The sequence below is a fragment of the Paenibacillus sp. FSL R7-0163 genome, assembly GCF_037969975.1.
Classification (GTDB): Bacteria; Bacillota; Bacilli; order Paenibacillales; family Paenibacillaceae; genus Paenibacillus_AQ; species Paenibacillus_AQ odorifer.
The window spans coordinates 634,387-692,057 of sequence record NZ_CP150224.1; the positions used below are offsets into that span (position 1 = coordinate 634,387).

At 42.9% G+C, this 57,671-nt stretch carries 43 protein-coding genes, 1 tRNA gene and 1 other annotated feature (2 of these 45 only partly in view); of the genes, 37 read left to right on the forward strand and 7 right to left on the reverse strand.

What is annotated here, in order from left to right; genetic code table 11:
* Together bglX and NST45_RS02700 are read left to right on the forward strand one after the other, a co-directional pair.
* Positions 1–945, forward strand: the final stretch of a protein-coding gene (gene bglX, locus NST45_RS02695) for a beta-glucosidase BglX (RefSeq protein WP_076142393.1). 1,224 nt of this gene lie to the left of the window's left edge; 945 of the gene's 2,169 nt are visible here — the last part of the coding sequence; the start codon falls outside the window, past its left edge; it ends in the stop codon at positions 943–945.
* 46 nt (positions 946–991) lie between these two features.
* Positions 992–4,336, forward strand: a complete 3,345-nt coding sequence (locus NST45_RS02700) for a cellobiose phosphorylase (RefSeq protein ID WP_339824822.1) — start codon at positions 992–994, stop codon at positions 4,334–4,336.
* A 61-nt stretch (positions 4,337–4,397) separates the two neighbouring features.
* On the opposite strand, the gene argS is transcribed toward NST45_RS02700, so the two are convergent.
* On the reverse strand, positions 4,398–6,263 hold the full coding sequence (gene argS / locus NST45_RS02705) for an arginine--tRNA ligase (protein ID WP_036686998.1): 1,866 nt from the start codon (positions 6,261–6,263) through the stop codon (positions 4,398–4,400).
* A 40-nt stretch (positions 6,264–6,303) separates the two neighbouring features.
* Positions 6,304–6,522, reverse strand: a binding site (T-box leader).
* A gap of 248 nt (positions 6,523–6,770) precedes the next feature.
* Here argS and NST45_RS02710 point away from each other — a divergent pair.
* The 3 genes from NST45_RS02710 (at position 6,771) to NST45_RS02720 (ending at position 11,331) form a co-directional block, all read left to right on the forward strand.
* Positions 6,771–7,130 carry a hypothetical protein gene (locus NST45_RS02710; RefSeq protein ID WP_036687001.1) on the forward strand — a complete coding sequence of 120 codons (360 nt, stop codon included), beginning with the start codon at positions 6,771–6,773 and terminating at the stop codon, positions 7,128–7,130.
* A gap of 45 nt (positions 7,131–7,175) precedes the next feature.
* Complete coding sequence (locus NST45_RS02715; protein ID WP_339308824.1) at positions 7,176–9,674, forward strand: collagen-like protein; 2,499 nt, start codon at positions 7,176–7,178, stop codon at positions 9,672–9,674.
* Positions 9,675–10,101: 427 nt separating this feature from the next.
* Entirely contained in the window at positions 10,102–11,331 is a 1,230-nt protein-coding gene (locus tag NST45_RS02720; RefSeq protein WP_141118624.1) for an exosporium glycoprotein BclB-related protein, read from the forward strand.
* A 73-nt stretch (positions 11,332–11,404) separates the two neighbouring features.
* Here the strand turns inward: NST45_RS02720 and NST45_RS02725 are convergent, their stop codons facing one another.
* The 5 genes from NST45_RS02725 to NST45_RS02745 all read right to left on the reverse strand — a co-directional run bounded on the left by NST45_RS02725 (position 11,405) and on the right by NST45_RS02745 (position 18,249).
* A complete protein-coding gene (locus NST45_RS02725; RefSeq protein WP_076142517.1) occupies positions 11,405–14,749 on the reverse strand; it encodes a DEAD/DEAH box helicase in 3,345 nt (1,114 codons plus the stop codon).
* An 81-nt stretch (positions 14,750–14,830) separates the two neighbouring features.
* Positions 14,831–15,520, reverse strand: coding sequence for a TetR/AcrR family transcriptional regulator (locus tag NST45_RS02730; protein WP_038573072.1), 690 nt, complete (start codon positions 15,518–15,520; stop codon positions 14,831–14,833).
* A 57-nt stretch (positions 15,521–15,577) separates the two neighbouring features.
* Positions 15,578–16,627, reverse strand: a complete 1,050-nt coding sequence (locus tag NST45_RS02735; protein WP_076142519.1) for an ABC transporter permease — start codon at positions 16,625–16,627, stop codon at positions 15,578–15,580.
* Positions 16,624–17,355 (reverse strand): ABC transporter ATP-binding protein, encoded by a 732-nt coding sequence (locus tag NST45_RS02740; RefSeq protein ID WP_076106008.1) that lies wholly within the window; start codon positions 17,353–17,355, stop codon positions 16,624–16,626. Before NST45_RS02740 ends, NST45_RS02735 begins: the two co-directional genes overlap by 4 nt.
* 522 nt (positions 17,356–17,877) lie before the next feature.
* Entirely contained in the window at positions 17,878–18,249 is a 372-nt protein-coding gene (locus tag NST45_RS02745) for a hypothetical protein (protein ID WP_076142520.1), read from the reverse strand.
* Positions 18,250–18,879: 630 nt separating this feature from the next.
* Between NST45_RS02745 and NST45_RS02750 the strand changes: the two genes are divergently transcribed.
* From NST45_RS02750 to pstA, 4 genes are all read left to right on the forward strand, one after another.
* Positions 18,880–20,316 (forward strand): stalk domain-containing protein, encoded by a 1,437-nt coding sequence (locus NST45_RS02750; protein ID WP_339824829.1) that lies wholly within the window; start codon positions 18,880–18,882, stop codon positions 20,314–20,316.
* 54 nt (positions 20,317–20,370) lie between these two features.
* Positions 20,371–21,231: a phosphate ABC transporter substrate-binding protein gene (locus tag NST45_RS02755; RefSeq protein WP_038573065.1), complete on the forward strand. Its 861-nt coding sequence runs from the start codon at positions 20,371–20,373 to the stop codon at positions 21,229–21,231.
* Between the two features lie 82 nt (positions 21,232–21,313).
* Entirely contained in the window at positions 21,314–22,261 is a 948-nt protein-coding gene (pstC, locus tag NST45_RS02760; RefSeq protein WP_036685038.1) for a phosphate ABC transporter permease subunit PstC, read from the forward strand.
* Positions 22,258–23,139: a phosphate ABC transporter permease PstA gene (gene pstA / locus NST45_RS02765; RefSeq protein ID WP_036685040.1), complete on the forward strand. Its 882-nt coding sequence runs from the start codon at positions 22,258–22,260 to the stop codon at positions 23,137–23,139. Before pstC ends, pstA begins: the two co-directional genes overlap by 4 nt.
* Positions 23,140–24,099: 960 nt before the next feature.
* Here the strand turns inward: pstA and NST45_RS02770 are convergent.
* Positions 24,100–24,173: transfer RNA gene (locus NST45_RS02770), tRNA-Arg, on the reverse strand.
* Between the two features lie 279 nt (positions 24,174–24,452).
* On the opposite strand from NST45_RS02770, the gene NST45_RS02775 reads away from it, so the two are divergent.
* The 28 genes from NST45_RS02775 to ccsA form a co-directional block, all read left to right on the forward strand.
* Positions 24,453–25,298, forward strand: coding sequence for a hypothetical protein (locus NST45_RS02775; RefSeq protein WP_256715929.1), 846 nt, complete (start codon positions 24,453–24,455; stop codon positions 25,296–25,298).
* A gap of 98 nt (positions 25,299–25,396) precedes the next feature.
* Positions 25,397–26,731 (forward strand): trigger factor, encoded by a 1,335-nt coding sequence (gene tig, locus NST45_RS02780; RefSeq protein ID WP_036685045.1) that lies wholly within the window; start codon positions 25,397–25,399, stop codon positions 26,729–26,731.
* Between the two features lie 386 nt (positions 26,732–27,117).
* The gene (clpP, locus tag NST45_RS02785; protein ID WP_036685049.1) at positions 27,118–27,708 is read left to right on the forward strand and encodes an ATP-dependent Clp endopeptidase proteolytic subunit ClpP; all 591 of its coding nucleotides are present in this window, start codon (positions 27,118–27,120) and stop codon (positions 27,706–27,708) included.
* Positions 27,709–27,720: 12 nt separating this feature from the next.
* The gene (clpX, locus tag NST45_RS02790) at positions 27,721–28,977 is read left to right on the forward strand and encodes an ATP-dependent protease ATP-binding subunit ClpX (RefSeq protein WP_036685052.1); all 1,257 of its coding nucleotides are present in this window, start codon (positions 27,721–27,723) and stop codon (positions 28,975–28,977) included.
* 112 nt (positions 28,978–29,089) lie between these two features.
* Positions 29,090–30,217, forward strand: a complete 1,128-nt coding sequence (ispG, locus tag NST45_RS02795; RefSeq protein ID WP_036685055.1) for a flavodoxin-dependent (E)-4-hydroxy-3-methylbut-2-enyl-diphosphate synthase — start codon at positions 29,090–29,092, stop codon at positions 30,215–30,217.
* A 133-nt stretch (positions 30,218–30,350) separates the two neighbouring features.
* Complete coding sequence (locus tag NST45_RS02800) at positions 30,351–31,022, forward strand: BlaI/MecI/CopY family transcriptional regulator (protein WP_076212918.1); 672 nt, start codon at positions 30,351–30,353, stop codon at positions 31,020–31,022.
* Entirely contained in the window at positions 31,000–31,191 is a 192-nt protein-coding gene (locus NST45_RS02805) for a hypothetical protein (protein WP_339824833.1), read from the forward strand. The genes NST45_RS02800 and NST45_RS02805 overlap by 23 nt, the downstream gene beginning before the upstream one ends.
* 1,333 nt (positions 31,192–32,524) lie before the next feature.
* On the forward strand, positions 32,525–34,234 hold the full coding sequence (gene lonB, locus NST45_RS02810; RefSeq protein ID WP_038573063.1) for an ATP-dependent protease LonB: 1,710 nt from the start codon (positions 32,525–32,527) through the stop codon (positions 34,232–34,234).
* Between the two features lie 233 nt (positions 34,235–34,467).
* The gene (lon, locus tag NST45_RS02815; protein ID WP_076099438.1) at positions 34,468–36,831 is read left to right on the forward strand and encodes an endopeptidase La; all 2,364 of its coding nucleotides are present in this window, start codon (positions 34,468–34,470) and stop codon (positions 36,829–36,831) included.
* A gap of 12 nt (positions 36,832–36,843) precedes the next feature.
* Positions 36,844–37,512 carry a ribosome biogenesis GTP-binding protein YihA/YsxC gene (gene yihA / locus NST45_RS02820; RefSeq protein ID WP_036685063.1) on the forward strand — a complete coding sequence of 223 codons (669 nt, stop codon included), beginning with the start codon at positions 36,844–36,846 and terminating at the stop codon, positions 37,510–37,512.
* Between the two features lie 104 nt (positions 37,513–37,616).
* A complete protein-coding gene (locus NST45_RS02825; RefSeq protein WP_076148194.1) occupies positions 37,617–38,399 on the forward strand; it encodes a CpsB/CapC family capsule biosynthesis tyrosine phosphatase in 783 nt (260 codons plus the stop codon).
* Positions 38,400–38,534: 135 nt separating this feature from the next.
* Positions 38,535–40,532 (forward strand): S-layer homology domain-containing protein, encoded by a 1,998-nt coding sequence (locus tag NST45_RS02830; RefSeq protein WP_076179314.1) that lies wholly within the window; start codon positions 38,535–38,537, stop codon positions 40,530–40,532.
* 119 nt (positions 40,533–40,651) lie between these two features.
* On the forward strand, positions 40,652–41,431 hold the full coding sequence (locus NST45_RS02835) for a Wzz/FepE/Etk N-terminal domain-containing protein (protein ID WP_036685072.1): 780 nt from the start codon (positions 40,652–40,654) through the stop codon (positions 41,429–41,431).
* On the forward strand, positions 41,412–42,098 hold the full coding sequence (locus NST45_RS02840; RefSeq protein WP_036685074.1) for a CpsD/CapB family tyrosine-protein kinase: 687 nt from the start codon (positions 41,412–41,414) through the stop codon (positions 42,096–42,098). The genes NST45_RS02835 and NST45_RS02840 overlap by 20 nt, the downstream gene beginning before the upstream one ends.
* Before the next feature lie 41 nt (positions 42,099–42,139).
* Entirely contained in the window at positions 42,140–43,972 is a 1,833-nt protein-coding gene (locus NST45_RS02845) for a nucleoside-diphosphate sugar epimerase/dehydratase (RefSeq protein WP_076148190.1), read from the forward strand.
* A 24-nt stretch (positions 43,973–43,996) separates the two neighbouring features.
* A complete protein-coding gene (locus NST45_RS02850) occupies positions 43,997–44,692 on the forward strand; it encodes a hypothetical protein (RefSeq protein ID WP_076148188.1) in 696 nt (231 codons plus the stop codon).
* Between the two features lie 2 nt (positions 44,693–44,694).
* Positions 44,695–45,738, forward strand: coding sequence for a stalk domain-containing protein (locus NST45_RS02855; RefSeq protein WP_076148186.1), 1,044 nt, complete (start codon positions 44,695–44,697; stop codon positions 45,736–45,738).
* 89 nt (positions 45,739–45,827) lie between these two features.
* Positions 45,828–46,454, forward strand: a complete 627-nt coding sequence (locus NST45_RS02860) for a sugar transferase (RefSeq protein WP_076137811.1) — start codon at positions 45,828–45,830, stop codon at positions 46,452–46,454.
* Position 46,455: 1 nt separating this feature from the next.
* Complete coding sequence (locus NST45_RS02865) at positions 46,456–47,340, forward strand: NAD-dependent epimerase/dehydratase family protein (protein WP_339824841.1); 885 nt, start codon at positions 46,456–46,458, stop codon at positions 47,338–47,340.
* A 1-nt stretch (position 47,341) separates the two neighbouring features.
* Entirely contained in the window at positions 47,342–48,166 is an 825-nt protein-coding gene (locus NST45_RS02870) for a glycosyltransferase (RefSeq protein ID WP_339826105.1), read from the forward strand.
* Between the two features lie 70 nt (positions 48,167–48,236).
* Positions 48,237–49,328, forward strand: a complete 1,092-nt coding sequence (locus NST45_RS02875; RefSeq protein WP_339824844.1) for a polysaccharide pyruvyl transferase family protein — start codon at positions 48,237–48,239, stop codon at positions 49,326–49,328.
* A gap of 12 nt (positions 49,329–49,340) precedes the next feature.
* Complete coding sequence (locus tag NST45_RS02880) at positions 49,341–50,465, forward strand: glycosyltransferase family 1 protein (protein ID WP_339824847.1); 1,125 nt, start codon at positions 49,341–49,343, stop codon at positions 50,463–50,465.
* 101 nt (positions 50,466–50,566) lie between these two features.
* Positions 50,567–51,703 (forward strand): EpsG family protein, encoded by a 1,137-nt coding sequence (locus tag NST45_RS02885; RefSeq protein ID WP_339824850.1) that lies wholly within the window; start codon positions 50,567–50,569, stop codon positions 51,701–51,703.
* Positions 51,704–51,760: 57 nt separating this feature from the next.
* Positions 51,761–52,888, forward strand: a complete 1,128-nt coding sequence (locus tag NST45_RS02890) for a hypothetical protein (RefSeq protein WP_339824852.1) — start codon at positions 51,761–51,763, stop codon at positions 52,886–52,888.
* Between the two features lie 60 nt (positions 52,889–52,948).
* On the forward strand, positions 52,949–54,217 hold the full coding sequence (locus tag NST45_RS02895; RefSeq protein ID WP_339824855.1) for a flippase: 1,269 nt from the start codon (positions 52,949–52,951) through the stop codon (positions 54,215–54,217).
* A 29-nt stretch (positions 54,218–54,246) separates the two neighbouring features.
* Entirely contained in the window at positions 54,247–54,609 is a 363-nt protein-coding gene (locus tag NST45_RS02900; protein ID WP_339826108.1) for a YdcF family protein, read from the forward strand.
* Between the two features lie 841 nt (positions 54,610–55,450).
* Entirely contained in the window at positions 55,451–56,848 is a 1,398-nt protein-coding gene (gene hemA, locus NST45_RS02905) for a glutamyl-tRNA reductase (protein WP_076105536.1), read from the forward strand.
* Positions 56,849–56,853: 5 nt separating this feature from the next.
* Positions 56,854–57,671, forward strand: the 5' portion of a protein-coding gene (gene ccsA / locus NST45_RS02910) for a cytochrome c biogenesis protein CcsA (protein WP_036685126.1). The gene runs 10 nt beyond the window's last position; the window shows 818 of its 828 coding nt (coding positions 1–818); it begins with the start codon at positions 56,854–56,856; its stop codon lies off the right edge, out of view.

The window sequence follows — 57,671 nt, forward strand, 5'->3', positions numbered from 1 at the left end:
GGTTCAACGGAAGAGGCAAGCCGTCTTGCACCGGCACTTCAAGCTCGCGCAGGTGCGGGTAAGATTACTGTTGCAGAAGGTTCTGGAGTCGATAGCTTTACAGAGGAACAGTGGCTGGAGGCGGAAGCGGCTGCTAAGCAAGCTGATGTGATTGTACTGGCGCTTGGTGAACATTCAGAGATGAGTGGAGAAGCGGGCAGCCGTTCAGATATCCGTTTGCCGGAAGCGCAGCTTGAGCTTTTACAACGTCTGAAACAGCTGAATAAGCCTATCGTGGTGGTGTTGTTTAATGGACGTCCACTAGACTTGGCCGGTGTGTACGAGCATGCAGATGCTATTCTGGAAGCCTGGTTCCCAGGCAGTGAAGGCGGAGCGGCAATTGCCAGCCTACTTTATGGAGATGAGAATCCTTCAGGAAGATTAACGATGTCTTTCCCGGTATCCGTTGGGCAGATTCCAGTCTATTACAATCATTTCAACACTGGACGCCCACTTCATGCTCCGGGTGCCGACAAACGTTATGTCTCGCAATATCTGGATATTCCTAATGAGCCGCTTTTGCCATTTGGTTTTGGACTAAGCTATACGACATTTAGCTATAGTGAACCAATTCTGTCCGGTGAAATCATGACTGAAAATCAGCCTATTGAAATAACCGTTACGGTGACCAATACTGGAGAAGTAGATGGGGAAGAGGTAGTGCAGCTGTATATCCGAGACATTTCCGGAGAGGTCGTCAGACCAATGAAGGAACTGAAGGATTTTGCCAAAATCAACCTCTCACCAGGGGAAAGTCGTGAAGTGACCTTTACCCTTACCGAACAGCAGCTTCGTTATTATCATAGCGATCTAAGCTTTAGCAGTGATCCGGGACGATTTAAATTATTCGTCGGTTCGAACAGCAATGAGGTTAAAGAACGGGATTTTTGCTTAACATTAGCATAAGTAGAATATATACGGCAGTAACGCCGTAATGGAGGAAGTGTAAAATATGACTACTAATTTGAATACTAACATCCGTTTAAACGCCGGGGATCTATCCTTCACTTTTACAAACAGCGGGGACTTGTTCCAAGTCCTTTACGAACGGACAATGATCAATCAATTGCTGCCAAGCATTGTGGACGGCTCATTATCCAATCTATATTTGCGAGTGCACAATGATGGAAACATTCAAGCCATTCCTTTGCTTGGCATTCATTCTTCAAGCACTGTACGTAAGGCTGGAAACCGTTTGGTTTGGGAAGGTACTGCTGAAAATATAGAATATCAAGTTATTTTCACCCCTACTGCAGGAGGAACTTGGTTCTGGGATGTGAAGCTTACTGGACAAAATGCAGAGGTAGATCTCGTGTACGGACAGGATGTAGGGATTGCTGATATCGCCGCTGTCCGCAGTAATGAAGCTTACCTGTCACAGTATATCGATCATGCGGTATTTGAGGATCAATCTAACGGGTACGTTGTTTGCTCTAGACAGAATCAGCCGCAGGGCGGGAAATTCCCATATCTGCAACAGGGTTCACTTACCAAGGCAACGAGCTTCTCAACAGATGGTTTTCAATTCTTTGGACTGTCCTATAAAGAAACCAACCAACCAGAGAGCTTGGGTCGTGAGCAATTAAGTAATGAAATCTATCAATATGAATTCGCATATACTGCGCTGCAATCGGAACGGGTGAAGCTGAGCGGGGAAACACGGTTTGTGTTCTACGGATTGTTTAAGCAAGATCATCCAGAAGCGATCACTGCGTTAGAATTTGCTAATGATATTGCTGCGGCTTGGGATGCTGTTAAAAATTTACCTTTAGAAGCTGAAGCAGCACTTGAACGTTCTTTCTTCTCGAAGGAGCTGGGAGCACCGCTGGCTGCAGATTCGCTGACAGAGAAAGAGATCGAGGTCTTGTTTCCGGTTCGTTATCAGGAGGAGAGAGAAGGAGACACACTACTTTCCTTTTTCACGGAGAATTATGAGCACGTAGTATTAAAAGAGAAAGAAATGCGCGTAGAACGGCCACACGGCCATATCCTGATGAGTGGGGATAACGCTCGGCTTAATGATAAGGTCATCACAACAACTTCATATATGTACGGGATCTTTAACTCCCAGGTGGTAATTGGAAATACCAATTTTAACAAGCTAATGTCCAATCCAAGAAATGCGCTTAACATTCCAAAAGCTTCAGGACAACGCATTTATGTAGAGTGGAACGGTGAATATCGTTTGCTGACTATGCCTTCTCTATTTGAGGTTGGTTTCAACTATGCTCGTTGGTATTACAGAACAGATGGTGAATGCTTCATTATTACGAACTACACCACCGAAGATTCGCCAGAGATATTCCTGAATGTGCGTTCGGAAAGCGGACGAGCTTATCGTTATTTAGTCACTAATCAAATCACCATGAACGTTAACGAATACGAGCTTCCATATCAATCTAAGCAAGAAGGTGGAGCAGTAATCTTCTCGGCTGACAGAAGCGCACTAAGTGCTGGTGAATATCCTGACTTACAGTATAAATTACAGGTACAGGGTGCGGAGTTAACTCTGCAGGATGAAGGTAGACTTGTCTCTCCTGTTCAACCAACTGAAGCACCGTTAGCAGTACTGGAGCTGTCTGCCAGCAGTGAATGGACCTTGAATATTCAAGGCCTTCTGGATGGTAAGTCACTTGCTCCAAGAAATCGTTCAGCTGAGGAAGAGATTTCTGCTTATCGCGCGTTTTATACTGGTGTGATGAATGGATTCCGCCTGACGCTTGGGGACGGAACAGAAGGTGAACTGTTTAAGGTTAACGCTCTGACTTGGTGGTACACACATAACATGCTGGTTCACTATTCGGTTCCACATGGTTTAGAGCAATATGGTGGCGCTGCTTGGGGAACACGGGATGTATGTCAGGGACCTGTGGAATATTTCATGGCTACGCAAAAATACGAACAGGTTCGTGAAATTTTGCTGACGCTGTATAGTCATCAATATGAAGATGATGGCAACTGGCCACAATGGTTCATGTTTGATAAATACACGAAGATACAACAAGAAGAGAGCCATGGAGATATTATTGTGTGGCCGCTTAAGGTGCTTGGAGACTACTTGGCAGTAACTCAGGATTACAGCATCTTGGGAGCAACAGTGCCGTATACCCGTAAGCACAGCTTTGACTTTACAGAAGAAAAAGCGACGTTGCTGGATCATGCGCGGAAGGAAATTGCTTATATTAAGGATCATTTCCTGCATGACACACATCTGTCTTCTTACGGTGATGGAGACTGGGATGATACACTCCAGCCTGCAAATCCACAGCTGAAGCAGTATATGGTTAGCAGCTGGACAGTGGCGCTTACCTATCAGACACTTAATCAGTTCTCAGAGGTACTTCGTTCAGTTGATCAAGCTGAGGCAGAGGAACTGAAGGCGATGGTGGAAGGAATCCGTAAGGATTTCCATACTCATATGCTTCAATCCGAAGTGATTCCTGGCTTCCTGTATATGGAGGACCCTGAGCAGATTAAGCTTATGGTGCACCCAAGTGACACAGAAACAGGTATCCAGTACCGTCTGCTGCCAATGACGCGCAGTATGATCAGTGAGCTGCTTACTCCGGAACAGGCCGAAGCACACTATGATGTCATTCAGGATAAACTATTCTGCCCTGACGGTGTACGTCTGATGAATCGTCCAGCTCAATATGTTGGCGGGGTCAGCACTCATTTCAAACGTGCGGAGCAAGCGGCTAACTTTGGCCGGGAAATTGGACTTCAATATGTGCATGCACATATCCGTTATGTAGAGGCTATGGCCAAGCTCGGTAAAACCGATCAGGTCTGGAAGGGTCTGGCAGCGATTAATCCGATCGGAATCCGCGATGTGGTGCCAAACGCTGAACTACGTCAAGCTAACTCCTATTTCAGTAGCTCGGATGGTAAATTTAACACCCGTTATGAGGCACAGGAGAATTTCGATAAACTGCGCAATGGTGACGTAGCTGTTAAAGGTGGCTGGAGAATCTATTCCAGCGGTCCTGGGATCTATATGAACCAGTTAATCTCGAATGCACTGGGGATCCGTACGGAAGGTGGAGACTTAATTGTTGACCCGATTCTGCCGGAATCGCTGGATGGAATGCACTTTAGCTTTGAATATGCAGGCACTAAGGTAGATTTTATCTATCATCTTACAGGTCGTGAGATCAGTCGAATTACTATCAACGGTACGGAAGTGCAAACAGAAGGTACACCTAACCGCTATCGTAACGGTGGTGTTCGCATCAAACGTGCGGACTTTGATCGTCTCAGCACGGAAGCTGGAAATGTGATAGAGATTTATAAGTAACATTATATATAGAAGGGCAATCTCCGCGTTAAGCGCGGAGATTGCCCTTTTTTTGTGTTTTTTACATTCGGCTCGGTGTCGGTAACCCAAGCACTTCGAGCACATCTCCCAAGATGTCCTTGAATCTTGAAGTGAGCCAGAGGCGGAATTCGATCGTGGCTGAATCGCCTTTTAGAATTGGACATACAGAATAGAAGTTGTTGAACAGGGTAGCTAGGGTATGGGCGTAAGTGCAGAGCGTATTTGGCGTTAACTCTATACTTGCTGAATGTAATATCTCCGGCCAGAGGCTTAGCTGTCTTAGCAGCGCAAGCTCTGCTTTTTCCAATTCGGAAGGGAACAGAAGCTGTGCGGCAGCTGTAAGGATTGGGATCGTAGCTTTACTCAAAACGCTTGTCGCACGCGCAAAAGTATACATCAGATAAACTCCGGTATTGCCGGATATTTCGGTAGCCTGTTTGAAATCAAACACGATTTCCGTTCCTAAATTAAACCGCAGCAGATAGTAGCGAATCGCAGCAGTGGCAATCATTCGGCTGGAGAGGCCGTCTTTATCGGAACGTGAGTGTTCGATGTTCTGTTCCATGAGTTCCACCAGATCGCTTACCTTAATCCCGATTCCCTGTCGTCCGGACATAGCATAAGAAGATTTGCCTTCTGAAATATCTATACCCAGCTCGGCAGCCGAGGCGGGACTAAGAGATACAACACCATAACTCACATGATGGAGTTTGTCTGCTTGCTCGTTATAACCTAGTGCCCCTAAGGCTTGCTTAACCATCTGTTGTGGATATTCCTGTCTGTAATCGATCACATTGATGACTCTGTCCGCCTGCCCATAAGACTCTTGGGTTCCAGTTAATCCTGTTGTCCATAAACCGGACGAGAATTCGCTATAGGAGAAATCTTTGGTTAAAAGACCAAATTTCCAGAGATGATAGGCAATATCTTTGGCTGTATACGTTGAAATCCCATTCGAACGCACCAGCACCTTATCGAGATGATGCTCCTCTGAATCCGCTCCAATGTTAGCCTCTGTTCCTTGCTTCAGCACCCAGCAGCCTGCGAGTTTACCTTCAGTCTCTTGTACAAAAACGGCTGTCTGCTTCAGTAGCTCAGCTGCGGCTGCCCAAAATCCCTCTTTTAAAATACTGCTCTCCCATACCAGCAAATCATAATAAATCCCAAAATGTTTCATTTCCTCTACATGCTCTCTAACGATACGTTCAGCTACAAGGTTGCCCAGCCAGGCTTCATTGCCGCCACCTTGTTCAAGGGAGTGCAGTATATCTGTGCGCTTGTGTGTCATCTCAGGGTTCAGCGCATATTCTTTGTTCACTTTGGCATAAAGATCCCAGCAAAAATCACCGAAACGTTGATGTTCCCCTTCTAAAGGTATATTTAATAATCCAACAACTGTATCCGCCAGCTGATTGCCGAGATCATCAATGTAGTTATGGACCTCTACGTTATACCCAGTTCTTTTCATAATTCTGACTAGAGTATCGCCAATACAGGCGTTTCTTAGATGACCTACATGAGCGGCTTTGTTGGGGTTGATAGAAGTGTGCTCGATGATGACTTTTTCCCCAGTGCTGGCAGGCAGTTCAAAGGAATGTTCAGCCCAGCTTTGCCAATTCATATACAAATTGATAAATCCGGGAGCAGCGACTTCAACTTTTTGCAATAGACCGGCGAAACGCCCTTTGAATTGAAGTTCTGCTTTCACTAATTCTGCTATGACCATTGGGGATTTACGTAGAGTTTTGGCTAGCTGCATAGCGATATTACATGAATAATCACCATGTTCTAGATTTGCTGGCTGTTCGATCAGAATGGCAATGTCCTCTGGATAGTCAGCTCCTAAAGTATTGAATACACGGTGTACACTGTGCTCGATTCCGTCTTTGATGATTTGATTTAACATGGTATACCCTCCTTTGAAAATACAAAAAAGCCCTCGTCTCAAAAGAGACGAGGGCTTTAGCGCTCGCGGTACCACTCTCGTTGCTGAACAAGTTGTTCAGCCACCTTACGGGATAACGGCCTTCAGCCGGGACTTCCTACTAAGATTCAGAAGTCCATCTCACGGGTGCGCTTCATTAAAGAAATCTGTACCGGCTTACACTCTCCCGGCTCGCTGAGGACTAGATCTCGTTAACTACTCTCCCGCTCATCGATGCTTAATTAATTTTTACCAGTATACCCAATATTTCATAAAAAGCAATAGTGTTAGCTTCTTAACTATCTTGGTTGCTCTTTGTTATTAGATTATCAGTTTAGTAGATTATAAATTTGGAAAAAGAAGGCTGTCTTGTTATAGGACCAGCTGTTCCTTTGCACAACAGTCCACACGCTAACTCAAGCCAAGGAATATTACTATACGGAGCCACTAATCTTTCAAATTGTAGTGGAAGGGAGGAGTGAATAAAACATGGCTATTTTTTCTACTGGACCTATAGATAACAGCCCGATCCTAGGGGTCAGACCGTCGCAACTGGTAACCGTAAAAGTAGTTAATCGGGATTCTCTTAATCCTTATAATCTAGTTATTCAAGGTTTCCTTCTTAACGGATCAAGAACGATGTATGTGAATGAAACAGTAAATCTAGCACCTAATCAAGTTTTAACTAAGAACTATTTTGCCGACTTGGACGCATTTGAATTTGTATTTACAACAGTAGAAGCAGTTGAAGCAGAGGTTGGGATTTCAGTCTGGGGAAAACAGAACTCGGGGGCATTGGTAGATCCTCATCGCATAGTTGCGTGGGAGAAGCAGGCAGTATTAATTTAATAATTATTTTTGTGACACAGTTAACGTTAAAGGAGTGATGAGAAATTGAGTTATTTATCTACCGGACCGATAGACAATAGTATGGTAGGGGGTGTAAGACCTACTCAGCATGTTACTGTCAAAATTGATAACCGAAGTGACATTGATTCATCAATGGCTCTTGTTCAAGGATACTATATGGATGGGACAAGAACTTTATATGTAAGCGAGCTGATAAATGTAGCACCTAATGAAGTTATAACACGTGATTATTATGGCGATTTTGATGCGTTCGAATTTATTTTTACAACTACAAGTCTGGTAGATGATCCGATTCAAATCTCAGTATGGGGAAAAAATAGCGTTGGCCAGATTGTGACTGCCCATCGACTTGTACATGCAGAATTGCTTGGTGTAACGCAAGGGATAACTGGTGCGACCGGTGCGACTGGTGCAACAGGAGCGACCGGAGCCGATGGAGCAACGGGTGCTACCGGAGCAGGAGAGACTGGGGCGACAGGTGCAACAGGGGCAGATGGAGTGACTGGTGCAACCGGGGTGACTGGAGCGGATGGAGCCACTGGAGTGACTGGGGCAGGAGAGACTGGGGCAACAGGTGCCGATGGAGCTACAGGTGCAACTGGTGCAACCGGAGCGGATGGAGTAACTGGAGCGACCGGAGCAGGAGAGACAGGTGCAACAGGTGCAGATGGAGTGACTGGGGCGACTGGTGCAACGGGAGCAGACGGAGCAACGGGTGCTACAGGAGCAGGAGAGACAGGGGCAACAGGAGCCGATGGAGCTACAGGAGCAGACGGAGTAACTGGGGCGACTGGTGCAACGGGAGCAGACGGAGCAACCGGGGCGACCGGAGCAGGAGAGACTGGGGCAACAGGAGCAGATGGAGCTACAGGTGCAACAGGAGCAACGGGAGCAGACGGAGCAACGGGAGCAGACGGAGCAACGGGTGCAACAGGAGCGACCGGAGCAGGAGAGACTGGAGCTACAGGAGCAGACGGAGTAACTGGGGCGACTGGTGCAACGGGAGCAGACGGAGCAACCGGGGCGACCGGAGCAGGAGAGACTGGGGCAACAGGAGCAGATGGAGCTACAGGTGCAACGGGTGCAACGGGAGCAGACGGAGCAACCGGGGCGACCGGAGCAGGAGAGACTGGGGCAACAGGAGCAGATGGAGCTACAGGTGCAACAGGAGCAACGGGAGCAGACGGAGCAACGGGAGCGACTGGAGCAGGAGAGACTGGGGCAACAGGAGCAGATGGAGCTACAGGTGCAACAGGAGCAACGGGAGCCGATGGAGCAACGGGAGCGACCGGAGCAGGAGAGACAGGTGCAACAGGTGCAGATGGAGTGACTGGTGCAACGGGAGCCGACGGAGCAACCGGGGCGACCGGAGCAGGAGAGACTGGGGCAACAGGAGCAGATGGAGTGACTGGTGCGACTGGTGCAACGGGAGCAACTGGAGCAGGGGAGACTGGAGCGACTGGTGCAGACGGAGTAACTGGAGCAACTGGAGCGACTGGTGCAACAGGAGCGGATGGTGCAGAAGGAGTAACTGGAGCAACTGGGGCGACTGGTGCAGACGGAGTAACTGGTACAACGGGTGCAACCGGAGCGGATGGAGTAACGGGAGCAACAGGAGCAACGGGTGCAACCGGAGCAACAGGAGTAGCTGGTGTAACCGGAGCAACGGGTGAAGCTGGAGCGACTGGAGCAACGGGAGTAGCTGGGGCAACCGGAGCAACGGGTGAAGCTGGAGCGACTGGAGCAACGGGAGTAGCTGGAGCAACCGGAGCAACGGGTGAAACAGGAGCAACAGGAGCAACAGGAGCCACCGGAGCAACGGGTGAAGCTGGAGTGACCGGAGCAACGGGAGTAGCTGGAGCAACTGGAGCAACGGGAGTAGCTGGGGCGACAGGAGCGACAGGAGTAGCTGGTATAACCGGAGCAACGGGAGTAGCTGGGGCAACAGGAGCGACAGGAGTATCTGGTGTAACCGGAGCAACTGGGCTTACTGGTGCAACAGGTGTAACCGGAGTAACTGGAGCTACAGGTCCGAACATTCAACAAGAAGGTTTTTCTGCTTTTAAGCCCTCATTGGCAATTTCCACATCTACCCAATTAACTGGCTGGACTGTGACAACACCTTTTTATGATAGCCCGTCCTTCGACGAAGTTGGGGGAAATTATACTATTCCGACAACTGGTAGATATTCGATTGAAGCGACTATCAATTACTCCACAACTGCCTCACTCACTGTCAGTCTTGGTACTGGAATTAATCCGGCTTTCGTAGTTCAGAGAACTTCTCCTACTGCAACAAATCTGGTAAGTGGCTTGTTCCCAGTACTTGATGTGAATGTTGCACTTATATTAGATTTGAGAGCAATTTTGGGAAGTGGTACTGTGACGCTGGCTGGAGAATTTGCATTAACCGCAGGTGATGTGATTGGCTTGTTCTATGTGGCAAATGGTTTGACGGTTCCTTTGAATTTGGGTGGCGCGAACTCAGCAGGTATCGTCTGGTCTGTTCATGAATTAACTTAAGTTTATCTTCGAGTTCAGTATTTACAACAGGGGTAATTCGGTAGCCGTAAGTATGGCTTTCGGGTTATCCCCTGTTTTGTTGGCGATATGTTATAAGTTGACTAGAGCGATGCTTATTAGGTTCTTCTTCTATTAATCCATTACGGATTTTCAGATTGCTATAATGTATCAAATATGTGTAACAGTAGTTTTTAAATGGATGTCCACACCTTAATTCGAAATAAGAATAATACTATAAAGAGCCAAAAATTATGAACTAATTTTATAGGATCATAGATTATCAACCTAGAGTAGGTGGGAGGAATGATTATAGATAGAATCATATTTTATACAGAACTATTGAGGAGGATTTTGTTCGGTTGGTTTGATTTTCGCAATTCAAATAATAAGCGTATTTTAAAATTCATAAAAAATGAGGTGTTGAAAATTGAGTCAACTATCTACTGGTCCTATAGAAAATAATCTGGTAGGCGGTGTAAGACCTACTCAGCTTGTTACTCTTAAAATTGTCAATCAGAGTGATGATACTCCGTCAACGGTTCAAGTCGAAGGCTATTATATGAATGGGACAAGAACTTTATATGTAAGTGAACAGGTTAATTTAGCTCCTAATCAAGTGGTTAATAGGGATTATTATGCAAACTTTGATTCATTTGAATTTCTATTCACAACACCTATTACGATTGATGATCCCATTCAAATTTCAGTTTGGGGGAAGAGCAGCACAGGTCAATTAGTGACTGCTCATCGCCTTGTCTACTCTGAATTATATGGAGAATATATAGGAATTACAGGTGCTACTGGAGCTACTGGAGCTACAGGAAGCGTTGGTGCAACGGGAGCGACAGGAGGTACTGGCGTAACCGGAGCCACAGGTGCTGGAGCCACGGGAGCGACAGGAGCTGCTGGAGCAACGGGAGCCACAGGAGCGACAGGAACTGCTGGAGCCACAGGAGCAACAGGAACTGCTGGCGTAACTGGAGCAACAGGAACTGCGGGAGCCACAGGAGCAACAGGAACTGCTGGAGCCACAGGAGCAACAGGAACTGCTGGCGTAACTGGAGCAACAGGAACTGCTGGAGCCACAGGAGCAACAGGAACTGCTGGAGCCACAGGAGCAACAGGAACTGCTGGCGCAGGCGCAATCATTCCATATTCTTCTGGACTTCCAGTTGCTATGACCACTGTATTAGGGGGTCTTTTGAATACTTCAAGTGCAGTTGGTTTTGGTAGCAGTGCGACCAATATCAGTATTACAGGCGGTACTATAGATCTTACTGGAGCGGCTGGAACCTTGCTGAACTTTGCGTTCTCGGTTCCTAGAACAGGAACGCTTACGTCTATGGCAGCCTATTTCAGTGCGACATCTTCCGTTAGTTTGGTGGGTTCTACGGTAACAATCACGGCTCAATTATACAGATCTACTACACCTAACAATACCTTCACAGCAGTACCTGGGGCTTTAGTTACGTTAAGTCCTCCGCTTACAGGATTAATTGCTCTTGGAACTATTAGCAGTGGTAATACCACAGGCTTAAGCATTCCTGTAACTGTGGGAGAACGCTTGTTGTTGGTCTTCACTTCGACGGTCACGGCTGGCATTGACGTTGCAACTACTGTTGCTGGCTACGCTAGTGCAGGAGTTACAATTGCATAATCTGAAGAAAAGGGATATCCCGATAGTCATAGAGGCTGTGGGATATCCCTGATTTTTTCTCAAACATTGTTATTTAGATCATCAGAATCTCCCGGATGTCTTGCTCTGTGAGGGTAGACAAGCTTTCTTGACCTGGCTGGATGACCTCATCGATCAAGTTCTTTTTCTTCTGCTGCAGCTCATACATCTTGTCCTCTACGGTGCCTTGGGTGACGAGACGAATTACTTGTACTACATTTTTCTGTCCGATCCGGTGAGCCCGATCTGCTGCTTGCTGCTCGACGGCAGGGTTCCACCATAAATCGTAAAGGATTACAGTATCTGCCCCAGTTAAGTTGAGCCCGGTCCCGCCGGCCTTTAAGGAGATTAAGAAAATATCCCGCTCTCCTTCATTAAATTTATTACATAAATCTACTCGTTGAGAAACAGGCGTTTGACCATCTAAATAAAAGTATGGAATGCCCTGATATCCTAGTTCACGCCCAATCAGGCCCAGCATCTCTGTGAATTGTGAGAATACTAACATACGTTTACCCGAACTGCGACATTCTTCTATGATTTCGAGCAGCTGCTCGAATTTAGCAGAGCTTCCTTCATATCCATCGACAAAAAGAGCAGGGTGGCAGCACAACTGGCGCAGACGAGTTAGTCCCGCCAGAACTTTGATCCGATTATTATTGCCGAAACTATCTTGGGTCAAATGCTTAAGCGCCTCTTTTTTCAAACGGGCAAGATAAGCTACATATAACTTTTTTTGCTCCGGCAGCAGTTCACATGCTTGTACGGACTCAATTTTGTCCGGAAGTTCCTTTAACACATCACTCTTTAAGCGCCGCAGCAAAAAGGGACGCGCCCGCTTCGCAACCGTTTCTCTTGGTAAATCGTGAAAAGCTTTTTTGCCTGGAAATAACCCAGGGAACACGGTGCCGAAAATGGACCATAAATCTTCCAACGCATTCTCCACAGGAGTACCCGTAAGTGCAAAACGGTGCCGGGCTTGAAGCGCCATTACAGCTTGGGCTGTCTGTGTAGTATGGTTTTTTATAGTTTGTGCTTCATCGAGAATCAGGGTATGAAAAGACTTTTTGGCATACAACTGAACATCTCTGCGGAGCAACGGATAAGAGGTGATGATTACATCAGCTTTTGCTGTATTTTTTAAAATCCGCCCGCGCTCAATTAGACTACCGTCTGCAATGACAGCTTTGATCTCTGGCGTGAATTTTTTAAGCTCATTAAGCCAGTTATAAGTGAGAGACGCAGGAGCGACAATTAGGGCAGGCAGCCCATTCTGGCGGATCTCTGGAAGTTCTGACAGTAGAAAAGCGATACTTTGCAGCGTTTTGCCTAACCCCATATCATCCGCCAAAATACCACCAAAACGGTAATGGGCCAACGTCTTCAGCCACTGAAACCCATACTGTTGATAATCCCTTAGCACAGGAACCAGACTGTCAGGTATAGGGAAATCAAGATTCTCCGGATTCCGCATGTTCGCAAGTAACCTTTTAAAGGATCTGCCCAGCTTAATGGAGTCACTCTTAGCATCCGTGGAGGTCAAATGTAACCCACGAACAACGGGCAGAGAAAACTCCACCCCTTTGATCTCACCTTCACGGATGCCTACATCATTCATAAAGGTAATGATTTCTTGAAGCTCCTCGCTCTCCAGCGGTAGCAGGGCTCCATCAGGCAAGCGGTAGTATCTGCGTTTTTCCTGCAGGGATTTCAGAACCATAACAATCTCAGCTTCTGGAATCCCGCCCATATCGAATTTAAAATCAAGCCAGTCCGTCTTTTCATTCCAACTAATGCTCACCTTTGGGGGTGTAGTGCTCGTGAACAGTCTTGCTTTGACTGCGGAGGTCGCATAAACCGAAAGTAGCGGTTCCAGCAGCGGAATGGTATGGTACAAAAAATCGTATTCGCCCTCTTCGTCTGTCATAATAAATCCGCCTTCGGTTTTAGCGAAAGATTCGTGCTCCATCAGCTCCAGAATACGAGCTTCTCCCTCCCCGTCTCGCAAAAGAATCAAACTCGTCCCGCGAACATGGGCTTTTTCATCTAAAGGATTGATCACAATGTCACCATATTGGAATTCTAGTCCGGCGAGCAGCCGATCTCTCACACGATCCAGATAAAGCCTCGCGATAAGCCTATGTTGGACAATCCGATCCGCAATGGAGTCGGCGATATGGACGTTGCCCAGCTTTTTCAGACCAGGAATAACCTTGTCCATAAAAGACTCCATTTGCTCGGGGGCAATATCGATACCATTTCGGCGGGAGGAATCCAGCATTTTTTTCATTTCAGCAAGGCGTATACATTCTTGAGGGGATAGCTTCAGCAACTTACCTTCAGATAGTACAATCCCGTAATCTTCTAAGACCGAAATCTGCTCAAGTCCTTGAATATCCAGATGATATCCATCCTCTTCCGCCTGTTCAAACTCAAAGCTGAGTGGAGGCGCCTCATTAGACACGTAAATGCCTTCGTATAGCACCTCTTCTTGTTGCAAAAATACCGACGAGACCTCTGAAAGCGCAGGTTGAAGCGACTCCCAGAAAAAAGGAGGGACGGCCAGCAACCGATCTCCCCCAATACTCCCCCCATAAGGTGAGTAAGGAGTGACGTTATCGCGGTACATTTTTTCATTTAATACAATATCAATCAGCTTCTGTAGAACAACATTATCTTCCTTCCGGAAGCTGTAAATGGCAGGATCATAGATAAAATGTTTCGTGAACTCAAAGGATTCTCCGCGGTGTACACTTTCTAGAAATCCCCTTATTTTCTGAACAATATATAGACGTTTTGGACCGACTTTCATTTCTATACCCAGCATGGTGTGGCTGTAACTATAAGTGAACGGCTTGCATGTAAACTCTATATTTAGAGGAAGTCTGTTATCTACAAAAGCCCCCGTACCGCTAGGACGCGGTGTATGGTTGCTGAACATCCCCAGCAGGCTGCTTACGAGCTGTTGATCTCTGGACTTTCCCCCGTTGTCTTGCGCAGTATCAGTAAAAATACGTGGGGTTAGAATCTCAGTATCTTCTATAGAAGACAGGTGCGAAGCTCCGGTAAGCTCTGAACGATCTCGGCCAGTTTTAAGGGCGTCAACGTTGATCAGCACAGCCGCGATATGTTTACAGAATGGCCCCCCATGGGAGTAGGCTGGACAATTACACTCTGCCTGGACATCCCCATCAATATCAATGACCACCATAACTTCATAGTCGATCGCCCCCTGAACAATGGCTTCATATCGAGAGCGGGGCAAATCTGGAATGGAGACATTGTATTCTTCAACTTCAATTATATCGACACTTTCAGTTTGGTAATAAGCTAATCCTTTTTCAAAAATAGACTTGCCGCACAGCAGTTTGATAACCCGTTCTGATACACTAAAGCCCATAACATAATTCCTTTCTCATAACTTGATCTCGAAAAGTCCGAATTTAATATAGTACTTATGATAACAGAACGGGCGTGCGCATCAAATAGGGGGTGTTGCTTTACTTATTCCATGCATGATAAAAGCGATCGTCAGGTTGATTTCTTCCTCGTCATTCCAGTCCTTATCTGGCTGCAGCAGCAAGCGATTCATCAAATAACCTACGACAGACGAGAGTGTGAAGCGTATAAGTGTGGGTGTAGGCACCTCGATGATTTCACCCTTTTCTTTAAAATGTTCAACAATATCAATCACGCGCTCCAGTATTTTGCTAAGAATATTCTCTACAAACTGAGCTCTAACTGTTGGCTGAAAAGGAATCTCCTGAATAAGAATCTTAAGAATTTTAAAATTCTTGCGGGCGAAATCCAGCCGATTGATCATAAATGCCCTCAGGAACTCTTCGAAGCTGTCGTAGGGCATATCGAGCACGCCGTTGAAATTCCGCAGCACAAAAGGCGCAAGCATGCGACTCATGGTAGGACCTACTATGGCAAGCAGCAGATCATTTTTAGTCTTGTAATAGCGAAAAATCGTTCCCTCCGCCACGCCCGCTTTCTGAGAAATTTCACTCGTTGAAGTCGCAGAGTATCCTTTTTCGGAAAATACCTCAATCGCCGCTTGTAGAATAGAAATCTGCTTCGGTGTCAGTTTCTCGTCTTTGCCAAGGGTCAGCAGCTCTTCTATCCACTGCTCTTCTATATTTTGTTCCGTAGAAACTTGCTCTTTCATTACAATAACCCTCCATGCTTGATTCATTTTGTTTCAATGATAATAGCTTTTGTGAAATTACATTTTGCGATGTTTGCGCAGTGCCAATACATTCAGCAGCATAAATAGCAGCGAAAATCCTATTAGTACATAGACATCCAGTGCAATTGCGCTCCATCCTTTGCCACGGACCATAATGTCCATCAGAGCTTCTGATCCGTAATAGATCGGTGTAGCGAGGCCAACGCGCTGGAGCCACAGTGGAAGGGTATCGAGCGGGAATAATCCACTGAGGAAGATTTGTGGCACTATAATGAGCGGAATGAACTGAATCATCTGCAACTCATTGGCTGCAAAAGCCGACAGCAGTGTGCCCAACGTCAGCGCTGTCATCGATAGGAGTAATGTGATCAGCAATACGTAACCAAAGCTGCCTGTCATCATAATGCCAAGAATCTGTATGGAATACCATGAGATCAATAGCGCCTGAAAAACGGTAAATATGCCGAAACCACATACATACCCGAGCACAATCTCCCATCTTTTTAATGGAGTCGAAAGTAGGCGTTCAAGAGTGCCTGTGGTTCGTTCCCTTAAGAAGGATACACCTGCAATCAAGAATACGAAAAAGAAAACAAATACGCCAATCATAATGGGACCGAAACGGTCGATCGTCTTCATATTCTCAGAACCGTAAAGATAGCTGATCTGCGGCTGTAATTGTTCCTTTGTGCTTGGAAGAAGCTTCTGGGAGATTTGTTGCAGCGTCATGATTACTGCCTTGTTGGCTGTAGGGTTGCTACCTTCTAGCAGCACTTGAGGCGTAACTTGCGAATCTCCGGCGGTTCCGTTCAAAGTGATCAAAGCGTCAATTTTTCCTTCTACTAAAGCGCCTTTTCCCAGCTCTGCGATGGCATATTCTTTGATGGTGGCATTTTGTTCTTTTAACGCAGCTGACATATTTAGAGGTACACCGGACACACCGATTTTTAGTTCATAGGCGTCACCATTGAAGACCAAGCTCATTAAGCTTAGAACGAGGAGTGGTGCAATGAACATTAATGCCATCGTTCTTTTGTCATGAATAAATTGCCGCAAAATCCTTAAGGTGATCGCTCGGATTCTCATGAACGCACACCTCCATAATATAAAAAGGCTTCTTCAATAGAAGCTGAACCGGTGGCTTGCAGTAGTCCGGCAGGCGTGTCGGCGGCAAGTAGCTTGCCATCACGGATCATTCCGAGCCGGTCACATTTTTCAGCCTCATCCATGACATGCGTGGTCAGCACAATAGTGGTGCCTTTCTGGTTCAGCGCTTTTAGTTCCTTCCAGATGGATAGCCGCAGCACCGGATCTATGCCAACTGTAGGCTCATCAAGAATAAGCAACGGCGGTTCATGCAGCAGCGCGATCGCCAATGATAAGCGGCGTTTCATCCCGCCGGAGTATTGGTCTACTCTTTTTCGCAAATGATCTTGTAAATTAACGATCTCCATTACGGCTGTGATGCGTTTGGAGCGTTGCTCCCCCTTTAGTCCATATAGCGCTGCAAAAAACTCCAGATTCTCCTTCGCGCTAAGCTCCGTGTATAAGGCATCAGACTGGGCCATATATCCAATCTGTTGCAGCATAGTCAGCTTAGGCATCGTAACGCCAAGTATCTTCACCTCGCCGGAGGTTACCTCATGGATACCTGTAAGCAGCTTCACTAATGTTGTTTTTCCTGAGCCGGATGGCCCTAGTATGCCAAAGGTTTCCGCACGTTCCACTTGAAGCGAAATATCCTCGAGCACCTGTTTCTCTCCAAACGCTTTCCCGACATGGCTCACTGAAATAACTGGAACCTCTGAACCCATGTTTATCTCCTCGATTCTGAATGTTCTGGGATACTTGCTTGAGTTGAAGATGTTGCTGATAAGGTGGTGGTGATGGTGATGGTGATGGTGATGGTGATGGTGATGAAGGTGTAGAAGGTGTAGAAGGTGTTGAGATATTCCTGAATTATACTGCTCTGTACACTCTGATTAGATAATGAGTGAGTACTCACTCATTATCTTGCGTCAAAAGTTAGGAATTGTAAACCATATATTTTATACAAATGTATCCCACAGTATTAGCTTAATCCCAATTGAGGTTTGTTAATTCAACTTGTCCTTTTACTATGTATATAGAGATGATTTGAATGAAAGGCAAAAGTGCCACTAAAAAGCGTCAGTCCGCCTAAACTAGGTAATAGAAAGGCATAAATGCCCTTAAATGGCGTCGATCCACTTAAATCAGCTAAAAGAAAGGCATAAATGCCTCAAAATAACACGGGTTTACCTAAACCAGACAAAAGAAGGGCATAAATGCCACTAAATAAGGATGGTCTAAATAAATCAAGCAAAAGAACGGTATAAATCCCGTACAGTGAGCTCAATTTCGCTAAGGTATAAATCCCGTACAATGAGCTCAATCCCGATGAAGTTAGCAAAAGAAAGGTATAAATCCCGTACAATGAGCTCAACCCCGCTAAAGTTAGCAAAAGAACGGTATAAATCCCGTACAATGAGCTCAATCCCGCTAAAGTTAGTAAAAGAACGGTATAAATCCCGTACAATGAGCTCAATCTCGCTAAAATGAGTAAAAGAACGGTATAAATCCCGCACAATGAGCTCAATCCGACTGAAGTCAGTTAAAGAACGGTATAAATCCCGTACAATGAGCCCAATCCCGCTAAAGTTAGCAAAAGAACGGTATAAATCCCGCACAATGAGCCCAATCCTACTGAAGTTAGCAAAAGAACGGTATAAATCCCGCACAATGTACCCAATCTAGCAAAAGATAGCAAAAGAGCGGTATAAATCCCGTACGATGAGCTCAATCCCGCTAAAATCAGCAAAAGAACGGTATAAATCCCGTACAATCAGCCGAATCTCCTACGATGATCCTTACGCAGAATGCGCCACAACAGACCAGTTAGTTTTTAAATTGTAAGCAGCAGCCACATAACAAGCTTCCCCCACGCACCCAAGCGACCTCCGCAATATACTCCACGTGGCCCAGCGACCTCCTCAATAAGCTTCCCCCACACTCCAAGCGAACTCCGCAATATACTCCACCCGCCCACCTCAGCAACAAGTTCCCTCCACGCGCCTGCAATATCAAATTTGTCCCTACGTCACCCCAAGATCCCAAACAATTCTCCAACTAAATAAGGCAGCCACACCGAGCACCTTTTTACGAAAAGAGGCTGTTTTTGCTGCTTAGTTCATTTGGTTACCTGGTTTTTTAAAAAAAGAATACTAGTTAATATTTCCATTACATTCCTCTGCAACAGAATTGACAATTGTAGACGAAAATGACATTAGCAGTTACCTATACGAAAAGGGTGAATCTAATTGAAAAACAGTAAATGGATTAGCGCAACGTTGGCTTCAGCACTTCTTGCAACAGTAGGCGTTGGAAGTGTATCTGCAGCTAGCACCGGCAGTAATGTAAAATCTGTAGCTACCAATCAAGTCGCTGCTGCAACAGCAGTTAAAGAAGGTACAACTACTTGGAATGTAAACGGAACGCCGATTGTGTTTAACACCATTAACAGCAGTGGTTACAAGCTTTACTCGCTGACTCAGGTAGCTGGAGAAATTGGGGCTAAGGTAGTACTGGGAACAAGCGGGTTTGAACTTAACGACAGCAAAGGACTACATAATGTGCAACTCAAAACAGGCTCAAAGAGCTATCAAGTAGATGGTAATTCCGAATCGTTCACAGTGGCTCCAGTGTTTTATAACGGTAAAACCTATGTAGAGCTTACTAAGTTAGTTACTGCATTAGGTGGAGAGCTGGACGCTGATGTTAGCACGATTTTGAGCTTTGCACGTCCTGAAGGTTTGTTTGATACTTTGCACTGGACGGCAGCTGGCAACCTGATTGCGAACAAAAGTGATGCTGAAACTACTCAGCTTATCAAATTCAGTACAGAACCAGGTAACTATGAAGTGTTTTCGTCAAATGACAGTGCAGTGGACTTTGCAGTATCGCCGGATCAGCAGTGGGGAGCTTTTAATGATGAGAAAGGTTTGCTGAATCTGATTAACTTGTCTAGCGGAGCTGTTAAAACACTAGGCACCGACAATAGTGTGAAGACAGATCTGGTTTGGTCCAAAGATGGGAAAAGCATTTATTTCATCCAAGGAGACAAGCAAGAAAAAATCGCTAAAATCTCAGTAGAGACTGGTGATGTTAAATCCGTGCTGGCTGACAAGGTTGAGAATAAATCCGAACTGCGTATTTCTGCTGACGAAAAAAGCGCCGTTTATATCGTTAATTTGACGGGTGTTGCTAAAAATGATGCAGACAGCACAGAAGATTCTCTTACGGTTGACTTTAGCTCGGCAGGAGAGCAGCTTTACAAGCTTGATTTGGCTACAAAAGATGCTAAACCAGCTGCACTAACAACTACAGCAGATAACAAGCTTTACCCAGAGATTTTGGCTGATGGAAATGTGGCATACCTGAGCGCAGATGCAGACGGCAATGCGAAGAATACCCTGAAGCTTGTAAAAGCGGACGCAACCAGCACTAATATTGCACTTGATATCGAAGTGAATTGGTCCACTGGCGTAAGCAATGGTTTGGTAGTGGCAGGTACTACGGCAGACGGAAGCACAGTGATCTATTCTATCGATGGTAGTGGTGCAAAGACCGAACTGTTCCGTACGGCTGAAGATGTATCTGAAGTATCTGTATCTAAAGACGGAAGCAAGCTTGCGATTGTGAGCGGCGACAGCGTATGGGTTATCCAAGGCGGTAAAGGGCTGCAACTGACTAAATAATTATTATTTCAAACATATTTTAACGGCCTAGAGCCGAGAGGAGAAAATAGTACAATGAAAATCTTCAAGAAATTAACAGTAACGGCTTTAACAGCCGTAATCGCGGTAACCGCATCTTTTGCAGGGATTGCAGCAGCAGCAGATTCACTTAGTGGCAAAATCACCGTTAACGGTTCGACCGCACTTCTTCCATTGACGTTGCAAGCGGCAAAAGAATTCCAAAAGCTGCATCCTAAAGTGAAAATCGCAGCATCTGGTAAAGGCTCTGTAACTGGACCACAAGCTGTAAAAAAAGGCATCGCTGATATCGGCGCTTGCGACTGGGATGCTAGCATCGACGTACCAGGTTTCAAAGCTTTTGACGGACAGGTAGCAAACAAAGTGGCTGTCATTCCTTTTGCCACGATCGTGAACAAAAATGTGGGTGTAGATAACCTTACAACAGAACAGCTTAAAGGTATTTTCGCTGGTAAAATCACCAACTGGAAAGAAGTAGGCGGCGCAGATGCAGATATCGTTGTCATCACTCGCTCATTCGGTTCTGGTACCCGCGTTAACTATCAGGCTAAAGCTTTGGATGGCGGAGATATCGTTAAAAAAGCTAAGAACTACAAAGAAACAGGTTCATCCGGCGACATGAAAACAGCAGTAGGAACTACTCCTAACTCCATCGGTTATATCGACCTTGTTTATGTAAGTGGCGACGTAAAAGCAGTGAAACACAACGGTATCGCAGCTACTACAGACAACGTAATTAACGGTTCTTATAAGATTTGGGCTTATGGTTACTACATGACTAAAGGCCAGCCTACTGGCGCAACTAAAGAATTTATCGAATACGTACAAAGCAAAAAGTTCCAACAAGGTTCTCTGAAAAAGCTTAAATTCATTCCGATCGCAGCAATGAAGGGTTAATAACATCTGAAGATCATATTGAATGGTAACAGCGGCCAGCCCCGATTTTGATACGGGGTTGGCCGCTTACAGGAGGGAAAGTATGGGGGCACCAGTCCACAACCTGGCAACTAAGGTTAAGGAGGGCGTTACAGAAGTTAGCGCCAACTCCAAACGTCACAGTAGACATATGTTTAGCAACCGATTATTCCGCTTTTATTTCTTATTCAGCATTCTTGCACTTTGTTTCGTGCTTGGACTTGTAATCCTATTTATCGGCAAAACGGCGCTGCTTCTGTTTGGTCATCTCTCGCCTGCGGACTTTTTCTTTTCGTTTAACTGGACGCCTGAAGAGGACTCCTTTGGGGCTGCTGCCTTCATTGTAAATACACTTTCACTGACAGCTTTGACCCTGCTGATCGCAGTTCCTATTTCGGTAGGCATGGCCGTTCTCTGTGCGGAGATTGCTCCGAAGTGGATGAAGACCTTCATTCGCCCGGTGCTCGATTTGCTCGTTGGTATTCCTTCTATAGTATATGGTTATTTAGGCTTAACGGTATTACTTCCTTTCCTGCGTAGAGTTAGTGGGGAGAGCTTGGGTGATGGTTTGCTGGCTGCGGCCCTCGTACTCGCATTAATGGTCCTGCCAACGATTTGTCGAATCAGTGATGATGCTATTGTCGCTGTTCCACGCAAATATCGGGATGCTGCGTACGCTCTTGGATCTACCCGTCTGCAAGTCATTATGCGTGTTGTTTTGCCTGCGGCTAGCAGAGGGATTATCTCTGCAGTCATCCTCGGGATGACTCGTGCTGTGGGGGAGACAATGGCTGTAGTTATGGTTATCGGAAACACACCACAGTTGGCGAAAACCTTATTTACACCTGCTTCGGTCTTGACTAGTAACATCGTTATGCAAATCTCGAATGTAGAGTTTGAGTCAACCTGGAATTATGCCCTACATATGATGGCCTTTCTTCTGCTGGTGATTTCCTTTGTACTGATTCTGATCATCCGCGTGCTGGGTAGAAAAAGGAGGGATGCAGCGTGAACGGATTCGCAAGTACAAAGCATACAGCGCGTGCTCAGAGACGCAATAAGCTCGCGACTATTGGGTTTTATACGCTTGGGGCTTTAGTCATGCTGCTAATCTTCTGGCTGCTCTTCACGATTCTTAGTAAAGGTCTGCCAGCGCTGCGGCCTGATTTCCTGATCAAACAGCCTGAAGAGATTGACGTTGGTGGCGGGATCGGTCCTGTACTTTTCAACTCTTTTTATATTTTGTTCATCTCGCTGCTTATTTCCGTCCCTATCGGTTTAGGAGCGGGGATTTATATGGCGGAATACGCTCCGGATAATGCTTTTACAGGTGGCCTGCGTATATGTGTAGAGGCGCTCTCTTCGGTTCCCTCGATTGTATTCGGTATGCTTGGTCTTGCGATATTTGCTGAATATTTTGGGATCGGTCTGACGATTCTTGGCGGTGGGGTAAGCTTGGCGCTTTTGAATCTGCCTATGCTTGCACGTGTGACGGAGGAAGCGGTCCGTGCTGTTCCTGGGGAGATGCGCGAAGCTGGATATGCACTGGGCATGACTAAATTCCACGTGATCCGCACAGTTGTCCTACCCGTTGCAATGTCTGCCATTGTTACTGGGATTTGTCTCGTTGCTGGACGCGCCTTCGGGGAGTCTGCGGTTATTATCCTTACCGCTGGTCTCAGTACCTCGGGCGAAATGTGGGACTTTAATCTGTTCTCGCCGGGAGAAACCCTGGCCGTACACCTTTGGTATGTACAATCTGAGGCAATTGTAGAAGATGCGCGGCAAATCGCTGACAAATCAGCGGCAGTACTAGTATTTGTAGTTTTGTTTATTAACTTTGCTTTCCGTTTTCCGCTCTGGCTTGGAAATCGCCGCAAAGGGCGCTGATTCGCTTATAAAGGAAGAACATGCATAAAAAACTGTCTCTCGGCGGAAGAAAACGCCGTGAACAGTTTTTTTATTCTCGATTAAATAAGCAGGATAGTCTCATCCTTCGATAATATTGCTAATGCGCGTGTCTTTTGAGTAATTAGATTGGCCACGCTTATAGAGAGCTAAAAATGTTCCCATATTTAAAAATCAGAAATGGGAATGTGAAGATTAATATTCGATGAGTAGTGAGTAGTGAGTAATGAGTAATGAGTAATGAGTAATGATTGGTGGATGGTGAGTAATAAGTGATGAGTAGTGGTGATAAGAGTGGTTTTTAATTGCACTTTATGCACTTATTTTTGATGGTGATAGGTTTGTTTGGGTTTAATTGTACTTTGTGCAGTTAAAAATGGTGAAAAGACCATTCTAGGCGTAAATCTGAGAATATAAGTGTATGAAATGCAATTAAAGCGATTTTTGGAGGTAAAAGGGTACTTTTAGTTGCAGAAAATGCAATTAGATAGCATGTAGCTGCGTTTCTCCGGAAAAGCAGCCGTAATGTTCTAATGCGGCGGGGTATGATGTGGTACTGACTCATAGAAACTGATCATCGATTGCTAAGCTTCACAGAACCCTGAGCCCCAATGAGTTCTAAGTGTGACCAAGTCCGAGCGAGCATCAAAAGTTAAGCTCCATCGACTCATAGCCCGACGAGGCCCAGGTTTTCACCAAATTCTAAGTTTCGAATGCTAAGCTTTATCGGACCCTGAGCTCCGACGAGGCTAAGTTTTCATCAGGTTCTGAGCTTCGAATCCAAGCTCCATTAATCTCTGAAACTCGGGTAATCCAGAGCCGCGAATCTTAAGCTCAGTCGTTCAGTCGTCTATTCGTCCCAGTAGTGACTCCCTGAGCTCCGCCCAACCCTTCCCCTGAAAATAGAAACAGCCTTCCCGAAGGAAGGCTGTTTCTATATGACGTCCCGGAAGGGATTCGAACCCCCGACCGTGCGCTTAGAAGGCGCATGCTCTATCCAGCTGAGCTACCGGGACATGGTTGCTGGCAGAAAAGCAAGCAGGAATTATCATATCATATGGGATGATCTTTTTCAAGCTGTTTTTTAAAAAGAGTACGGGGTATGCTATAATCTACAATTATTAAGTTTCGGAAGAAGCTTAAGGTATTAATAACTTTTATAATGGTTAGGATTCCATTCACATAAGTAGACATAAGGAGGTGCCCTCATTAAACATTCGGATTCCCCCGCCACCAAAGAGAATATCGTCCTGTTCCCCAAGACACTGGACTATTATCAAATCCAGCTGACGGTGATGCTGGAAAGTGAACGCTACGGGGAAGCGATGGAGCTGCTTCGTTTTTTGCTGCAGTGTCAAGGACAGGAAGAGCGAAATTACGAGGAATGGCGGTCCCTGCTGGAATGGCTCGAAACGGCATTTCCTTACGCGTCCCAGAATGGAGATGCGGAGGGAACTGTTCACCCCGAAGACGAAGATTTAAGGGAAGAGGATATGGCCCGCTTTTTGGCCAAATCCAAAATGAACGAGGATGCGGGGTATCCCAAAAAGCTGCTGCAGCGGGTGATGAATGAACCTCTGTCTGAGGCGACAATACTTGCACTAGAGCAGCTATCCTATCTGGAAGGTGGCGGCGTTGACGAGGAGCTGACCACTTGGTTGCAGGGGGATAATGTTCATCCACTGCTGCAATTTCGGACCTTGCAGACGCTTAAGCGGCGTGGGATGCAGGGAACAGTGAAGCTGATTCGCGGACATGAAACGGTACTCGTAGAGATCGAGAGCGTGCCACTGCAGACGGAGGATTTTCCTCCGGAGGTGAGTCATGTGCTGGAGCGGGTAGCCGAGCAGGCAGAGGTGCATGAGCCTACGCTGTATTATTTTGCACAAGAGCTCTGGGGTCAGTTCATCATGTCGATTTATGGGTCGGACGAATATCGGAAATTGCTGGAAGGCGAAGACGTTTTGCTGGATATTTGGGCAGGAGCTTTGCACCAATTTGTTTCTGAAAGTTTAAACGGCTCCCGACAAGAGGAAGAGACACGTGGAATGTATGGCATCACAGACGGCATGCGCTTTCAATTTGAGGGAGCTTATCGTGCTCTCAAGGGTTTTGTAAAGACTTCTCTACTTGATAAATAAAGTAATGTTGTATATAATATAATGGTTATTCTGTGCGTGGATTGTATCATTATTTGAAGTAAACTTGTGAACCTATATTTTGGAGGGAAAAGTATAATATGAAAGCAACATGGGAAAAAATAGAGAAGAACCTTGGAGTTCTTGAAGTAGAAGTAGACGCAGAACGCGTAACAGCAGCACTTGATAAAGCTTTTAACAAAGTCGTTAAAAAAGCTAACGTACCAGGCTTCCGTAAAGGTAAAGTACCTCGGCCGATCTTTGAATCCCGTTTTGGTGTAGAAAGCTTGTACCAAGATGCAATCGACATTCTTCTTCCTGAAGCTTACGGTGAAGCAGTTGAACAAACTGACATCTTCCCTGTAGACCGTCCTGAAGTTGATATTGAGCAATTTGCTAAAGGTCAATCCTTTATCTTCAAAGCGAAGATCACGGTTAAACCTGAAGTGAAGCTCGGCGATTACAAAGGTCTGGAAGTTCCAGTACAAAAAGCTGAAGTGACTGAAGAAGAGTTGAGTGCTGAACTTGCTCGTCTGCAAGAACGTCATGCTGAGCTTGTAGTAGTTGAAGAAGAAGCAGCAGCTAACGGCGACATCGCTGTAATCGATTTTGACGGATATGTAGATGATGTACCGTTTGAAGGCGGAAAAGCTGAACGTCACTCTCTTGAGCTTGGCAGCAACTCCTTCATTCCTGGATTCGAAGAGCAAGTGGTAGGAATGGCTACTGGAGATTTCAAAGATGTTGAAGTTACTTTCCCTGATGAATACCATGCAGAGAACCTTGCGGGTAAAAAAGCAGTATTCAAAGTGAAGCTGCACGAAATCAAACGCAAACAACTTCCTGCACTCGATGATGAGTTCGCTAAAGATGTAAGTGAATTCGAAACTTTGGATGAGTACAAAGCAGATCTGAAAGCTCAGCTCGAATCCCGTAAAGAGGAAGAACTGAAAGGCCTTCGTGAGAATGCAGTTGTTGATAAAGCAGCAGCTAACGCTGAAGTTGAAATCCCTGAAGCTATGATCAACAGTGAAGTTGAGAACATGGTTCGTGACTTCGACACTCGTCTTCGTCAACAAGGCATGAACATGGATATGTTCCTTAGCTTCTCCGGCCAAACTCGTGAAGACTTGCAGAACCAAATGAAAGGCGATGCTGAAAAACGCGTTCGCAACAACCTGGTATTGGAAGTTATCGCAAAACAAGAGAACATTGAAGTTTCCGAAGAAGAAGTTAACGAAGAGTTGGCTACTATGGCTGAAGCTTACAAACGTACTCCAGAAGAAATCCGCAGCATCTTGGCAGCTAACGGTTCACTGGGCAGCTTGAGCGAAGAGCTTTCGTTGCGTAAAACCATTGATTTCCTTGTTAGCAATAGTGTAGAAGTTGAAGCAGTAGAAGAAGCACCAGCTGCTGAAGACACTAAAGCTGAGTAGGATATTTTAAAATTATAAGAAGGTATAAGTTTCACTTTATACTTTATTCTTATAATTCTCGCATAAACGCTTACCGTCCTCAAAAGGACGCCGAAGGCGTTTTAGCTTGACACTACCTAGAACGGCCAAGTTACACGGCCTCCATACAGATATGATAAGGCACGTAAGTTTCGTTACGTGCCTTATTTTTATCCTCGGCCGCAAATATATGTGACTACATAGGTATCCGTATGAACGTATGGCAATAAGGTAATAGGGGTAGTAACGTCACAATTCACAAGCAGCAGACAGTCGACTGTAGTGAAAAAATGACATCGCGCCTTGAACGTGTTAAAATATTTCTGAAACGATAAGACTAATCTGTACAGAGAAAAGAGGTTGGTGGCATGAGTCTGGTACCAATGGTTGTGGAATCAACAAGTCGTGGAGAACGTTCATACGATATCTATTCCAGATTGCTCAAGGATCGCATCATTTTCTTAAGCAGTGCGATTGACGATGATGTCGCCAATCTGGTTATTGCTCAATTGCTGTTTTTGGCAGCAGATGATCCCGAGAAGGACATTCACTTGTACCTCAACTCACCCGGTGGTTCAGTAACAGCCGGCATGGGTATATACGATACGATGCAATATATCAAACCGGATGTTTCAACCATTTGTGTAGGGATGGCAGCAAGCATGGGATCGCTCCTTCTAACAGCTGGGGCTCCGGGCAAAAGATATGCGCTGACCAACAGCGAAGTTATGATTCATCAACCGCTCGGCGGTGTTCAGGGTCAAGCGTCTGATATTTGGATTCACACTGACTGGATCCTTAAGACGAAACAGAAGCTGAATCAAATCTATGTAGATCGCACAGGTCAGCCCCTTGAAAAAATCGAACGGGACACAGACCGCGATAACTTCATGAGCGCGGAAGAAGCCAAGGAATACGGGCTTATTGACCAAGTTCTTTCTTCACCGATGAAATCTTAAAGGGGTGGTTAGATGTTTAAATTTAATGATGAAAAAGGGCAATTGAAATGTTCTTTTTGCGGTAAATCACAAGAGCAGGTTCGTAAGCTTGTAGCAGGACCGGGCGTTTATATATGTGACGAATGTATCGAGCTTTGCACGGAAATTGTGGAAGAAGAGCTCGGTCATGAGGAAGAGCTTGATCTGAAGGATATTCCAAAACCAAAGGAAATTCGCGATATTTTGGATCAATATGTAATCGGTCAAGAGCAAGCGAAGAAATCTCTTTCTGTAGCGGTATATAACCACTACAAGCGTGTGAACAGCCAAAGCAAGATCGAAGATGTTGAACTGACGAAGAGTAATATCCTTTTGCTTGGTCCAACAGGTTCTGGTAAAACCTTGTTAGCACAAACGATGGCGAAGATTATCAACGTTCCTTTTGCTATTGCAGACGCTACTTCCCTGACGGAAGCTGGTTATGTCGGCGAGGATGTTGAGAACATTCTGCTCAAACTCATTCAAGCTGCAGATTACGATGTGGAGAAAGCCGAACGCGGCATTATCTATATTGATGAAATTGATAAAGTAGCACGTAAATCCGAGAATCCGTCCATAACTCGTGACGTTTCCGGCGAAGGTGTACAGCAGGCGCTTCTGAAGATTCTGGAAGGAACTGTTGCTTCTGTGCCTCCGCAGGGCGGACGTAAGCACCCTCACCAGGAGTTTATTCAGATCGACACGACGAACATCCTGTTCATCGTTGGCGGTGCCTTTGACGGTCTGGAGCAAATGATTAAACGCCGTATCGGTAAAAAAATCATTGGCTTCAACGCAGCAGTTGAAGGACAAAAGGATCTAAAGCCTGGCGAATATTTGTCGATGGTATTGCCTGAAGATTTGCTCAAATTCGGTCTTATTCCTGAATTTGTAGGCCGTCTGCCAGTCATCTCGACTTTAGAGCCGCTTGATGAGAATACGCTTGTCCGTATCCTTTCCGAGCCTAAAAATGCTCTCACTAAGCAATATATCAAGCTACTGGAAATGGACAACGTAGCGTTGAAATTCGAACCATTGGCACTCGAAGCAATTGCCAAGGAAGCGATCAAACGTAATACGGGAGCCCGTGGACTGCGCGCGATTATTGAGAGCATCATGCTCGATGTGATGTATGAAGTTCCTTCACGCGATGATATTAAAGATTGTGTGATCACGGAACAGGTCGTTCAGGAGAAAGCTTTGCCTGAGCTCAACCTTAAGAAAGACAAGAAGAAAGAGGAAAGCGCGTAAGCCGCTTTTCCTTAACAATACATGTCACAGTCTCCACCTTTCTTCCGCTTATCCCGCTTCACATTAGCGGGAGCGAAGGGGTGGAGCTTTGGCGTTATGGGGGAGAAAAATCATGTTCTTGAGACACCAAACCCGTCCTGTCAATGTTGGCGGGCTCATTATTGGGGGAAACAACGAGGTTGCGATTCAAAGCATGTGTACAACCAAAACCGCTGATGTGGAGGCTACTGTAGCTGAAATATTGCGGCTTGAGGAAGCAGGCTGCCAGCTGGTACGCGTAACTGTCAACAATGAAGAGGCGGCTGCCGCAATCAAGGAGATCAAGAAACAGATTCATATCCCACTCGTAGCGGATATTCATTTCAACTATAAGCTAGCGTTGATGGCTATTGAGAACGGCATCGATAAGGTACGGATTAATCCGGGGAACATTGGTCGTCGCGAAAAGGTAGAAGCGGTAGTTAAAGCATGTAAAGAAAAAGGAATTCCGATTCGGATTGGTGTAAACGCCGGTTCTTTGGAGAATCACCTTTTGGAGAAATACGGATACCCAACCCCAGAAGCCATGGTAGAAAGTGCGTTATACCATATTGGTATTCTGGAGGAACTGGATTTCCACGACATTATCGTCTCTCTAAAAGCATCAGATGTGCCAATGGCCATCGAAGCTTATCGTCAGGCTGCGGAAGTCATTCCTTATCCGCTACACTTGGGGATTACAGAATCCGGCACATTGTTTGCGGGTACAGTGAAAAGCTCCGCTGGTATCGGTGCACTGCTCTCTATGGGCATCGGCAGCACCCTGCGTATCTCGCTTAGTGCCGATCCGGTTGAAGAGGTTAAGGTGGCGCGTGAGCTGCTGAAGACGTTTGGTCTGATCTCTAACGCGGCGACGCTGATCTCTTGTCCGACTTGCGGACGACTGGATATCGATCTTTTCTCCATCGCTAATGAGGTGGAAGAATACATTTCGAAGCTTAAGGTGCCTATTAAAGTTTCTGTCCTTGGCTGTGCTGTTAATGGTCCTGGTGAGGCACGTGAAGCAGATATCGGTATTGCTGGTGCTCGTGGGGAAGGTTTGCTTTTCCGTTACGGACAAATGATCCGTAAAGTGCCTGAAGCTGAACTCGTGAACGAGCTGAAAAAGGAAATCGATGCGATCGTGGTGGCTTACGAGGCAACAGGCGAAATCCCAGGCCGCGCGCACGCTAACCTTGCACCTCCGGTGCAGTCGAAGTAACTTGGTCTTTTACGAATATATAATTCGTTAATAATACGTGGCGAAGAACGCCCTGTGCAGCTCCGGTAAATCCGGGGCCCATGGGGCGTTTTTTTTGCGTTTATTCTTATTTTGGAGGAAGGGATGAGTAAACATGAACTATGAACAAGCCCATGAAAAATTTATTGCGCATCATCTTGCAAACAGAACGGGCGAACGGCGGGGGAGGCTGGAGAGAGGTCATGGTCACGCAGAAAAATTATTTTTGCAGAACGTCTGGTGGCCGCTTCGTGGTGACTTCAATGATCTTCATCCGGAGTATGAGGTGCTGGATTTACAGAGACGGGCTTATTTTGCTGATTTTGCTTTTTTGCCGGGGCCGATCAAGCTCTTGTTTGAGATTAAAGGGTATGCAGCTCATGTAAGAGACATGGATAGGCTGAAGTATTGTAATGAGCTAAATCGTGAAACTTTTCTGTACGGAATGGGTTATCAAGTAATTTCATTTGCCTATGATGATGTTGAACAGCGCCCTGAGTTATGTGTTACACTGCTGCGTTTGGCGCTAAGCCGCTACCAAATTGTAGATGCACCGCGTGGCAGATTGCTAATCGCTGAGAAGGAAATCATGCGTTTAGTGGTGCGTCAAGCTGGGGTGATACGCCCTAAAGAAGTCGCTGATTATTTCACGCTAGATCCCAAAACAGTACGCATGATGCTAAAGAATCTCTGTGAAAAAGGCTGGCTTACCCCTGTGAAGAGGGGAATCGGCGTCAAAAATGTTGAGTATAAGCTGGCTCGTGATGTTCTTTATTACTGGGATTGATAATTGTAAAGGCTGGTGGCTGGTGGCTGGTGGCTGGTGGCTGGTGGCTGGTGGCTGGTGGCTGGTGGCTGGTGGCTGGTGGCTGGTGGCTGGTGGCTGGTGGCTAATGGCTGATGGAGGCTATATTATTGAAGTAGTTTATGTAGGAGTAATTAATGTAACAGTTTAGCCTATGTAATTGATGTATCTGGTGGAACTTATGGAGTTGTTGGTGCTATTGTAGCTGATGTAACTGGTGTAGATGACGTAGCTAATGTTGAAATGGATAAAGTAGTAAAAGTGGCTGATGGAGCAGGTGTAGCTGAAGTAGTTTGATGGGACTGATCATATAGGCGTAACAATTTTGGCCATGACTTTTGCTGAAGGTGGGAATTTGAAAAAGAAGGTATGTGAAGGAGCTTGATGTGAAGTCCGTTATGAAGTAAAACGCAACAATTAGGGAAATTCTCCCTGAAATAAGCCGATTATGGCTCGAAATCAAGCTTTTTAGGGAAAAACTCCCTAATAAAAGGAGCATTTCCCTCATTTATGTGTGATTTGACCGATAATCAGGGAGGATTTCCCTAATTAGCAGTTGAAAGGTCGTGAATTACTGATAAATAGGGAGTATTTCCCTAATTATTTGGCTGGGTACCAATGATACTTAGATTTTGTACTAAATAGGTTGTTTCTACGAACATAGAAGATACAAACTCATACGTTCAGCAAACTAAGTTAACTCTGCGTCTTAGAAGTAACTCACCGTGCCCAGCTGACTTAGCCTCTAGAAGTAACTCACCGTGCCCAGCTGACTCAGCCTCTAGAAGTAGCTCACCGTCCCCAACTGACTTAGCCTCTAAAAGTAACTCACCGTGCCCAGTTGACTTAGCCTCTAGAAGTAACTCACCGTGCCCAGCTGACTTAGCCTCTAGAAGTAACTCACCGTGCCCAGCTGACTTAGCCTCTAGAAGTAGCTCACCATTCCCAGCTGACTCAACCTCTAGAAGTAGCTCACCGTCCCAGTTGACTCAGTTTCTAGAGTAACTCAGCTTCTAAAAGTACCTCGACGAACTCAACTAACTAACATCTACAGGAAACTCCCAACTTCCTCACCCTTAGCTGTAAAGTCGCAGAATTAGGTTCCTCACCCTACATAGCATCGATCACGATCCTCAGTTACTAAGTTCAACGGCTCGACATATCACCACAGTTCCTCAAATTCCCTTTCCACTAATCTCTCCCGTATTTCTCCGCGATTTTCCGCATTTCTCCGCATTTCTCCGCATTCCTTCTTCTCCAATCTCCTTTCTAACCACCTCAACAATCTCCTTTTTAAAATTTACATAAGCTACATTTGCACTCCCCACACTCATTATTGCCCTTATAGTTAATTATCAGAGTCTATCCTACTGCAACAATTCAACAAATCCTCAAATTCGCGTTTACTAATTACCGAAACGGCTATACTACCTAATAGTAGCCAAGGGTGGAAAGGTAGACTGAACGAAACAGGAGGATGACCTATGGAATTAAGTATAGTTGTGATGATCGTGCAGCTCTTTTTCGCGCTGGTTATCGGCGTATACTTTTGGAATCTGCTGCGGGGTCAGAAGACAAATAAGACAGCGGTGGAACGAGAGTCGCGCAAGGAACTGGACAAGTTACGGAAAATGCGGATGATTACATTAACTAAACCATTGTCGGAGAAAACACGTCCGGCTTCTATTGGAGATATTGTCGGGCAAAAGGATGGGCTGCGCGCCCTGAAAGCCGCACTTTGCAGCGCTAATCCGCAGCATGTGATTATTTATGGTCCGCCGGGAGTCGGCAAGACTGCGGCAGCGCGTGTTGTCATGGAAGAGGCGAAAAAGAATGTGCTTTCTCCTTTTAAAAGTGACGCCAAATTCACAGAGATTGATGCCACAACCGCTCGTTTTGATGAGCGTGGTATTGCTGACCCGTTGATCGGATCCGTGCATGATCCTATTTATCAGGGTGCAGGAGCCATGGGGGTGGCGGGGGTGCCACAGCCGAAACCGGGAGCGGTGACTAAGGCGCATGGCGGGATTCTTTTTCTGGATGAGATAGGAGAACTTCACCCCATTCAGATGAATAAGCTGCTTAAAGTGCTTGAGGACCGGAAGGTACTGCTAGAGAGCGCTTATTATAATTCGGAGGATAATAATACTCCGGCTTATATTCATGATATTTTTCAAAATGGATTGCCTGCTGATTTCCGGCTAGTTGGCGCTACTACGCGTTCTCCGGATGAGATTTCACCTGCATTGCGTTCGCGCTGCATGGAGATTTATTTCCGCCCGCTGCTGCCGGATGAGATTGCCGTCATCGCGCGTGACGCGATACAGAAAATCGGGCTTAAACCAAGTCCGGAAGCTGTCACTGTGGTGCAGCAGTATGCAACCAACGGCCGGGAAGCAGTTAATATGATTCAACTGGCTGCCGGATTAGCTTTAACTGAACAGAGAGATACACTAAATGCTGCTGATGTGGAATGGGTAGCGGGCAGCAGCCAGCTTCCGCTGCGTACGGAACGCAAGATTCCTTCGGCACCGCAGATTGGATTAGTCAATGGTCTTGCCGTGTATGGACCGGGGATGGGTACTCTGCTCGAAATCGAAGTCTCCGCAGCGCCTGCTGTGAACGGCCAGGGCAGACTGAACGTGACAGGTGTGGTGGATGAAGAAGAGATCGGTGGAGGCTCCCGCACGATTCGGAGAAAAAGTATGGCAAAGGGCTCGGTTGAGAATGTATTGACCGTACTGCGTACGATGAATCTGGAGCCCGATCGTTATGATCTACATGTGAATTTTCCAGGTGGAACACCGATTGACGGGCCTTCGGCAGGGGTGGCGATGGCAGTAGCAATCGTATCTGCTATTCGTGGACTTCCCGTGGATAACACTGTAGCGATCACAGGTGAGATAGGCATCCATGGACGAGTCAAGCCAGTGGGTGGTGTAATTGCCAAAGTGGAAGCTGCTTTTCAAGCTGGAGCCACTACAGTGCTTATTCCAAAAGAAAACTGGCAGTCTCTCTTCGCTGACCTTGCGCCATTACGCGTTATTCCAATGGAAACAGTAGAAGAGGTGTTCCGTCACCTGTTCGGTGCCGATACAGCAGATGTAAGGCTGCCTGCAGTTGCAGGAGAGCTGTTCTCTGCAGCACCTTCACTCCTAAAGGCCGATGCCGCTGGTGAATCTGCAAAGGGTTAAACTAAATTGACCCTATTTCGAAGAATAAGGTGAGATTTGTCGCTGTAAAATAAAGGAGGCTGCAGGCAATTCTGCTGCTTCCTTTTTAAATGCTACAAGAAACGTTGTCTCTATTTAAGGAAAAGCAAGTCGGTTCTTCTTGAAATCTAAGGACTCTGTTGGTGTTTTGGGGCTGCTTTTGTTAGAATGAATGCATATGAGATTAATTGAGAGCCATGGGAGGTGCGAAAGCGATGATGACAAATAAAACAAAAGGTCGTCGTTTTCCTTTATTGCCGCTAAGAGGGCTTCTTGTGTACCCAAGCATGGTTCTTCACTTGGATGTGGGCCGTGAGAAGTCAGTTCGGGCGTTAGAGAAAGCTATGGTTGAAGATAATTTGATTCTTCTTTGTTCCCAGTCGGAAGTGAATATTGAAGAGCCAGGTCAGGACGATATTTTTCGGGTCGGTACTGTCGCCAATGTGCGGCAAATGTTGAAGCTTCCAAACGGTACGATACGTGTACTGGTTGAAGGTGTAGAACGGGCCGAAATTATTAATTATATCGATAATGATGAGTACTATGAGGTTATGGCGCGTGAGCTGCCGGAAGATGTAGATAGCGATCAAGAATGTGACGCGCTGATGCGTACAGTACTCAATCAGTTCGAACACTATATTACGTTATCCAAAAAAGTGACCCCAGAGACCCTCGCTGCTGTATCCGATATAGAAGAGCCTGGTCGACTTGCGGATGTCATTACGAGTCATTTATCGCTAAAAATTAAGGATAAGCAAGAAATTCTTGAGACGATTGATGTTAGTAAACGGTTGGAGAAGCTTCTTGATATTCTTAATAATGAGCGTGAAGTACTGGAGCTTGAACGTAAGATCAATCAACGTGTCAAAAAACAAATGGAAAAGACGCAGAAGGAATATTATTTGCGTGAGCAAATGAAAGCGATCCAGAAAGAGCTCGGCGAGAAGGAAGGCCGGGTAGGAGAAGCGGAAGAGCTGCGGACGCTAATGGAAGAGAAAAATGTTCCGGAACGCGTGAAAGAAAAGATGGAGAAAGAAATCGATCGTCTGGAAAAAATGCCAGTCAGCTCTGCGGAAGGTGGCGTCATTCGCAACTATGTGGATTGGCTGCTCAGTCTTCCTTGGAGTGAACAGACAGAGGATGATCTTGACATCAAAAAGGCCGAGCAGGTACTTGATGAGGATCACTACGGTTTGGAAAAACCAAAGGAACGGGTATTGGAATATTTGGCCGTTCAGCAGCTGGTTAAGAAGCTTAAGGGTCCTATTCTATGTCTTGTAGGTCCTCCAGGTGTGGGCAAAACCTCACTGGCTCGTTCCATCGCCCGTTCGCTCAACCGCAAGTTCGTCCGTATCTCGTTAGGTGGTGTACGTGATGAGGCGGAGATTCGAGGTCATCGCCGGACTTATGTAGGTGCGATGCCGGGCCGGATTATCCAAGGCATGAAGACGGCGGGTACGATTAATCCGGTTATCCTATTGGATGAAATCGATAAGATGGCTGCGGATTTCCGTGGAGATCCATCTTCAGCGCTGCTTGAGGTGCTGGATCCAGAACAAAACAACACGTTTAGTGATCATTTTGTAGAACTGCCGTTCGACTTGTCGAACGTAATGTTTGTAACAACAGCGAACGTAGTGCATAATATTCCGCGTCCTTTGCTGGATCGGATGGAAATGCTGTTCATTCCAGGTTATACGGAACTGGAGAAACTTCAAATCGGCAGCCGTTATCTATTGCCTAAGCAGAAGAAAAACCACGGTCTTGCAGAAGATCAACTGATTATCGAAGACGATAGCTTATTACGCATTGTCCGCGAATATACCCGTGAATCCGGTGTGCGTAATTTGGAGCAGCAGATTGCAGCATTATGCCGCAAAGCTGCGAAACAAATCGTGTCTGAGGAAAAAGAGAAAGTGATCATTCTTCCTGACGACATCAAGGATTATCTTGGGGCTTCCAAATATCGTTACGGTATGGCCGAGCTTGAAGATCAGATTGGTACCGTCACTGGGTTGGCTTGGACTGAGGTCGGTGGGGATACACTGCTGATCGAAGTTACGGTTGTGCAGGGAACAGGTAAACTAACCCTCACCGGACAGCTGGGCGATGTAATGAAGGAGTCGGCACAGGCCGCATTCAGCTATACTCGTTCGAAGGCGGAGGAGCTGGGGCTCCAGCCCGATTTTTATGAGAAGATTGATATTCATATCCATATTCCAGAAGGTGCAATTCCGAAAGATGGTCCGTCAGCAGGGATTACGATTGCAACCGCATTGATCTCCGCACTCACGAAACGTTATGTTTCCAAGGATGTGGCGATGACAGGTGAAATTACCTTGCGGGGACGTGTTTTGCCAATTGGTGGATTGAAAGAGAAATCTCTTGCCGCTCACCGAGCTGGATATAAAAAGATCCTTCTTCCCAAAGACAATGAACGGGATTTGAAAGATATTCCTGAGAGCGTACGTAATGATGTTGAGTTCGTACCGGTATCTAATATGGATCAGGTCTTGCATCATGCGTTAGTTGAGCATCATAATGAAATTAGCAGTGAGCCACCGAGTAGTGTGCATTAGAAAGGAAGTCCTATGAAAGTTAATATTGCCGAATTTATTATCAGTGCCGTTGGCCCTGATCAGTACCCTGATGATTCCTTGCCAGAGGTTGCTCTGGCAGGGCGTTCCAATGTGGGGAAGTCTTCCCTCATTAACCGAATGATTAACCGTAAGAATCTGGCTCGGACAAGCTCCACGCCTGGTAAGACACAACACATGAACTATTACCGTATCAATGAAGACAGCATGTATTTTGTTGACTTTCCAGGTTACGGGTATGCCAAAGTCTCCAAGACGCAACGTGCGGTGTGGGGGAAAATGGTTGAGAAATACCTCTCTGAGCGCGATACGTTAAAGCTGGTTCTGCTTATTGTGGACCTGCGGCATTCGCCTACCAGCAATGATAAGATGATGTTCGACTGGTTGAAGCATTATGATCTTCCTATGTGTGTTGTAGCGACCAAAGCGGATAAAATTCCGAAGACACGCTGGCAAAAACATATCAAGACCATGAAGCAGGAGCTGGGCGTGCTGCCAGGGGATAATTTTATTCCATTCTCCTCGGAAATTGGTCTTGGCAAAGACGAGCTTTGGGGCTTAATCGATGGGTATATTCGCCCTTCTGAGAATGAATCTCCGGATTCAGAGGATGCTGAAATGATAGCAAATGAATCTCAGCAAGAGGAGTCAACTGAAGCGTAAGATATGAACTCATTTACAATCAAGCAACCATTCCTGGTGGGAATGGTTGTATTTTTTTGTTGATAAAACTAAAATTTCTATGGAAAAGGACCGATAGATAACATATGATAGATATTCACTGCCACATCTTACCCTTTTTGGATGACGGAGCCTCTGATTGGGAAGCTGCTCTTGCCATGGCGCAAGACGCCCACAGAGAAGGGATTACTTCAGTCATCGCCACGCCACATCACGCCAACGGTCAATATATGAATAACGCCCCCAAGATTAGAGAAGCTGTGGAGCTGATGAACGAAAGACTTCGTCAGGCTGGTAATCCACTGCTTGTTCTTCCAGGTCAAGAGATCCGTATCTACGGTGAGCTGCTGAATGATCTGGAGCGGGGGGAACTGCTGAGTCTTGCAGATTCGCGGTATATTTTACTGGAAATGCCTTCTTCACGAGTACCACGCAACATGGAAGAAATCTGCCACGAGCTAATCATTCAAGGTTTCGTTCCGATCATCGCCCATCCGGAGCGCAATGCTGAAATAGCTGCTGATCCTTCTAAACTAGAGAGATTGATAGAGCTAGGATCACTTGGGCAGGTAACCGCACAGAGTCTTGCAGGCGTTTTCGGGAATAAGCTACAGAAGCTGTCACTGGAGCTATGCCGTAGAAATGCAGTACATGTGTTGGCCTCTGATGCACATGACAGTGTTCATCGTCCTTTTGGATTAAACGCTGCTTATGTGGTTATGGAGAAAGAATTAGGCCCTGAGCTGCGTGACTATGTTCGCGGTAATGCTCAGCAAATTATGACCAATGGCGAGGTTATTCATGGAAAACACGTACAAACAAGGAGAAACCGACAAAAATTGTTTGGATTTTTTTTCCGAAAGGGCTGACTAATCTACCTTATAGTGGTAGAATGGGTTTTATTGGGTGATTTAATGCTATTCGTAATAGCGTAGCATTTGGGCGAATTGTTCTAGGTCTATGGTAGTACAGTATTTTAATACATAAGAAGAGGTGGATATTTAGTGACTTTGAAAAAGAAACTAGTAGTATCAACATTAGCAGCAAGTATGGTAGCAGCATCCGTAGCGGGTCTTCCGTTGGGAAGCCTTGGAGCAGTAGGTACAGCATCTGCGGCTACAGTAAGTAGCAGTGCAGCAGTTAAGGATAAGGTTCTTGCTGTTTACAAACAATTGACCGCAACAGATGCAGTTTATCTCTACAATTTGAAGACTGAGGTTGCAGCACTGAGTGAGAAAGAATTTACAGAAATTTTTGCTCCAGTACTGAACAAGCTTTCACTGGATGGAGAAGAAACAAAAACATCACTTAAATTGTTCCAAAGCGTTACTAGTGTAGTCTACGATGTCTATGGAAATGACTACTCAGGAATCCAAGTGATCCGTAACGATGACAAAAACATTGCTTTGGTAAGCAAAATTGCAGCTAAAGCGGGTGTGTCTGGACTTACTGTTGATAGTGTTGCTGAATTCTTGAGCAGTATTGAAACAGAACTTCGTGATCTGGTAAGCAGCAAGTCCACTTCAGATTTGTTGGCAATTCTCACATCCGAATCCGGTTACGATACTTTGCTGAATGAAGCTATTGCGAAAGTATTGAGCCATACAACAGGAACAGGAGCACTCACAGTAAGTCAAGCGTTGGACAAGCTTGGAGTTACTGCTAGTGATGTGAAAGAAACACTGAAAAACTTGAACAATAATATTAAATCCGCGAAACCTGCGGCGAAATCACTTGCATTTGCTTATATTAAAGCCTACGGATTAGGCGATAATGGCAACGGTAATGGCAATGGCAATGGCAATGGTAATGGTAGTAGTGGAAGCGGGAATGGAAGTGTTACAACGCCTGTAGCTCCTGTTCAAACTCCAGGAATCTATGACGTATCTAAGCTGGTAAGCATTGTTGACGGTAAAGCAACCTTGAAATTGATTGATGCTGATGTAATTAAAGAATTTGATAAACTGGTTGCAGCGAACCCTGGTAAAACTGGTCTTACTTTGACCCTGAATCTGGGAACAGTAAACGCTACTACAGTTGAAGTTCCACTTTCCCAAGCTATTATTGAAGCTGCAAAAGCTAAAGGTATTGCGAATATCGCCGTTACTTTCAACGGTGTAACTGTAACGATTCCTGTAAGCCAATTCAGCACAGCGATTTCATTGACAGTAACTACTGCTAAACCAGAAGTTGTAACTTCCGTTACCAAGCTGAAATTGGCTTCGGATGTGTACGAATTCACACTTAGTGTGAACGGTGTAGCACAAAGCACATTTAAACAACCAATTACTATCAAATTGCCACTTAAGAATACTGATGGTCTTGATAAAGAATTGCTTTCCGTTGGTAAACTTGTATACGGCGACCTGCAATTCCAAGGTGGAGTTCTTGATGGAGATTTCATCGTAGAACCACGTGATACATTCTCTTCTTACGCAGTACTTGAGAATAAAGTCTCCTTTAATGATATTGCTGCTGTACAAGCATGGGCTGGTAGACAAATTCAAGTCGTAGCTGCTAAAGGTGCGATTGAAGGAGTCGGAGCAGGTAAATTTGCACCGAAGAGCAACGTAACTCGTGCTGAGTTCTCCAAAATGCTGATTCGTGCGCTAAACCTGGAAAACAACTCTGCTGTACAAAGCTTTAGCGATGTAAGTTCAACTGCTTGGTATGCACCATATGTAGCAGTTGCAGCAGAAAAAGGGATTATTACTGGACGCAGTGCGGCCAAATTTGATCCTAATGCAACTATTACACGTGCAGAAATGGCAACAATGATCTCCCGTGCGTTGAAATCTATCAATCCTGATGCAAAAACCGATTCTACTGCAATCAGCAAATTCTCTGATGCTGCTAAGATCAGTGCATCCCTAAGAGATGGCGTAGCGTTTGCAGCAAGCCACAACCTGGTTATCGGAAATGCTGGCAAGTTCAACCCGAACGATACAGCTACCCGTGCTGAAGCAGCAGTAATTATCTACCGTACTATTAACTTCAAGTAAATAAAACTTATAGTATACAGCCTCCTCTCATGTAGGTGAGAGGAGGCGATTTTTTTGCAAATAGGGAAGATTTGAACAGGCATCGAAATATTTCAGAAATAGCTTGGGGGTAATTTCACTTGTCATCACAAGAATTGGATCTTCGCGATTATTTTCAGATCGTCAGGAAGAGACTATGGCTCATTTTCAGCATAGTTGTATTGGTGTGCGGTATTGCTGGTGTATATAGTCTGTATATTAAAAACCCGGTATATGAGGCATCCACGAAGATTATCGTTAACCAAACACCAACGCAGTCAGCGGTGGGGCAGCTTGATTTAAACCAGATTAATACCAATATTCAATTAATTAATACGTATAAGGAAATTATTAAGACTCCGGCCATTCTTGATATTGTTACAAAGGATTATCCGCAATTCAATATCACTGCGGAAGAGCTATTAAAAAAGGTTAATGTGAGTTCCGTAAATAATACGCAGGTGATGACACTTGTCGTTCGAGATAATTCTTATCAGCGGGCTGCTGAAATCGTGAATGCCATTTCACTTGTGTTCAAGGAAGAAATTCCAAGTCTATTTAATGTGGAAAATGTATCGATTCTGAATGAAGCTAAAGTGAATCCAACTGTTGAGCCACGGCCGGTAGAACCAAATGTTTTACTGAACATGGCTATTGCTTTTATCGTCTCTTTGATGATTGGATTAGGGATTGCCTTCCTGCTGGAATATATGGATGACACCCTGAAGACAGAAGCTGATATTGAGAAGTATCTTGGTTTGCCTACCATAGCTATGATTACAAGATTGGGTCAAGATGAAAGCAAACAAGGTGCCGCACAAACACAGAAACAATCATCCAGAAAGGCGGGGGACCTCGAACATGTCACAGCTTCCAAATAAACAACGCCATCTGATCACCGTTACGAACCCACGCTCTCCTGTCTCTGAAGCGTTTCGCGCATTGCGCACGAATATTGATTTTTCTTCTGTAGATCAGACTATTCAAGTGATTATGGTCACTTCATCCGGACCGGAAGAAGGTAAATCTACGGTATCTGCTAACCTGGCGGCAGCTTACGCACAAGCAGATAAAAGAGTGTTGTTGATTGATGCCGATTTGCGGAAGCCGACGGCACATAAGACTTTTACACTAAGCAACCGTTTTGGTTTATCCTCCCTACTGTCTCAACAGGCAGTTCTTGAGGACACTGTCCAAGACTCCGGTGTTAATAATCTTTCAATTATGACCTCTGGACCAATCCCGCCCAACCCAGCGGAAATGATGGCATCTAATCGGATGAGCACTCTTTTACAGGATTTGCGTCAGCGGTATGATGTCATTCTTATTGATACTCCACCATTATTAGCGGTTACGGATGCACAAATTGTGGCCTCGAAGAGTGATGGCGTTATTATGGTTGTCAGTTATGGTAAGGTGAAACGCGATATCGCAGTAAAAGCTAAAGCTAATCTAGATCGTGTAGGTGCAAAAATGCTCGGCGTTGTTCTCAATAATGTAAAACGTAAAGCTAGTGAAGGGTACTATTACTACTACTATGGAAATTGATTTATTCATAATTAAAAATGTTATTTTTGGAGGCACTGAAAATGACAGCGAAATCTAGAGTGATTCTTTTGTTCTTCATTGATCTTGCGATCATTTGGTTCAGTATTGTGACATCTTATTTGTTTCGGTACCCTAACCATGCTCTTCAGGAATACGTTGTACAGATGCTGCAATTTGGTTTGATTGCAACATTTGCATTTGGTGGAAGCCTTATATACTTCGGTCTTTACCGAAGAATGTGGCAATATGCCAGCATCGGTGAAATTATATCGGTTTCTAAAGCTATTGTAGTAGGGTCTTTATTTTCATTTGCACTGGCATATCTAATTTTGCCGGATAGAGTACCTCTTGCCATAGAAGTTCGGTCGATGGAGACTATTCTTTTATTAGTAGGTGGAGTCCGATTTTTGTGGAGAGTACTTCATAATGATCGAATCAATTACAAAGACACTAAGACCCATACACTAATTGTAGGTGCTGGTGATTGTGGGATATTAATTGCTCGGGAAATGATGGGCCCCTCTTTTGCGCATACCAAATTAGTCGGTTTCATTGATGATAATGCGAATAAATACCATATGTACATTATGGGTGTTCCTGTAATTGGAAATCGTTATGCAATCCCAGCTATTGTGAAAGAAAGAGAAATTCATGAGATTATCATCGCCATGCCCTCTGTTTCACGTACTGAGATTTCTGAAATTATTAATCTTGCCAAAAAGACTGGAGCAAAGCTGAAGATTATACCGGCTCTTAATGATCTGATCGCTGGAAAAATATCAGTTAAGAAACTTCGGGATGTTAGCGTAGAAGATTTATTAGGTCGTGAACCGATCGTAGCTGATTTGAACAGTATTTTAGGTTATGTACATCATAAGACGGTGTTAGTTACAGGAGCTGGGGGCTCTATTGGTTCAGAGTTATGCCGGCAGATTGCTCCTTTTGGTCCAGACAAGCTAATGTTACTTGGGCACGGTGAGAACAGTATTTACACAATTGAAATGGAGCTTCGTAAGTGTTTTCCAGAGTTAAACATTGTGACTGTGATAGCAGATGTACAGGATCGTAGTCGGATGATGGACATATTCAGTGGCCATAGACCGCATGTAGTCTTTCACGCAGCAGCACATAAACACGTTCCTTTAATGGAGCGTAATCCTTCGGAAGCTATTAAAAATAATGTTTTCGGCACCAAAAATGTTGCGGATTGTGCAGATAAATATGGTGCCGAGAGATTCGTAATGATCTCTTCTGATAAGGCCGTTAACCCAACTAGTGTAATGGGTGCTACTAAACGAATTGCGGAAATGTATGTGCAGAGCCTGCACACTACAAGTCAAACGAAGTTTTCTGCTGTGCGTTTTGGGAATGTTCTTGGCAGTCGCGGCAGTGTAATTCCAGCCTTTAAGCAGCAGATCGCTGCCGGGGGGCCAGTCACTGTCACTCATCCAGAAATGGTGCGTTATTTCATGACGATTCCGGAAGCTGTTCAGCTTGTCATCCAATCTGGTTCTTTCGCCAAAGGCGGAGAAGTGTTCATTCTGGATATGGGAGAGCCGGTTAAGATTCTAACGTTGGCGGAAGACTTAATTACGCTCTCTGGATATGAACCCTATAAGGACATTGATATTCATTTCTCCGGTATTCGTGAGGGTGAGAAGTTATATGAAGAGTTACTTACAGATGAAGAGAATTTAGGCTCTACAGATCATGGAAGAATTTTCATTGGTAGACCTAATGTTATAAGTCTGAATCAGTTAGAACTGGAGTTTAAACGATTGGAACGTGTTCTCGCTGAGGAACCAGAAGTCATACGCGAAATTATCAATCAGATTGTACCGATGCAGCCCGTTGCCCAAGTTGCTATTAGCTAAGTAATTCATAAAGGAGGGTATAAAGTGTTCAACAAACGATGGAAAAAGATCCTTTTATGGACGCTGTCAGTTATTGTAGTGCTGGGTGTTGGTGGCTTGTTCGCCGCGAATTATGCTGTCGATAAGCTGATGAATTCAATGGCAGATGGTTTTGATCTGGAGTCTGAGGATAATGTTGGTGGTCAAGATCAAGGAACAGCACCAACTGATACAGTTGATGATAGTAATGTCGAACCTGTAAAGTCTGCGGTACCTTCTACCCCACCAGTAAATGATGAGGGAAGTAGTAATCAAAGTACTAATAATAACGATAAACCTAGTGGAGAAACAACAGCTTCTACTACTAGTGAACCGACCAAAGCTCCATCATCAGAACAAAAAGATGGCTCTTCAGATGGTTATACAGCACAGGTCTCCACGGATAAAGCTAAGCAAATTCAAGAAAATGTAACGATTAAAGACAAAGCAGATGTCGCTTCTATTGTGCTTGGTCAGCTTAGTGTATCGGATATTAATCGTCTTAAAGATTTGGCAAAGGGTGGCTTAACGCTTGATGAAAAGCGGGAAGCACGCAGTATAATTCTTGGTAAAGTATCCGAAGAGCAATACAATGAGCTTTCTCAGATTGCTAAGAAGTATGGTGTTAGTCAAGGGAAGTCACGTGACCAAATTATAGCTGAAGAAGAACAATTAAAAGCGAAAGAAAAGGGAAGTGAATAAATATGTCTAAAGCAACATTATCAGTCATGGCTTTATCGTTAATTGCTTCAATTGGTTTAGCACCCTTAACAGCATCCGCACCTATATCAGTATCAGCAGCGGCAGTAACAAGTGTAACGCCTAAGGCTGCAAATAATACTATTAAAGTGCAAAGTATGAACGTGAATTTGATTTTTGACGGCGTGAGTATTCAGCCACCCGCAGGTCAGTATGTATTCATGTACAACAATACAACGTATGTTCCATTACGGTTTATGTCATATGCTTTGCAGAAGAGTGTGGCTTGGGATGCTAAAAACGTTAAAGTTACAGTTGCAGAGCCTAGCAGCTCAGAGCTAGTTGTGATTAAAGAATACCTAATGAATGCAACGAACGGGAATAGTACTTCAGCAGCAGCGAAGAATATTGCCCTCAATCAAGTTAAGGCAAGTTATGTATTTAACGGTGCAACCAAGGCTTTGCCTACAGGCCAATCTAGCTTTATTCTGAATGGTTCCTTATATGTACCCCTACGTTTTTTATCGGAATCTGTAGGTCATAACATTAGCTGGGATCAGAAGACGAAGACCATTACTGCAGCTTCCAAGGTTTATCAGGAACAAGCCACTAATGGATCGACAAACAATGACAATGGCAAGGACCCATCTCCAGTAGCGACACCAGCGCCAACGGATACAACAGGTGCACAAGGTGGTACAGGAGCAACAGGTGGTGGTTCTGCAGGAACTGGAAAGGTTTCATATGAAACTATCACTGGTGACACAGAAGCTAAGCTTTCGGCGCTTCAAAATCAAAGCCAATCTACATTAATGAGTATTGCATTTGAGTATGTTGGAGCAACAGATGAGGCGAGTAAGAAAAGTATTAAAGCTAAAGGGGTACAACAACTAGCCGCATTCACTGCTAGCTTCAATAGTATAGTTGCTGATGCTGAACAAAAACTGAACAGCAATGGGTACAGTACAGAAATTATTAGTCAATATAAAAGTGAATTTGAATCACAGCTTCAGTTGGGAAAAGATCTGGCTGCGAAAATGGCGGATTAAGAGAGTAGTAAAATATCATCTCTATGCTCATTTGGCATAGAGATGATCTACATATGGAGAAATAGTAACTAAAAGGATCAGGTGAACTTATGAGACCTTATGTTTACACGAAACAAACCATAGATTTTCTATTAGCTTTAATTGGGATGCTAGTGTTATGGCCAGTCTTTTTAATCATTGCGATCGCAATTAAGACAACTTCCAAAGGCCCTATATTATTTAAACAAAAACGTTTAGGCAAAAATAAATCAGAATTCTACATACTAAAATTTAGAACAATGCGAACAGACACACCACAAGACACGCCAACTCATCTACTGGAAGATCCTGATTTCTTCATTACTAAAGTAGGCAAGTTCCTAAGAAAAACAAGCTTGGATGAATTGCCTCAGATTATCAATATCCTAAAAGGTGAAATGAGTATCGTGGGACCTCGTCCTGCATTATGGAATCAATATGATTTGATTGCTGAACGTGATAAATATGGAGCTAATGATATTAAACCTGGGTTGACTGGATGGGCTCAGATTAATGGTCGAGATGAATTGCCCATTGAGAAGAAAGCGAGCCTGGATGGAGAATATGTTGCAAGCCTTTCTTTTAAGTTTGATATAAAGGTATTTTTTATGACGATTCTAAGTGTTTTGAAGTCTGATGGTGTAAAAGAAGGAACAACAAAACAGGAAGTGTCTTCTACTAAAGGAGTAACTTTATAAGATGAGTAAACGAAAGATATTAATAACTGGTAAAGGTAGTTATGTGGGTACAAATTTTATAAAGTGGCTGGAACAATGGCCAGATCAATACGAAGTTGTGGAGCTATCGGTTAGAGGCACGGAATGGAAGGAACATGATTTTTCAATTTATGATGTAGTACTCCATGTTGCTGGAATTGCTCATGTATCTACGGACCCAAGTAAGGAGCAGCAATATTATAAAGTTAACCGCGATTTGGCGATTGAAGTTGCGGAGAAAGCAAAACAAGAACACGTTAAGCAGTTTATTTTCACAAGTAGTATTATCGTCTATGGTGACGGCAGTCATATCAACAAGAAAAGAATAATAGATAAAAATACGAAACCTCAGCCATCAAATTTTTACGGTAATAGTAAGCTTCAGGCAGAGAAAGGTATTTCTCTTCTAGAGAGTGATGATTTCAAAGTAGTGATAATTAGACCACCAATGATTTATGGTAAGGGCTCTAAAGGGAATTATCCGAAATTGGCAAGCTACGCACGTAAATTACCAATATTTCCTGACATCGACAATGAAAGAAGTATGCTTCATATAGATAATCTTTGTGAATTTATTCGACTTATTATAAAAAATGAAGAACGGGGTTTTTTCTTTCCTCAAAACATTGAATATGTTAAAACAAGTGAATTAGTGAAGAGGATTGCTGATGTTTACGGGAAAAAAATAAAAATAGTGAAACACTTTAATTGGATCTTTCAGTTGGTAAGTGGCAAAATTGCTCTAGTGGATAAAGTCTTTGGTAATTTGGTTTATGAACCAAGTATGAGTGACTATAAAGAAAATTATAGAATTAGGAAATTTAAAGAGTCTATCGTTATTACGGAGGGAGGAAAATTTAGTGATTGATATGAAATATAGTGTTCTAATTTCAGTTTATTGCAAGGAGAATCCTGAATACCTAAAATTGAGTATCCAGAGTATGGTTGATCAGACATTAAAGCCCGATGAAATCGTCATTGTAAAAGATGGTAAGTTAACAGATGAACTAGATAACATAATAAATGAATTCCTGTTAATTAATTCTTGCTTATTTACAATAGTTACTCTAAAAAAAAATGTAGGGTTAGGACTTGCTTTAAATGAGGGCTTAAATGCATGTCGTAATGAGCTTGTTGCGAGAATGGATTCGGATGATATTTCATTGGAAAACCGTTGTGAATTACAATGCAAGGAATTCGAGAAAAATCAAAGGTTAAGTATTGTAGGGACTATGACGGATGAATTTTTCGAAGAACCCAATAATGTAGTAACATCAAGAATTGTACCAACAGAGCATAGTGAAATATTAAAATTTTCTAGACGAAGAAGTCCATTTAATCACCCTACAGTGATGTATAAAAAAAGCGAAGTAATAGGTTGTGGGGGTTATCATGACGTCAAAAGGAAAGAAGATATTGATTTATTCGCTAGAATGTTAAACCAAGGTTGTATAGCAATGAATATTGATAAAGCTTTATTACTTTTTAGATCTAATGAAGATAATTTTAAAAGGAGAAAAAGCTGGGAGAATTGTGTAAGCTATATAAATGTTATTTATAATTTTTGGAAAAAAGGCTATTCTAGGATCGATGATTTATTATTTGTGACTATTGGACAGGTAGTCATGTTCCTAGCGCCCATTTGGTTACTTAAGCTATTATCGAATTCCTTTTTAAGAAAGAGAAAAATATAAGACATAACTTTTATCTTTTTTTGAAAATCATTAAATATTTTATTATTTAAAAGGGAGAACATAACATACAATGTGGAATAACATTTCGGTTGTTAGAAAAATAAAATCAATACTTCCATTGGGATTGAAATTGATATTAATAAGAATTTTAGTGGTTTTTCAAAATATTACATACAATTTATTTCCTAAAAAAATCCAGGGAATGGATGATAATAAACGTAAAATATTCGTTATGTTAAGTACTGATTATTCTAATTTAGGTGATCATGCAATGACTTATGCACATATAAAGCTCTTAAAAGAAAAATTCCCCGAGTCCCAAATAGTGGAGATTTTAGTGAGCGATACATTGAAATATTTGAAATTTATGCTCAGTAATGTAAAAGGAACTGATATTCTAACATTAAAAGGCGGAGGGAATATAGGACTTGAATACTTTAGAGAAGAATTGTATAGAAGAATATTGATAAAAAAGTTCAGTAAGAATAAAGTTGTATTATTCCCTCAAACAATTTATTTTCCAAATACGTTAACTGGGAAAGCAGAATTACGTAAAACTATAAGGATTTTTAAGGAGCATAATCAATGTTATACATTTGTTAGAGATCAAATATCGTATGAGTTAGTTAAAAAAGATATATCTAATAGAGTATTTTTAATACCGGATGTTGCGTTATCGATAGATAACTTGAACAATTCATTAAATAGAGAGGGAATAACCATATGTCTTAGATCCGATAAAGAAGGTGTATATAACAAGGAGCAAAAGAACATGGTTGAAAATACGGCGAATAAATATTTTAGTAAAATTACAGTGACAGATACGGTGACAGATTATTCTATATCTATAGAACAAAGAGAAGAAGAGTTAAACAAGATATGGAGTTTATTTTTATCGTCAAAAATAATTATTACAGATCGATTACATGGAATGATATTTGCAGCTATAACATCCACTCCATGTATAGTATTTGAGACCTATAATTATAAAGTAACAGGACAATACAATTGGTTGAAACATCTAAATTATATAAAGCTAATTAAATGTGAACAAACAGAATTAGAAAGTGCAATAAATGAACTTAATAAACTTAACGTGATTCCATATGATTCGACAATATATGAAAATTTGTTCAACAAACTAGTAGAAGTAATAGAATGAGGTGGGAAGTTAATGCCTGATAAAATAAAAGTCTTACATGTGATTGGGAAACGACCTAGAGGAGGTGTAGGTACCTTTTTAATTAACATGCACAGTAATATTGATACGTCAAAAGTGGAGTTTGATTATTTGATTAATGCAAATAAGAATGAAGATGGAGACTTCGATAAAATAGTTAGAAATCTAGGCGGTAATGTTTTTGTATTACCAGAATTAAAATATCAGAATACCTTTAAATACTTGAAAGATATGAGAGATTTTTTCTCTCAAAACAACAATTATCAAGTTATTCATCTTCACACTGCGAATATTGGGATATTCACTTTTGCAATGGCCTTGAAATTCAAAATTAAATATCGAATATTACATAGCCATAATACAAAATATTCTGACAAAAAAATAAACAGTATAAGGAATTTTGTCATGCAATTACCTGTAAAGAAGATGGCAAATATATACTTTGCATGTTCAGAAAAAGCAGGTTCTTTTCTATTTGGCAAAAAGAATTTTGATGATGGTAAAGTTTATATAGCAAAGAATGCAATAAATGCTAATAACTTTAGGTATGATGAAGATAAAAGATTAAAAGTTAGGACGAAGTTAGGTTTTACTGACAAAATAGTTTTAGGGCATATAGGTAGATTTAATATTCAAAAGAATCATGAATTTTTAATTGAAGTATTTAAAAAGGCGTATGAAAAAAACAATCAATGTGTCTTAGTATTAGTTGGAGATGGTGAGTTAGAAGAATATATTAAGGAAAAGGTAGAAAAGTTAAATTTACAAGGGTCTGTCTTTTTTTTAGGAAATAGAAAAGATGTACCTGATCTGCTTCAAGCTTTTGATGTTTTTATTATGCCATCATTTTTTGAGGGTCTCCCATTAGTTGGAATCGAGGTCCAAGCTGCAGGATTACCATGTATTATGTCGGATAGCATTACAGATGAGTTGAAAATTATTGATACAGTTGAATTTATAAGTCTTGAAAAAGATCCTCAGTATTGGGCAGACAGAGTATTGTGCAAAATGAATGACATTCGTAAAGATACATATGAAAGTATTGTTAACGCTGGATACGATTCAAAAAAAGCTGCTAGCGATCTAGGGGATTATTACACAAAGTTAAGTAAAAGTTGAACATTGTAATAAATTTACTAAAACTAATGTAGGGCATCCAAGATTTTAATGTGGATAAAAGAATCAATTATTGTAAAGCCCTTATAAAGGAAGATCTATTAATGTTGCTATACTTTATTTTAGTAATATATATATTGTTATTAGGATTGTATTTAAGTAGTGGTAAAGAAAGTGATCTTAAACAGAGAATTTATTTGTATTTGACGTTTGGGTTATTAACTGTGCTCGCAGCTTTGAGAGCAGAAACAGTTGGAAATGACACAATTGAGTATTTGAGGCTATTTGAAAATATTTCTATTACAAAGGATTTATCGTATTTTTCACCAAGATTTGAGATTGGCTATGTTTATCTGAATAAGATATTAAGTTTAATTTCATACAATCCTCAAATCATCCTTATTGTAACAAGTTCTCTAATAATGTACGGGTTTATGAGGTTTATAAAAAAATATTCAAAAATACCAATGCTAAGTGTTTTTATGTTTTTTTCATTGGGGTATTATGGTATGACTATGAATACTATAAGACTAAATTTGGCAATCGTTCTTATCCTATTCTCTTATGATTTTCTTAAAAAGAATAAACTGTTTAAGTTTATAATAATTGTAATATTAGCATCTTTGTTTCATAGAACAGCTATAGTTTTTCTAATAGCTTGGCCGATGAGAAAACTGAGTATCAGCCTCAAGTTAATTATGGCTATTATGATTACTAGTAGCCTTCTTTATATCTTATTTCCAACTATATTAAATCTATTATTTAGCATTTTCCCCACCTATCAATATTACGTTGGTTCAGTGTACTTAGATGGAGAAATAAGATTAGCAAGTATTATGAATATACTGGTTGGGTTAAGTATTATTTTATTAGGTGCTATTACAAAATATAACAATATGAATCTGGTTACAGATGAGATAATTAAAGAAAAAGATAGTAGACGTAAAAGTGAAGAAGAAATAGTCAATGACGAACAGCTAATGTTTCTATTTTTAATTATAAGTGTAGCAATTACGTTCCTATCTTTTAAATTTAATTTGCTTGATAGAGTAAGTGATTATTTTCTTGTGTTTTCTATTGTTTATTTGCCTAACGCAATTAAGCATGTAAAAGAAAAAAAATTAGTAGTATTTTTAGTACTTGTCATTATAACGTTATTCTTTATTTATGCTACATTAATCCAAATAATGCGACCAGAATGGAATAGGATTTATCCATATGAGTTTTTTTGGAATATGTAACAAAATAAGATTTTGATAGAGTGTCTAAATAAAAAGATAGGCAAATGGAGGAAATCAATGAAGCTAATATTAGTACATATAAGTCCTATTATTAAGTACCCACCTGCATTATCAGTATTAAAGACATTAAATGATTTAGGAATTGATTTAACATTATGTACTACTGATATTGATAGTGCAACTGCGTCTGTATGTGAAAATCGTGGAATAAAAGTAATAAATTTCGAATCTAATTATGAAAAACCCATCTCACCTTTACTTAAACTTATCCGATTACTTGTTCTAAGAAATCAACTTTGGAAAGAGATAGACAATATTTATGATTCAGATACAATGATTTGGGTTTTCTCAGACTTAGCTTTAAAACATTTAGGGAGCAAATTATTGGAGAAAAAGTTTATTTTGCATATGTTTGAGTTAAGTGAAAAAACTATTTTTTATAGAAAAATACCTTTTATTTCTTTGAATACGAAAATGTATGCAAAGAAAGCAGTCAATGTTATACAAGCTGAATATAACCGTGCACACATTTCGAAAACATGGTGGGATTTAGAGAGATTACCCTACGTATTACCAAATAAGCCTTATATAGATTTTGAAATTGATAGATATTCTTCTGTTTCTGATAAAGAAGCCTCTATTGTCATTAATCACTTAAAAGGAAAAAAGATAATCTTATATCAAGGGATATTAAGTCCAGAACGTCCACTAGTTGAAATGATTAACGCTGTAAATGATCTTGGAGATGAGTATGCTTTTGTAATTATTTCAAGTGGTAAGAATATATACGAAAATATAAGTAGTAATTATTATTTCTTGCCCTTTATTGCTCCGCCATATCATTTAGAGGTAACAAGTAATGCCTATATTGGTGTTCTTTCTTATGTACCTAGTAATAATGAATACTCTAAGTTAAACTCACTATATTGTGCACCAAATAAAATATATGAATATTCAATGTTTGGTGTCCCTATGATTGGAAATGATATACCAGGACTTTCACACGTACTAGAAACAAATGGTTGTGGAGTGTGTTTTGAAAAATTTGAAGTCTTAGATATCAAGAAAGCAATCAAAGAAGTTGAAAATAATTATGAGTCTCTGGCACAAAAAGCTAAAGAATTTTACGGAAAAACTGACATTGAGCTAAAAATAAAAGAAATCATGGATTCAGCAAATTCTTGATTTCTGGAAAATTCTACATAAAATACACAAATAAATATATGGTAAGGACTTGAACATGAAATGTCACAAATTATGAGAAAAATTCAAGTGCTAAAGAAATCCGATGTGATTGTAAATGGTATGTGGCTATATATACTTCAAATATTTAACACTGTTATACCGTTAATAACTTTACCATATATAACAAGAATTCTCGGACCCTCACAATACGGCGTGTTTTCATCAGCACTAAATTTAATAGGTTATTTTTTAGTAATAGTTGAATACGGATTCAATCTATCTGGTGCTAGAAAGATTGCTATAGCAAAAGACGAATATGAAGTATCTGAAGTCTATAGTAAAATAACCATAAGTAAATTGTTTTTAAGTGGAGTTACATTGATTTTAATGATTATCTCGTTTTCGTTGAATATTACTAAAGATCAAATGATTTGTATGATTATACTATATTCTATGGTTTTGGGTACTGCAATTCAACAAACATGGTTGTTTCAGGGGTTACAAATCATGAAGTATATAACAATTGCTAGCGTTGGATCAAGAATTATATCAGTTGTATTGATATTTATATTAGTAAATAATACTGAGCAGGTATACCTTTATTGTGGGCTATATTCGTTAACATTTTTACTTATGGGAATAATGAGTACATTAGTTATAAGATTCAAATTGAAAATTCGTATAAGATTTATCAAGTTTAAAGAATTATTAGAAGAACTTAAGGATGGTTGGTATTTATTTACTACATCTGCAATGACCAAAGTATTTAGTGGAATAGGTGTAACTGTATTAATATTTACAAGTACTGATATGAGTGTTGGGATTTATTCAGCAATACAAAAGATACCTTTGGTACTTAGTATGTTATATGCACCAATTGGACAAGTTATTTTTCCTAATGTAAGTCAACATTATGAAACTTCATTTGATAGCGGTATTAGTAAAGTGAAAAAAGTCTCAAAAATAGTAATTCCGATCATTGTGATCCTAAGTCTGCTGGTCATTTTTAGCTCTAAGATAATAATTGAAATATTATATGGCCTTGAGTTTTCGAAATATTCATTATTATTGGTACCGCTTATTATTTGGATAATGTTAAGTGTCCTGAATAATTTGTTGGGAATCCAAGTATTAGTTGCTAGTGGTCATCTAAAAGAATATAGCTTTTCTTTTAGAATCGGTTTAGTAGCTATATTGATATTAAACGTAGGGTTAGGAGTTATAGGTGGAATGTTTGGAGTTGCAGTAGCAGCAATGCTTGCTGAATTAACACTGACAATCACATTAATATATCATATAAAAAAAATATTAGCCGTCAAACAAAAATAGGTACTAATATAAGCAGATGCCATTATCGTATATACCGGAGATTACCACAGGACGTTATTTATACCGAGAACGCGGCGGATAGCACTTATCAGAATGCCGAGTACACTCTTCCTATAATGAAAGAATACGGTTTTAAATCTGCGATTGTTGTTTCCTCTGACTTTCACATGCGGAGGGTGAAATTTCTTTTTGGTCGTGTGTACAAAAAATCGGAGATTGAGCTGACGTATGTGGGTTCTGCATCAGGATATAACGCTAAACGCTGGTGGAGTGACCGAAAGAGTAGAGAAACAACGTTCAATGAGTATGTAAAAATGATCGGCAACACCTTTGGTTACAATGGTCCGGAGGCAAAAAGTACCCTTGATCAGATTAAGAACTGGTTTCGCTAATCTGCTGTAGAACGTTCACACTATAATCCGACAAAAACAGTTTTTTTCTTATCTTGGCTTAAGGCGCATTACGACAAACAATATTGTTTAATAGTTTTATACTTATAACTATATCAATATTATTCTCGTGGGAGAGACGCCAAATGCCAAATTACTATTTTAAAGAAATATGGACGCCTTTAAAATTAGTGAATATTCGTTTTTATCTAGATGATGAAAATCGTGTTTGGGTTAAAGTTTGGTCTAAGCATCGGCGACTTCTAAAAAGAGTAGAGTCTACTATATAATTAATATTTTTGTCCAACTTCCGAGGTGATCTCATGAGTCAAGACAATTTAGTTTGTAAATCATGTGGGAATACTACATTCGCTAAAGGCGAAATGAGCAACGGATATGCTAACGTCATGCCTATTGGGAAAGCCTTCTCTTTTGGCTCACCAGTTATCTTCACATTTTGCAAAAGGTGTGGAGAAGTAGCGTCGATAAAAGTTAAGAAACCTGAGAAGTTTTAAGTCACTTAGCAGTGACTTATTTTTTTTGGAGAACGGACTTTTTGACGATTTTAAGAACTAGTAGGCCATAATATTTCATTCTCACTTCCACAACCTTATAAATTAGCTAAAAATAACTCATCCTAACCGTAGCGAACCTACGGTTTTTTATTTATAATAATTATTATCTGGATTTCATAAAGCGTTCAAAAAATCTGTAAAAAGTCTTATTTTCGTGTGATATACTTAACACAGTGTTTTGAGATGTTGTGAAAGTGAACGGTATGTAAGATATTAATTTATATAACTGGATTTCAGTAACTTATAGAGACTAGGATGGTGAACTATCGATGCACATCGTCGTCGTTGGCCTGAATTATCGTACGGCTCCCGTGGAGGTTCGGGAACAGTTTGCTTTTGCGGAAAGTGACCTTCCGGCAGCGCTCCATCAACTGATGAAGACGAAGGGTGTGCTAGAAGGGGTCTTAGTAGCTACTTGCAACCGTACGGAAATTTATGTGGTGATGGACCGCCTTCATATGGCTGGTTATTTCATCCGCGGCTTTATGGAGCAATGGTTTGGTGTGAAAAGCGAGCAATTTGCTCAGCATATGTATATTTATGAAGACGAACAGGCGATTGCGCATTTGTTCCGCGTGACCTGCGGTCTGGATTCCATGGTGATTGGGGAGACGCAGATCCTGGGACAGGTGCGGAGTTCTTTTCTCACAGCTCAGGCTGAGGGTGTAACTGGAACTTGGTTCAATCGGTTGTTCAAGCAAGCGGTGACGCTGGGCAAAAGAGCACATAGTGAAACGTCAATCGGCGAGAGTGCAGTATCTGTCAGTTATGCGGCTGTGGAGCTGGGCAAGCGGATTTTTGGCATGTTCACTGGGAAAAAAGTACTGATTCTCGGCGCCGGCAAAATGAGCGAGCTTACCGTGAAGCATCTATACAGTAGTGGTGCGGCAGAAGTGATTGTCGCTAACCGTACGCTGTCGCGTGCGATTGAATTGGCGGAGAAGTTCTCGGGTAAGCCGAGTACGATTGAAGATGCGTTAACAACTCTAAATGAAGTAGATATCGTGATCAGCTCAACAGGAGCAGATGGGTATGTGCTTACGGCTGATAAGGTAGCGCATGCTATGAAACGCCGCCCTTCGCGGCCGCTTTTTATGATTGATATTGCTGTACCACGTGATATTGATCCTGCGGCGGCAAATGTGCCGGATGTTTTTTTGTATGATATTGACGATCTGGAGGGCATTGTGGAGAACAATCTGGAAATGCGCCGAAGTGAAGCTGCGAAGATTGAAGTGATGATCAGCGAGGAAATGGATGAGTTCCAGCTGTGGCTCAAGACGCTTGGGGTAAGACCGGTGATCCGGGCGCTCCAGGATAAATCGAATACGATTCATGAAGAAACGATGGAGAGTTTGTTCAATAAGCTGCCCGAGCTGGACGAGCATCAGCGGAAAGTAATCCGCCGTCTGACTAAAAGTATCGTGAACCAGATGATGCATGATCCGATCAATGTAATTAAAGAGCTGTCCGGCGGTAAGCAGGGGAATGAAGCTCTTGATTATTTTTCCAAAATCTTTGCGTTGCAGGAACAGCTCAAATCCGATTCAGATGATGGAGATATTGCCTCGGTTAAGGAGTCTAGTTCTGGAGAACGTACGGCTGGCAGCGCTGATTTTTCTGTGCCTAAGACGGCGCTTGCTCCGGCAGGCTTGCTGGGTGGGTGAATAATATGCAACTGCTGAACGGAATATATGATGCCGCTCTGCTGGTCTATGCCCTGAGCCTGCTGTTTGTTTTCTCGGATTGCCTTAAGAGGAGTCCGGGTGGGAAGCGGCTAGGCACGGGGCTTCTTGTTGTTGTAGGTCTTTTGCAAGTTGCAGGACTTGGAATTCGTTTCTCTCAGGAGAAAGGCCTGCCTATTTTCACACCTTATGATTTCTTGTTTTGGTTTGCGTTTAGTATTGTGCTGACTTCGCTTGCGGTGGCTTTTACACGTGGAGGCGAGTTTACGATTTTGCTGCTCAGTATGGCCGGGTTTAGTGTTTTTCTGCTTAATCGGGTGTGGCTGACGGCGGGTGGGCATACGCTTGAGACTTGGAGTGCGGTGTATGGCTGGCTGACGATGCATGTGATTTTGGCAAATATGAGTTTTGCAGCACTGACGTTAGGGACGGTTTTTGCAATATTGTACTTGTTCCTGCACACCAGACTCAAAAGCAAGAAATGGAGCGACCGGATCCGTCGTTTGCCGAACCTGGAGACTACAGATAAATACTCTTACACCGCTATTTTGGTGGGCACTCCTTTGCTGGGAATATCACTGGTGGTGGCTGGTTTATCTATAGTATCTGAGGGACGGACGCTTTTATTGAAGGATTTAAAAGTATTAACGACTCTTATCGGTCTTGGGATTTACATATTTTATATTATCTTTAAGAAGTCCGGGCGGAAAAGTGGAGTAAGTATGGCTCGCTGGGCGATTTTAGGATATGCTTTTATTATCTTAAATTTTCTGTTGAATTCTTGGTCTGATTTTCACGGTTGGAG

Coding starts and splice junctions, on each gene's coding strand:
- NST45_RS02700 (WP_339824822.1), top strand. CDS start 992: ATGACTACTAATTTGAATACTAACATCCGTTTAAACGCCGGGGATCTA.
- argS (WP_036686998.1), bottom strand. CDS start 6,263: ATGTTAAATCAAATCATCAAAGACGGAATCGAGCACAGTGTACACCGT.
- NST45_RS02710 (WP_036687001.1), top strand. CDS start 6,771: ATGGCTATTTTTTCTACTGGACCTATAGATAACAGCCCGATCCTAGGG.
- NST45_RS02725 (WP_076142517.1), bottom strand. CDS start 14,749: ATGGGCTTTAGTGTATCAGAACGGGTTATCAAACTGCTGTGCGGCAAG.
- NST45_RS02730 (WP_038573072.1), bottom strand. CDS start 15,520: ATGAAAGAGCAAGTTTCTACGGAACAAAATATAGAAGAGCAGTGGATA.
- NST45_RS02735 (WP_076142519.1), bottom strand. CDS start 16,627: ATGAGAATCCGAGCGATCACCTTAAGGATTTTGCGGCAATTTATTCAT.
- NST45_RS02740 (WP_076106008.1), bottom strand. CDS start 17,355: ATGGGTTCAGAGGTTCCAGTTATTTCAGTGAGCCATGTCGGGAAAGCG.
- NST45_RS02755 (WP_038573065.1), top strand. CDS start 20,371: ATGAAAATCTTCAAGAAATTAACAGTAACGGCTTTAACAGCCGTAATC.
- pstC (WP_036685038.1), top strand. CDS start 21,314: ATGGGGGCACCAGTCCACAACCTGGCAACTAAGGTTAAGGAGGGCGTT.
- NST45_RS02775 (WP_256715929.1), top strand. CDS start 24,453: ATGCTGGAAAGTGAACGCTACGGGGAAGCGATGGAGCTGCTTCGTTTT.
- tig (WP_036685045.1), top strand. CDS start 25,397: ATGAAAGCAACATGGGAAAAAATAGAGAAGAACCTTGGAGTTCTTGAA.
- clpP (WP_036685049.1), top strand. CDS start 27,118: ATGAGTCTGGTACCAATGGTTGTGGAATCAACAAGTCGTGGAGAACGT.
- clpX (WP_036685052.1), top strand. CDS start 27,721: ATGTTTAAATTTAATGATGAAAAAGGGCAATTGAAATGTTCTTTTTGC.
- ispG (WP_036685055.1), top strand. CDS start 29,090: ATGTTCTTGAGACACCAAACCCGTCCTGTCAATGTTGGCGGGCTCATT.
- NST45_RS02800 (WP_076212918.1), top strand. CDS start 30,351: ATGAACTATGAACAAGCCCATGAAAAATTTATTGCGCATCATCTTGCA.
- NST45_RS02805 (WP_339824833.1), top strand. CDS start 31,000: ATGTTCTTTATTACTGGGATTGATAATTGTAAAGGCTGGTGGCTGGTG.
- lonB (WP_038573063.1), top strand. CDS start 32,525: ATGGAATTAAGTATAGTTGTGATGATCGTGCAGCTCTTTTTCGCGCTG.
- lon (WP_076099438.1), top strand. CDS start 34,468: ATGATGACAAATAAAACAAAAGGTCGTCGTTTTCCTTTATTGCCGCTA.
- yihA (WP_036685063.1), top strand. CDS start 36,844: ATGAAAGTTAATATTGCCGAATTTATTATCAGTGCCGTTGGCCCTGAT.
- NST45_RS02825 (WP_076148194.1), top strand. CDS start 37,617: ATGATAGATATTCACTGCCACATCTTACCCTTTTTGGATGACGGAGCC.
- NST45_RS02840 (WP_036685074.1), top strand. CDS start 41,412: ATGTCACAGCTTCCAAATAAACAACGCCATCTGATCACCGTTACGAAC.
- NST45_RS02845 (WP_076148190.1), top strand. CDS start 42,140: ATGACAGCGAAATCTAGAGTGATTCTTTTGTTCTTCATTGATCTTGCG.
- NST45_RS02855 (WP_076148186.1), top strand. CDS start 44,695: ATGTCTAAAGCAACATTATCAGTCATGGCTTTATCGTTAATTGCTTCA.
- NST45_RS02860 (WP_076137811.1), top strand. CDS start 45,828: ATGAGACCTTATGTTTACACGAAACAAACCATAGATTTTCTATTAGCT.
- NST45_RS02865 (WP_339824841.1), top strand. CDS start 46,456: ATGAGTAAACGAAAGATATTAATAACTGGTAAAGGTAGTTATGTGGGT.
- NST45_RS02870 (WP_339826105.1), top strand. CDS start 47,342: ATGAAATATAGTGTTCTAATTTCAGTTTATTGCAAGGAGAATCCTGAA.
- NST45_RS02875 (WP_339824844.1), top strand. CDS start 48,237: ATGTGGAATAACATTTCGGTTGTTAGAAAAATAAAATCAATACTTCCA.
- NST45_RS02880 (WP_339824847.1), top strand. CDS start 49,341: ATGCCTGATAAAATAAAAGTCTTACATGTGATTGGGAAACGACCTAGA.
- NST45_RS02885 (WP_339824850.1), top strand. CDS start 50,567: ATGTTGCTATACTTTATTTTAGTAATATATATATTGTTATTAGGATTG.
- NST45_RS02890 (WP_339824852.1), top strand. CDS start 51,761: ATGAAGCTAATATTAGTACATATAAGTCCTATTATTAAGTACCCACCT.
- NST45_RS02895 (WP_339824855.1), top strand. CDS start 52,949: ATGTCACAAATTATGAGAAAAATTCAAGTGCTAAAGAAATCCGATGTG.
- hemA (WP_076105536.1), top strand. CDS start 55,451: ATGCACATCGTCGTCGTTGGCCTGAATTATCGTACGGCTCCCGTGGAG.